This is a genomic window from Paenibacillus silvestris (genome assembly GCF_009882985.1).
Classification (GTDB): Bacteria; Bacillota; Bacilli; order Paenibacillales; family NBRC-103111; genus Paenibacillus_E; species Paenibacillus_E silvestris.
The window spans coordinates 459341-517011 of the sequence record NZ_WTUZ01000020.1 but is presented as its reverse complement, the minus strand read 5'-3'; the positions used below and the strand labels follow the sequence as shown (position 1 = coordinate 517011).

At 50.7% G+C, this 57671-nt stretch carries 49 protein-coding genes and 1 riboswitch (2 of these 50 running past the window's edge); of the genes, 38 read left to right on the top strand and 11 right to left on the bottom strand.

Going from position 1 to position 57671, the window contains the following annotated elements:
* The 6 genes from GQF01_RS17575 to GQF01_RS17550 all read left to right on the top strand — a co-directional run.
* On the top strand, positions 1–66 hold the 3' end of the coding sequence (locus GQF01_RS17575) for a GNAT family N-acetyltransferase (protein WP_161408021.1). 903 nt of this gene lie to the left of the window's left edge; 66 of the gene's 969 nt are visible here — the last part of the coding sequence; the start codon falls outside the window, past its left edge; the stop codon is at positions 64–66.
* Positions 67–774: a PIG-L deacetylase family protein gene (locus tag GQF01_RS17570; protein ID WP_161408020.1), complete on the top strand. Its 708-nt coding sequence runs from the start codon at positions 67–69 to the stop codon at positions 772–774. It abuts the gene before it with no gap.
* A gap of 93 nt (positions 775–867) precedes the next feature.
* On the top strand, positions 868–2010 hold the full coding sequence (locus GQF01_RS17565; RefSeq protein ID WP_161408019.1) for an exo-beta-N-acetylmuramidase NamZ family protein: 1143 nt from the start codon (positions 868–870) through the stop codon (positions 2008–2010).
* Between the two features lie 29 nt (positions 2011–2039).
* Positions 2040–2957, top strand: coding sequence for an N-acetylglucosamine kinase (locus GQF01_RS17560; RefSeq protein ID WP_161408018.1), 918 nt, complete (start codon positions 2040–2042; stop codon positions 2955–2957).
* A gap of 30 nt (positions 2958–2987) precedes the next feature.
* A complete protein-coding gene (gene nagZ, locus GQF01_RS17555) occupies positions 2988–4628 on the top strand; it encodes a beta-N-acetylhexosaminidase (RefSeq protein ID WP_161408017.1) in 1641 nt (546 codons plus the stop codon).
* Positions 4628–5833 (top strand): anhydro-N-acetylmuramic acid kinase, encoded by a 1206-nt coding sequence (locus GQF01_RS17550; protein ID WP_161408241.1) that lies wholly within the window; start codon positions 4628–4630, stop codon positions 5831–5833. Before nagZ ends, GQF01_RS17550 begins: the two co-directional genes overlap by 1 nt.
* Before the next feature lie 1135 nt (positions 5834–6968).
* Here GQF01_RS17550 and GQF01_RS17545 read toward each other — a convergent pair.
* On the bottom strand, positions 6969–8621 hold the full coding sequence (locus tag GQF01_RS17545; protein ID WP_161408016.1) for an MORN repeat-containing protein: 1653 nt from the start codon (positions 8619–8621) through the stop codon (positions 6969–6971).
* Positions 8622–8696: 75 nt separating this feature from the next.
* Positions 8697–9083: a DUF4280 domain-containing protein gene (locus GQF01_RS17540; RefSeq protein ID WP_161408015.1), complete on the bottom strand. Its 387-nt coding sequence runs from the start codon at positions 9081–9083 to the stop codon at positions 8697–8699.
* A gap of 211 nt (positions 9084–9294) precedes the next feature.
* Between GQF01_RS17540 and GQF01_RS36870 the strand changes: the two genes are divergently transcribed.
* From GQF01_RS36870 to GQF01_RS17495, 9 genes are all read left to right on the top strand, one after another.
* On the top strand, positions 9295–12600 hold the full coding sequence (locus tag GQF01_RS36870; RefSeq protein ID WP_161408014.1) for a stalk domain-containing protein: 3306 nt from the start codon (positions 9295–9297) through the stop codon (positions 12598–12600).
* 17 nt (positions 12601–12617) lie between these two features.
* Positions 12618–15386, top strand: a complete 2769-nt coding sequence (locus GQF01_RS17530) for an adenylate/guanylate cyclase domain-containing protein (protein ID WP_161408013.1) — start codon at positions 12618–12620, stop codon at positions 15384–15386.
* Positions 15328–15891: a GNAT family N-acetyltransferase gene (locus GQF01_RS17525; RefSeq protein ID WP_161408012.1), complete on the top strand. Its 564-nt coding sequence runs from the start codon at positions 15328–15330 to the stop codon at positions 15889–15891. Before GQF01_RS17530 ends, GQF01_RS17525 begins: the two co-directional genes overlap by 59 nt.
* 33 nt (positions 15892–15924) lie before the next feature.
* Positions 15925–18984 carry a HEAT repeat domain-containing protein gene (locus GQF01_RS17520; protein WP_161408011.1) on the top strand — a complete coding sequence of 1020 codons (3060 nt, stop codon included), beginning with the start codon at positions 15925–15927 and terminating at the stop codon, positions 18982–18984.
* Between the two features lie 13 nt (positions 18985–18997).
* Positions 18998–19459 (top strand): ATP-binding protein, encoded by a 462-nt coding sequence (locus tag GQF01_RS17515; protein ID WP_202556432.1) that lies wholly within the window; start codon positions 18998–19000, stop codon positions 19457–19459.
* Complete coding sequence (locus GQF01_RS17510; RefSeq protein WP_161408009.1) at positions 19456–19791, top strand: STAS domain-containing protein; 336 nt, start codon at positions 19456–19458, stop codon at positions 19789–19791. Before GQF01_RS17515 ends, GQF01_RS17510 begins: the two co-directional genes overlap by 4 nt.
* Positions 19792–19842: 51 nt before the next feature.
* Entirely contained in the window at positions 19843–21234 is a 1392-nt protein-coding gene (locus GQF01_RS17505) for a PP2C family protein-serine/threonine phosphatase (protein ID WP_161408008.1), read from the top strand.
* A gap of 318 nt (positions 21235–21552) precedes the next feature.
* The gene (locus tag GQF01_RS17500) at positions 21553–22269 is read left to right on the top strand and encodes an eCIS core domain-containing protein (protein ID WP_456238693.1); all 717 of its coding nucleotides are present in this window, start codon (positions 21553–21555) and stop codon (positions 22267–22269) included.
* A gap of 208 nt (positions 22270–22477) precedes the next feature.
* Positions 22478–22999 (top strand): YbjN domain-containing protein, encoded by a 522-nt coding sequence (locus tag GQF01_RS17495; protein WP_161408006.1) that lies wholly within the window; start codon positions 22478–22480, stop codon positions 22997–22999.
* A gap of 351 nt (positions 23000–23350) precedes the next feature.
* On the opposite strand, the gene GQF01_RS35945 is transcribed toward GQF01_RS17495, so the two are convergent.
* Positions 23351–24061, bottom strand: a complete 711-nt coding sequence (locus GQF01_RS35945; protein ID WP_202556430.1) for a hypothetical protein — start codon at positions 24059–24061, stop codon at positions 23351–23353.
* Positions 24062–24250: 189 nt separating this feature from the next.
* Here GQF01_RS35945 and GQF01_RS17490 point away from each other — a divergent pair, with 189 nt between their 5' ends.
* On the top strand, positions 24251–25750 hold the full coding sequence (locus GQF01_RS17490; protein ID WP_161408005.1) for an FAD-dependent oxidoreductase: 1500 nt from the start codon (positions 24251–24253) through the stop codon (positions 25748–25750).
* 248 nt (positions 25751–25998) lie between these two features.
* Here GQF01_RS17490 and GQF01_RS17485 read toward each other — a convergent pair whose 3' ends face one another.
* Positions 25999–26982, bottom strand: coding sequence for a bile acid:sodium symporter family protein (locus GQF01_RS17485; RefSeq protein ID WP_161408004.1), 984 nt, complete (start codon positions 26980–26982; stop codon positions 25999–26001).
* Positions 26983–27142: 160 nt separating this feature from the next.
* Positions 27143–27241: riboswitch (TPP riboswitch) on the top strand.
* Positions 27242–27382: 141 nt separating this feature from the next.
* Here GQF01_RS17485 and GQF01_RS17480 point away from each other — a divergent pair.
* The 9 genes from GQF01_RS17480 (at position 27383) to GQF01_RS17440 (ending at position 35611) form a co-directional block, all read left to right on the top strand.
* Complete coding sequence (locus GQF01_RS17480; RefSeq protein WP_235959859.1) at positions 27383–28027, top strand: thiamine phosphate synthase; 645 nt, start codon at positions 27383–27385, stop codon at positions 28025–28027.
* Positions 28011–29198, top strand: coding sequence for a glycine oxidase ThiO (gene thiO, locus GQF01_RS17475; protein WP_161408003.1), 1188 nt, complete (start codon positions 28011–28013; stop codon positions 29196–29198). The genes GQF01_RS17480 and thiO overlap by 17 nt, the downstream gene beginning before the upstream one ends.
* Positions 29182–29385 (top strand): sulfur carrier protein ThiS, encoded by a 204-nt coding sequence (thiS, locus tag GQF01_RS17470; RefSeq protein ID WP_161408002.1) that lies wholly within the window; start codon positions 29182–29184, stop codon positions 29383–29385. Before thiO ends, thiS begins: the two co-directional genes overlap by 17 nt.
* Positions 29386–29391: 6 nt before the next feature.
* Complete coding sequence (locus GQF01_RS17465; RefSeq protein WP_161408001.1) at positions 29392–30159, top strand: thiazole synthase; 768 nt, start codon at positions 29392–29394, stop codon at positions 30157–30159.
* 76 nt (positions 30160–30235) lie between these two features.
* Complete coding sequence (gene thiD, locus GQF01_RS17460) at positions 30236–31108, top strand: bifunctional hydroxymethylpyrimidine kinase/phosphomethylpyrimidine kinase (protein ID WP_161408000.1); 873 nt, start codon at positions 30236–30238, stop codon at positions 31106–31108.
* Positions 31105–31749, top strand: coding sequence for a thiamine phosphate synthase (gene thiE / locus GQF01_RS17455; RefSeq protein WP_161407999.1), 645 nt, complete (start codon positions 31105–31107; stop codon positions 31747–31749). The genes thiD and thiE overlap by 4 nt, the downstream gene beginning before the upstream one ends.
* A gap of 22 nt (positions 31750–31771) precedes the next feature.
* Positions 31772–33559, top strand: a complete 1788-nt coding sequence (gene thiC / locus GQF01_RS17450) for a phosphomethylpyrimidine synthase ThiC (protein ID WP_161407998.1) — start codon at positions 31772–31774, stop codon at positions 33557–33559.
* Between the two features lie 288 nt (positions 33560–33847).
* Complete coding sequence (locus GQF01_RS17445; RefSeq protein WP_161407997.1) at positions 33848–34450, top strand: ArsR/SmtB family transcription factor; 603 nt, start codon at positions 33848–33850, stop codon at positions 34448–34450.
* A 45-nt stretch (positions 34451–34495) separates the two neighbouring features.
* On the top strand, positions 34496–35611 hold the full coding sequence (locus tag GQF01_RS17440; protein WP_161407996.1) for an aminopeptidase: 1116 nt from the start codon (positions 34496–34498) through the stop codon (positions 35609–35611).
* A 468-nt stretch (positions 35612–36079) separates the two neighbouring features.
* Here GQF01_RS17440 and GQF01_RS17435 read toward each other — a convergent pair whose 3' ends face one another.
* Positions 36080–36931 carry an AraC family transcriptional regulator gene (locus tag GQF01_RS17435; RefSeq protein WP_161407995.1) on the bottom strand — a complete coding sequence of 284 codons (852 nt, stop codon included), beginning with the start codon at positions 36929–36931 and terminating at the stop codon, positions 36080–36082.
* 158 nt (positions 36932–37089) lie between these two features.
* On the opposite strand from GQF01_RS17435, the gene GQF01_RS17430 reads away from it, so the two are divergent.
* The 9 genes from GQF01_RS17430 to GQF01_RS17390 all read left to right on the top strand — a co-directional run bounded on the left by GQF01_RS17430 (position 37090) and on the right by GQF01_RS17390 (position 48407).
* Complete coding sequence (locus GQF01_RS17430) at positions 37090–37941, top strand: sugar phosphate isomerase/epimerase family protein (RefSeq protein WP_161407994.1); 852 nt, start codon at positions 37090–37092, stop codon at positions 37939–37941.
* A gap of 334 nt (positions 37942–38275) precedes the next feature.
* On the top strand, positions 38276–39847 hold the full coding sequence (gene hutH, locus GQF01_RS17425; protein ID WP_161407993.1) for a histidine ammonia-lyase: 1572 nt from the start codon (positions 38276–38278) through the stop codon (positions 39845–39847).
* Between the two features lie 19 nt (positions 39848–39866).
* Positions 39867–41540, top strand: a complete 1674-nt coding sequence (gene hutU / locus GQF01_RS17420) for a urocanate hydratase (protein WP_161407992.1) — start codon at positions 39867–39869, stop codon at positions 41538–41540.
* 15 nt (positions 41541–41555) lie between these two features.
* On the top strand, positions 41556–42860 hold the full coding sequence (gene hutI, locus GQF01_RS17415; RefSeq protein WP_161407991.1) for an imidazolonepropionase: 1305 nt from the start codon (positions 41556–41558) through the stop codon (positions 42858–42860).
* Complete coding sequence (gene hutG / locus GQF01_RS17410) at positions 42857–43825, top strand: formimidoylglutamase (RefSeq protein WP_161407990.1); 969 nt, start codon at positions 42857–42859, stop codon at positions 43823–43825. The genes hutI and hutG overlap by 4 nt, the downstream gene beginning before the upstream one ends.
* Positions 43826–44006: 181 nt before the next feature.
* A complete protein-coding gene (locus tag GQF01_RS17405) occupies positions 44007–45170 on the top strand; it encodes a YecA family protein (protein WP_161407989.1) in 1164 nt (387 codons plus the stop codon).
* A gap of 604 nt (positions 45171–45774) precedes the next feature.
* Positions 45775–46440 (top strand): TVP38/TMEM64 family protein, encoded by a 666-nt coding sequence (locus GQF01_RS17400; RefSeq protein ID WP_161407988.1) that lies wholly within the window; start codon positions 45775–45777, stop codon positions 46438–46440.
* A gap of 42 nt (positions 46441–46482) precedes the next feature.
* Positions 46483–47187, top strand: coding sequence for a phosphatase PAP2 family protein (locus GQF01_RS17395; protein ID WP_161407987.1), 705 nt, complete (start codon positions 46483–46485; stop codon positions 47185–47187).
* 197 nt (positions 47188–47384) lie between these two features.
* Entirely contained in the window at positions 47385–48407 is a 1023-nt protein-coding gene (locus GQF01_RS17390; protein WP_161407986.1) for an LLM class flavin-dependent oxidoreductase, read from the top strand.
* Between the two features lie 14 nt (positions 48408–48421).
* Here the strand turns inward: GQF01_RS17390 and GQF01_RS17385 are convergent, their stop codons facing one another.
* A complete protein-coding gene (locus GQF01_RS17385; protein ID WP_161407985.1) occupies positions 48422–48730 on the bottom strand; it encodes a hypothetical protein in 309 nt (102 codons plus the stop codon).
* 84 nt (positions 48731–48814) lie between these two features.
* Between GQF01_RS17385 and infC the strand changes: the two genes are divergently transcribed.
* Complete coding sequence (gene infC, locus GQF01_RS17380; RefSeq protein WP_161407984.1) at positions 48815–49300, top strand: translation initiation factor IF-3; 486 nt, start codon at positions 48815–48817, stop codon at positions 49298–49300.
* 81 nt (positions 49301–49381) lie between these two features.
* Here the strand turns inward: infC and GQF01_RS17375 are convergent, their stop codons facing one another.
* Complete coding sequence (locus tag GQF01_RS17375; protein WP_161407983.1) at positions 49382–50125, bottom strand: C39 family peptidase; 744 nt, start codon at positions 50123–50125, stop codon at positions 49382–49384.
* Between the two features lie 295 nt (positions 50126–50420).
* On the opposite strand from GQF01_RS17375, the gene GQF01_RS17370 reads away from it, so the two are divergent.
* On the top strand, positions 50421–50927 hold the full coding sequence (locus GQF01_RS17370; RefSeq protein ID WP_161407982.1) for a hypothetical protein: 507 nt from the start codon (positions 50421–50423) through the stop codon (positions 50925–50927).
* Positions 50924–52171 (top strand): M48 family metallopeptidase, encoded by a 1248-nt coding sequence (locus tag GQF01_RS17365; protein ID WP_161407981.1) that lies wholly within the window; start codon positions 50924–50926, stop codon positions 52169–52171. Before GQF01_RS17370 ends, GQF01_RS17365 begins: the two co-directional genes overlap by 4 nt.
* Before the next feature lie 323 nt (positions 52172–52494).
* Here GQF01_RS17365 and GQF01_RS17360 read toward each other — a convergent pair whose 3' ends face one another.
* The 4 genes from GQF01_RS17360 to GQF01_RS17345 all read right to left on the bottom strand — a co-directional run bounded on the left by GQF01_RS17360 (position 52495) and on the right by GQF01_RS17345 (position 57241).
* Complete coding sequence (locus GQF01_RS17360) at positions 52495–53643, bottom strand: conserved virulence factor C family protein (protein WP_161407980.1); 1149 nt, start codon at positions 53641–53643, stop codon at positions 52495–52497.
* Positions 53644–53724: 81 nt separating this feature from the next.
* Positions 53725–54312, bottom strand: coding sequence for a guanylate kinase (locus tag GQF01_RS17355; protein WP_161407979.1), 588 nt, complete (start codon positions 54310–54312; stop codon positions 53725–53727).
* Between the two features lie 160 nt (positions 54313–54472).
* Positions 54473–56386 (bottom strand): DEAD/DEAH box helicase, encoded by a 1914-nt coding sequence (locus tag GQF01_RS17350; protein WP_161407978.1) that lies wholly within the window; start codon positions 56384–56386, stop codon positions 54473–54475.
* 168 nt (positions 56387–56554) lie between these two features.
* Complete coding sequence (locus tag GQF01_RS17345) at positions 56555–57241, bottom strand: hypothetical protein (RefSeq protein WP_161407977.1); 687 nt, start codon at positions 57239–57241, stop codon at positions 56555–56557.
* A 279-nt stretch (positions 57242–57520) separates the two neighbouring features.
* On the opposite strand from GQF01_RS17345, the gene coxB reads away from it, so the two are divergent.
* On the top strand, positions 57521–57671 hold the beginning of the coding sequence (gene coxB / locus GQF01_RS17340; protein WP_161407976.1) for a cytochrome c oxidase subunit II. 866 nt of this gene lie beyond the right edge of the window; 151 of the gene's 1017 nt are visible here — the first part of the coding sequence; it begins with the start codon at positions 57521–57523; its stop codon lies beyond the right edge, outside the window.

Sequence of the window (57671 nt, the reverse complement as noted above, 5' to 3'; positions counted from 1 at the left end):
ATTTATGAGAAGGCAGGTTTTACGACCGTCAAACAATTTTCTGTGATGAGAAGGGAGTTTGTGTGAATGAGCGAGCAAAAGTTAACGATATTAGCGATTGGCGGCCATGTTGGTGATGCCGAATTAACGGCTGGAGGCGTACTCGCGAGTCACTTCTTGAAAGGGGACCGCATTGCAACTCTGGCGCTGACAGCAGGCGAACGCGGTGTTCCGGCAGGACAAGATATGGCTGAATATCGCGTGCAGAAAGTAAATGAGGCGAAAATATTTGCTGAGATGCTGGGCGGGGAAGCTTTCGTTTTCGACGATATTCCAGATGGCGAACTTCAGGATAATCAAGAGATGCGCTTCCGTGTATGCGATGTCATTCGTCAAGTGCGGCCTAACGTGATCATCACCCATTGGAAAAACAGCATGCATAAGGATCACATGACTACGCACCGCATCGTGAATGATGCCCGTTATTTTGCTGCCTTGCCGACATTCGAGCGGGAGCTTCCTGCCCATTTTGCACAGAGATTGTATTATGCCGAGAACTGGGAAGACGCTGTTGACTACCGTCCGTATGTCTATGTCGATTACGATCAGGACGCCTTCGATCTATGGGTCAAAGCGGTTTCCACGCATTGGTTCGTAACGGGCAGCAAGTCGTTCAAGTACTTGGAATACTACAAGCATTTGATGAGAGTTCGCGGGCTTGAAGCCAGAAAAGAATATGCACAAACGTTCATGATCCCAGAAGAAAATATGCGTGTGCTCAAAACTGAATTATAGAAAATCATCCGACCTCTACACGCAGCCGCTTATTACGAATATGGCTTAGGTAGAGGTTTTGTTCAATAAAAAGAAGCGAGCGAGGGGAAAGCTATGATTCTTAATGGCATTGATTGTATCATGCAGTATGCTCATCTATTCAAAGGGAAACGGCTTGGGCTGATTACGGCGCCAACGGGATTGAACAAGGATTTTGTTTCTACGATTCAAATTTTGCATGAGCATTTCAACCTCACCGCCTTATTCTCTCCCGAACATGGGGTGCGGGGTGATCAAGCCGCTGGCGCGCTGGTAGAAACGTACCTGGACCCGATCACACAAGTGCCGGTACACAGCTTGTATCGCAAAGATTCCAAACGTTTGAGCCAAGAGATGCTGGATGAAGTCGATATGGTCGTCTATGATATTCAGGATGTAGGAACCCGCTATTATACGTTTATTTATACGATGTTATATGCTTTGGAAGATTGCGCGAAAGCAGGCAAACCTTTCGTTATTCTCGACCGGATTAACCCTCTGGATGGCGTGACGGTGGAAGGCAATATTTTAAAACCGGAATACCAATCATTTGTAGGCAATTATCCGCTTGCTGTACGCTATGGAATGACAGTCGGAGAACTTGCGATGATGGCCAATGATCAGATGAACTGGCAGTGTGAGCTGCACGTGGTTCGCTGTGAAGGGTGGGATCGAGGCATGCTTTTCCCGGAGACAGGGCAAGAGTGGATTATGCCTTCCCTAGGCCTTCCACGGTTTAGATCAGCTTTGCTGTACCCCGGAACGTGCATTTTTGAAGGCACGAACTTGTCGGAAGGACGCGGGACGACGGTTCCTTTTGAAGCCATAGGGGCTCCGTTCATCGATGGGCAGAAGCTGGCGGATGAAATGAATGCCAAGAAACTGCCAGGCGTTGTTTTCCGCCCCGTCTATTTCAAACCGAGCTTCTCCAAGCATCAGGGAGAGTCCTGCAGCGGTGTTCAAGTGCACGTGTTGGACAATCGGGCTATCAAGCCTATGGAAACAGGGATTACCCTGCTCTACACGATTAAGAGCAATTATGAGCAATTTGCTTTCCTGCCTCCTGTCCGAGAAGGTTCCCGACCTTTCATGGATTTGTTGTGCGGGGACAATGTGTATCGCCAAGACAACGTGAATGTGGCAGATCTGCTTCAGCAATTTCGTGAAGAGAGCCAAACCTTTGCGCAGATGAAACAGCAGTATCATTTGTACAAATAGAATACATGGAAGAAGTGAAAAGTAACTCAATGACAAGATACGTAGCGGGGCTAGATGGCGGAGGTACCAAAACAGCGGTGGTAGTAGCTAATGAGAGCGGTCATGTGGTGCATACTTTTACATCTGGCGCTATTAACTATAATGGGCAAGATGCGGATAGTATCCAGCAGAGCTTTCAGGACATTTTTCAAGGGATCAGCGAGGCATGCGGGGGACTAGAGCACTGTGAACAAATCGTGATTGGTGCAGCTGGGGTTAGCAATCCGACCGTTACTACCCGCTTGGAAGCGAATGTCAGAGAATGCGGCTATCAAGGCAAAGTATACATCACTGGCGATCAGGAGACGGCACTTTGCGGCGCGCATGATCGGGAATACGGCATTATCATGATTGCGGGAACAGGGTCTATTTGTTATGGCAAAAATGAGGACGGAAAGATTCACCGTGCCGGCGGTCTCGGACACCTCATCGATGATGAGGGCAGTGGCTACAGCATAGGTCGTGATCTATTGTCTGCGCTCGTTCAGTCACAGGACGGCAGGATTGGCGAGACCGTCATTACGGGTATGGTTTATGAACAGTTGCAACTGACGACGGTTCAACAAATCGTAGGATTCGTCTATAACAAAGAGACGAACAAAAAGGACATCGCAGCCTTGGCGCCGATCCTGTCTAAGGCTTGTGAGCTAGGAGACGAAACGGCGCTCGCAATTGCGGCGAAAAGCGCTGCAGCGCTTTTCGAGACGGCTGTTCCTGTCGTGGAAAAGCTGTCCATGCAGCAGGGGAGCCTTGCGATGGTCGGAAGCGTATTGCTGAACAATAGCCATGTGAGGAGCGCTTTTGTGCAGAAATTGAGCGAAAGATATCCGGATTTGACTTGTATGACGGCTAAAAAGGATGCGGCTAGCGGTGCTGTTCTGATGGCGCTGAACCGTTTGAACAAATAGGTGGAAGAGATAGAGGGAGAGGGATAGAGAATGAAAAAAGTTCAGGATATGACGCTAAGAGAGAAAATTGGTCAGATGCTTCTTTGTGGATTTGAAGGCACAGTAGCGACGGATCAGCTCAAAGCGCTGATTGCAGAGCACCATATTGGCGGGGTTATTTATTTTGCGCGCAATGTAGAACAAACTGGACAGGTAGCTCAGCTATCCGAGCAGCTGCAGCAAATTGCACAGCAATCGGGCACGTTGCCGCTTTGGGTTTCCATCGATCAAGAAGGCGGGATGGTTGCTCGTATCACGGAGGGTGTTGCGTTAATGCCCGGGCAGATGGCGCTTGCGGCTGGAGCAATTGGGCCGGGCGTTGGTTTAAGAGACGGAAGTGACGCTGCGTATGAAGCCGCGTTGATCTCAGGGAAAGAGCTCCGAGCACTTGGGATTAACTTGAACTTTGCTCCCGTGCTCGATGTGAATAACAATCCAGACAATCCGGTCATTGGCGTGCGGTCATTCGGCGAGTCTGCGGAGCTTGTTGCTGCATTCGGTCAGCGTTCGGTACAAGGTTTCCAAGACGCTAATGTTGTCGCGACGGCGAAACATTTCCCGGGACATGGCGATACGAGCGTTGACTCCCACTTGGATTTGCCAACGATTAAGCATGATCAAGAACGGATTCGTTCTCTGGAGCTGGTACCGTTCATCCGAGCAATTGAGGGCGGCGTCGATGCGATTATGTCATCGCACATTTATTTCCCGGCTTTTGAGTCCGAGAAGCTGCCTGCGACGCTTTCCAAGTCCGTGTTATCCGGACTGCTTCGTGAGGAGCTGGGCTACGATGGCGTCATTATGACGGACTGCATGGAGATGAATGCCATTGCAGAACATTACGGCACGGTAGCCGCAAGCGTAATGGCTATCGAAGCTGGGGCTGATCTCGTGTTGATCAGCCATAGGCTTGATCGCCAGATCGGCGCTATTGATGCGATCGAGCAGGCTGTTAAGGAGGGGCGCCTAAGTGAATCGCGCATCGACGCGTCTGTGGAAAGACTGCTCGCGCTCAAGGAGCGTCGTGGATTGCTGGTGCCGCAGCCTGGCACTGCGGCTGAAGTAGGGACCGCGGAGCATTGCGCGGTCGCCGAACGTCTCAGCGAAGCCAGCATTACGCTCGTCAAAGACGAGCAGGGGATGCTGCCGCTGAAGCGTGTAAGAACGCTAGCGGTCACCGTGGCCGCAGCGGTATCGTCCGGCGTCGACGAAGCGTACGCCGGACCGGCAAGTCTAGGCGCAGCGCTTGCGGAGCGCGGCTTTGACGTGATCGACCGCGTGCTGCCGCTCGCAGAGGTCGGTGGGTTGACGGGATCGGTGCTTGCAGCAGCTGAAGAAGCGGAGCAGATCGTCATCGGGACGTACAACGCCCGATTCCATCCTGCGCAGGTCGAGCTGGTGCGTGCGCTGCAAGCACTTGGCAAGCCGCTGGTCGTCGTCGCGCTGCGCGTGCCGTACGATTTGCTGGAGCTGCCGGAGGTTTCCACCTTCATCGCTGCTTACGAAAGCCGTCCGTTAGCGCTACAAAGCACGGCCAAAGGTTTGGTAGGTGAGCTGGAGATGAAAGGCCGACTGCCTGTTACACTAGGCTCGGGATATCCTGCAGGTTGGAAGTGGGAGGGCGGACTGTGATGCTCCGTTCCCTTCTGAATCAAGAATCCCTGACCGTCGCAGGCATCATGTCAGGCACCTCCTTGGACGGCATCGACGTGGCCATCGTCCGTATTGATGGCTGCGGGATCGATGCCAAAGTCAAACTGCTTCATTTTGAAAGCTTCTCCTACGAGGAAGAGGTACGCGAGAAGTTAAAGCAGCTATGCTCCATTGATCACTCGAATGTGGCCCTTTTGTGCGGCATGAACTTTGCCATTGCTGAACGTTTTGCTGACGCGGTGTTGATTACGGCTGCGTCTGCAGGAATGAAAATGGAGGAGATCGATCTCATCTCCACTCATGGACAAACCGTGTGGCATATTCCAGTGGCCGATGAAGCGGATCCTTATCTGCCGAAATCAACCCTTCAGATCGGCGATTTATCTGTCATCGCCAAACGGACTGGCAGGGTGGTTGTAGGTGATTTCCGCACCGCTGACATGGCGGTTGGGGGGCAAGGTGCTCCCCTTGCACCTTATGGAGATTTCATTATGTTTCGCGATGCGGTCAAAGGGCGCATCCTCCAAAATATCGGCGGCATCGGCAACTGTACAGCAATTCCAGCTCAAGGAACGGATGCAACGATGTCCGATGCCAGCGAGCTGATTGCTTTCGATACAGGTCCAGGTAACATGATCATGGATCAAGTAGTCTATGAGTTGTCCGAAGGCCGGCTTACCTATGACGCTGATGGCGCATGGGCGGCTCGCGGTCAAGTCCACGCTGAGTTGTTAGAGGAGATGCTGGCGCATCCTTATTTCTCGCAGCTTCCTCCGAAGACCACGGGCCGTGAGCTGTTCGGGAAGGCGTATACAGCTTCCTGGCTCAAAAGCGCCCTGGAGCGAGGTCTTGCGCATGAAGATATCGTCGCTACAGTGACGGCGTTCACGGCGCATTCTATCGCTCGTGCTTATACAGATTTTGTTTTCCCGCATTGTGCCATAGCGGAAGTTATCGTGAGCGGCGGCGGTGCGCGCAATCATACACTGCTTCGGATGATGCAAGAGCTGCTTCCTGAGCAAGCGATTCTTACCTCCGATGAGCTGGGTATCTCCGGCGATGCCAAAGAAGCAATTCTTTTCGCCCTGCTCGGCAACGATTGTATTCACGGCGTGCCGAACAATTTGCCTTCGGCGACAGGTGCGGAACGCCTGACTGTGATGGGCAAGTTAGCTTTGCCTTAGGGCGTGGCGGCATAGAAGATGTAATAAGTACAGTAAATCTGAATGGATTTCCTGTTAACGAATAAAAACCTGCAAAACGTACATCAAATATCGTGACTTCAAGCCGTTTTCGGCGGATAGTCGGGGTTTTGATGTAGGAAATGCAGGTTTTTTGCGTTTTTGGCTATTTGTGCGCGAAATTGCTGTACTTTTTGCAGTTCGTATCTAATCCCCAGGGGGACTACTTTCACCTAGCGAACAGTCTGAGCCTAACGGACTGAGATGCTTCTAATTGAGTGAAATAAGCTCAATATAGAATCTAACGGACATGAAAGACGTTATTAACCGGAGATTGCTCAAAATAGCCAATAACCAAGCGAATAAAGGCTCTCCGGTCCGATAGGTTCTTTATGTTGGGCTTAATAGTCAATATAAGGACTATGGTGTCCGTTAGTGCATTGGTTGGCGGACAGGGGATGGAGTAAGAGGCGTAGTGTGGGGAGGAGAGGATTAGTTGGAGTAGCTAGGGTGGTGAGGCTTGGACTAGTTTGTTGTAGATATCGCAGGATTTGCGTTACTGGGAGATATTTGTTGGGAAGAGCAAGCAAGCGGAATGGGAGTACTGATGCGGACAGGGGGATGGAGTAAGAGGCGTAGTGTGGGGGAAGAGGGGATTAGTTGGAGTAGCTAGGGTAGTGAGTTGGACTAGTTTGTTGTAGATAGCGCAGAAATTGCGCTACTGGGGATGTTGGTCGGAGTGGGCAGGCGGTGGAATGGTGGTACTGATACGGATAGGGGGATGGAGTAAGTGGCTAGTGTGGGAGAGGAGGGAATTAGTTGGAGTAGCTAGGGTAGTGAGGTTTGGAGTAGTTTGTTGTAGATAGCGCAGAATTTGCGCTACTGGGGGGATATTTGTTGGGAAGAGCAAGCGGAATGGGAGTACTGATGCGGACAGGGGGATTGGAGTAAGAGGCGTAGTGTGGGGGAGGGAATTAGCTGGAGTAGCTAGGGTAGTGAGTTGGACTAGTTTGTTTTAGATATCGCAGAATTTGCGCTACTGGGAAAGTAGGGCGGGCTGAACAAGGGTGCGGTGGAAGGTCGGAGATGAGCTAACAAAAAACGGGAGACGCTCATTATAAGCGTCTCCCAGTTATTTTTATTTCGTAGAGCTCACCTGCAAAAGGTGGGCTTCTTTGGTTTTATCAAAATGCGTCAAAGTGAAGAGGTAATCCCCCTTGTAGTAGCTGTTCGTGTAGGTGCCACTCCCGGCACCTACCTCGGTTTCCATCACGACGTAGCCGGCATCGTTAGGCTCGCCGCGCTTTTTGACGGTCTCGATGGCTGGCTGCAGCAGCGCCAATGGCTTCGAGCCCCAAATGCTAAGCGAAGTGACAACGGCCTCCTTCGGGTTGCCCTTCGCAGGCTCAACCAGCAGCGACAGCTGGTAGGCGGGGTAGCTTAGCAGCAGCTTTACGCCTACTGCCGCTGCTGCTGCCGCATCACCCGCGCCCGCCGCCGGAGGCGCGGTCGTCTCTGCGCCAACGGCGGCATCGCCAGCAGCCGCCGCCGGAGTCCCAGCGGAGGCGTCCACCGCCGCCTCCTGGCCCGCAAGCATGACGCTGACATCCTGCAGCGTCACTTCCGCTGGTTTGCCCAGCAAGTCTTCGACTTTCTTGCTGGACAAACCGAGGAAACCCTGCAGGCTGGCTTGGCCGCCTGCAAAAAAGCTCCGCAGCAGCGGCGCGCCGTCTGCGTCAAACACCGTGCCAAGGCCGTCATAGACGCCAGCCTTGAAATCGCCCTTGTAGACGAGCTTGCCAAGCTCGTCATAGGCTTCTCCAGCGCCGTTCAAGGCGCCGCTTACATACGTGCCCTTGAAGCGGGGCACGCCTTTTTCATCGAAGGCGGTTCCCTCTCCGCCGTATGTGCCTGCAAGGAACTGGCCTTTAAACTTCATCAGGCCGCTTGCAGAGTACTCGGTCCCATCGCCGGAGTAGCTGCCGTTCTTAAAGCCGCCTTCATAAACGAGAAGGCCTTTGGTATCGTAAAGCTTGCCAGCTCCGCTATATTGACCGGCTGCGAATTCTCCTTCATATTGGGCGATGCCGCCCGAAGAGAACAGCTTGCCCGCCCCGTTGTAAAGGCCGCCATTAAACGCGCCTTCGTAGAGTAAATCGCCGCTTGGGGCAAACAATTTTCCGGCCCCGCCATACTTACTATTTTGAAATTCGCCGATATACAGCACTTTCTGATCGGGAGTATACAAGGTGCCAGCCCCATTGTAGGCATCTCCGGCAAAAGCCCCTTTATACAGCAATGCACCATGTTCATCATAGAGCGAGCCGGCGCCTGATTTCTGTCCCTTTTCAAAATCACCTTCGTAAGCAAGAATACCGTTCTTGTGATACAACTTGCCTTTCCCAGCGTACAACCCATCAACTAGACCGCCTTCATAGCGTGCTGCTTTCTCGGTACCCACTACTTTACCATTGCCCGAGAAACTGGTCAGCTTCGTGGTATTTTCCTGCAGAACAGGAACCCGGTTCAACCATTTATTCACGATCGCAGGCGGACGGATGAAGATAAAAAAGATTAATACGAGAATCAGCAAGGTGATGAAGAGCAGCAGTCTTTTGGAGACGTAGTAAGAGCCGATCAAAATGTAGTTTTTTAACGAGGTCTCACGTGTTTGCAGCATGACTCTTAGAATCTGTTGAAACTTAATGATCGCTAGTTTGGGTAGTCTTCCAATGGTCTGGAAGGCTTTCATGACATGTCCGATGAAAGGTGCAACGACGGGTCTTAGCACTTTTTCAATGGTTTTGACCGGCTGAATCTCCAATTGATTTCACTCCTAGAAGGATGCTCGATTTTTGAAAATGGGTTATGGTACCTGAATCGTCATTTGTCCAGGCTGCTGAACTTGGATGATGCCGCCCCAATTGCACATACACTTGGAGGTATTGTTCAGAGCAGGCATGTTAGCGACGAGCACCGTTGGCGCTCCAGGAGCCCAAGGGGCTGCTGTCACTGGTATGCAGGGCATAGGGGTCAGTACGCCGAGAGCCGCCGCCGTTGCTGCGGCAACCATAGGATTGGCCATTGAATTGCACATGCCGAACGGCAAAATGTTCACCATTGGCTTATTATCCATAATGTTGGCGATGGGCATCGCGGTCATCACCATATTCGCGGGCAGCACCATTAACGAACTGGGCGCAGCGCCAAAAGAGCATTGCAGCATGGCACCGCCGCATACTAGGTTCGCCATGGGTATACCTCCTTCTATGTATCGCGTTATTAAAATAGTAGGATCCGATGCTAGCGTGTTCTATTACTTTTATACTACTAGAAAAGCAGGTAACCATCAATCTATTACTCTATTCGATTCTTTTCGCTAAGTTTCTCCAAAAGATGGGTGCGAGAGTGAGGGAGATATTGTACTATAAAGGAAGAGTTACATGCGAGCGGAGGGATTCATAGTGGTAGGGTTAAAAGCAGTAAGGCTGGGACTTGTAGTGCTGTTGTCGACAGCGCCGGTTCTGGCGGCAGGGCCAAGCGTGGAAGCTGCGTCAGTCAAAGCTTTAACCATGAAAGAAGCGATGGATCAAGGACTGAAAATAAGTTCCGTACTGCGGGACGCCAAAACAGATATTTCGAAGAAAAAGCTGGAGCTGGAGCAGGCGCAGCATGCGGTTAAAAGCGAGGAAGCGAAGGCTTCCGGACTTTTTGCCAAACCTCGTAATTTGAGTCAGGAATTGACGACACGTTTGAAGGTGCCTGAGGCCAGCAAGCAGCTATATATCGCTCAAGAAACATTGCGACAATCGATGAATACCGTACAGTTTGAAGTGCAGAAAGCCTATTTAACAGCTTATCAGGATGGGGCAGCAGAAGAGAACGCACGCAAGAAGCTGGAAGAAGCCAAAACTGGGCTCGATACGGTTAAAAAGAAGCGGAAATTCGGGCTCGCAGACAGCGCCGAGCAGGAACAGACGGAGAAGGCGCTAGAGAAGGCGGCATCCGTATATAAACAAGCACAATTGACGGCCAAATCGAGCCGTTTGGCGCTAGGCAAGCTGCTTCAATTGGATATGGAAAATAAAGTTCAGCTTACTTTTGAACCGGATTACGCGAATCTGGATCAGAAGCAGCTGCCAGGCTACATAACTAGTGCGCTCAAGTCGACAGTTAGTTTGCTTAAAGATACGGAGGATCGGCGTTTAGCTGATCATAAATTAAGCACGACACGTGATTTGTACGGTTCCAAATTTGGCAGCAGCCGCATGAAGGTTATGGACGGATTATATAAAGCTAAGGATATCGACATGGAGTTGTTTCTAGCGAGCTACGAAACGACGTTATCACAGGTGAAGGCGGATTGGGAAGGGTTTTTCCTTCTACTTGGATTCATTCCGATTCCGAAATCCTTGCTCCAAGGGGAATTTGACGGACTGCGTTACCTTGACGATCTGCGGGATGCGCTGCCTATTGCTACCATGGAACAAAACAAGGCGGTGCTGCAGGAGAAAGAGAGCAGATCTGCGGTTATTGCTGCCGTGAGAGCTTCTTATATGGAAGCCAAAGGTGCAGAGGAAGGTTACGCGCAGGCTTTGCGGGATAAGGATAGCGCCGTGAATGCGCTGGATAAAGCGTCCCAGAAGGTGAAACTTAGTCTGATGAAAACCGAAGAGCTAACCGCTTATAAAGAAGCGGTCAGCAAGGCGGACGAGCAAATCCTGATGGCGCAAATGAGTTATGAAGCAGCGCTCGGCAAGCTCGATATCGACACAGGTGGAGCTGTCGAAAAGACGTTGAAGATGGGCATTCTGCCTTATCGAAATCTGGATGACGGGCTTGCCGCCGTCAAACCGCAGAATCCAAAGGCCCCAGCAGGCTCTTGGAAGTTGAAGCCGGCTGTCGGACCGCTGCTTAGTGATTTTAGCGTGACGGTGAATAAAAAGCTCGGCGCAACAGAATATGCGCTGTTTACCAAAGAGGGTCGAGCGATCAGCAAGCGCACTAAGATTAACAAGGCTGTGAGACAATTAACACTCAAACTTAGCCAAACTGACAACTTGAAGGTCGTGCTCTACGCGAAGGAGAAACCGCTTGGGGAGCTGCTTTTGGAGGGCAAAGGAAATGCCGGACAGTTGGCGGCGGCAGACGCTGAAGCCACGGATGGTGCAGCTAATGGGGGAAGCTCGACGGGAGGAGCCGGAACTGTTAACGGCGATAGCGGTTCTGGTGCTGACGAGGAAAAGTGGCTCGGTACCGTGATCATCGGTTCCTACAAAGTGCAGCTGGACGCGCTGACCCCAGAGGCCTACAATGCCGCTTCGGCAACGATGTCTTCATCGGGACAGGGGATTTTTTATAAAGCGGATGAGCCTGGAGCGGTTTGGTTCGGCATGGATAATGCCGTAGACCCGAGCGCGATAGCCGACTCCACGAGTTCCGCAGCACTTTCGAAGAAGGATGCGGAGGCTCTGAAAGTCACCGTGGAAATTGCAAAGCCTGGTGCCATTGCTTCCTTGCAAACGCCGGAGCAGCTGACGCAGCAGATCGATACGCTGAAGAAAGATATTGTGAAGCTGGAGGCGGCCAAGGAAGCGGCCGTTACGGATATGAAGCTGAGCGAGATCGCCGATTTGGCAGTCGAGATCAAGGATGCGCAGGCCCAGCTCGGGATGCTGGAAGCGCTGATGAAAGGCGACAGCCAAGCAGCTCTCAAGCAGATGGAGCTGGTGAATAACCCGGACGCGCTGATCGCAGCGCTGTCCGAGGAGACCGAAACACCGCCGGGCGAGCCAGGCGGTGAAGAACCCCCAGGCGGCACGGCGCCTGGGAAGGAAGCGGCCAGCGAAGATGCGCTGGCCGAGCAGGCTGAGCTCCAGCAAGCGAAGCTGGAGCAAGCCCTCGCCGCCGGCGAGCCGGACGCTGCTGCAGCGGTGCTGCAGCAGCTCCTGGCAACGCAGGCGCAGCTCGCGGATGCGCAAACGGGCGCATCCGAGGGACAGGCTTCGCTCGCAGAGGCGAAGCAGAAGCTGGAGGCTGCGCTGAAGCTGGCGCAGGCGCAGGGGGACACGGCGCGGGTCGCGACGCTGACCCGCTCGCTGGAGGCCGTCGCCGAGGCGGCGCAGACGGCGAAGAAGGACGCGCTGTTCGCGCAGCTGGACGCCGTGCAGGTGCTTGCGGCAGCGCTGCCGCAAGAGGCTGGCGTGCAGCAGCAGCTTGAACAGCAGGTCGCGAAGCTGCTGCAGGAGCTGCAGCAGCAGGAGAAGGCCAAATACGGGCCTGAGGAGCAACAGGCCCTGGCCGATGTTTCCGCGTCTTTGGCAGCAATCACAGCCATAGACATGACATCTGCCCCTGAGCCAGATGATGCTGGCTCAGCTGGTTCTGGTTCATCCGAACTCAAAGTTGCCATTCAACCGATTCCGGCAGAAAACGTGCTTTCATCCAATATTTTCATCAAATTCGATGCTCCGCCTGTTATAATAAATGGGCAGGCATATTTACCTATAAGATCCGTATCGGAATCATTCGGTGCTGCTGTAGATTGGGACCAAGATTCTCTTACGGTTACGGTCAGCACGGAATATAGGACGATCACAAGCCGCATCCGTGATGACAAGGCTTATGTGGATGGCGATCCTGTGCAAATCGACGGGCCAGCCTATCTGCTTGAAGGAAGGACTTATGTCCCATTAAGGTTCATAGCGGAATCCTTGGGCTTGCAGGTTGATTGGAACGCACCTACACAAATCATTCAGATTTCATATTAAGAGGAGATTAAAGAGCGATGAAGAAATCGATTGCGGCATTGCTGCTCGTACTGCTGCTTCTGGGTGCTGCTGGAACCTACCTTGGATTAAACAGGGAAAGCTTCACACTATGGCCTTTTCACAAGAGCATGCCTTTCGATGGTTTATCGAAGGCGATCTCGGATGGGCATAACAATTTGTTTGTGATCGACAACGCGAAGAAAACGATTCACAAACTGAATGGAGAAGGTGTTCTTCAATACTCCATCACGAGTGAGACTGGGAAGAACGGGGAAGTGTACCGTTTTAACGATATGGCCGTCGATGATTTGGGGTATCTCTACACGATTCGTACCTTGCTTGATCCGTATGGCATTGCGGTTAAGGCAGAGCAAATTGTTCGCTATACGCCGGATGGGCAGTTCGACCGCAGCTTGTTCTCACAGGAATATAATGACGCGCAAACCCAGCGGTATAGATTGGGATCCTTGCGCAATGTTCAAGTTCGCGATGGGATGGTCTACTTTTTCAATGATGAAGTACAGCAGTTGACTCTCTATCAAACTCCAATTGGCAAAGAGCAAATATCCGAGCCTAAATCGGTGTACACGATCAAGCTCCCGCCAAATAAATTTGTTGCCGAGGCAGATGGCTTTAAGCCTGGAGAAATCTACTATTCAACGCGCAGTGGAGAGATTTATCGCGCCTTCGGCGACGGGCATTCCGAGCTTGTTTATCCCGTTCCTGGGCTGGATCGCACAAGACGCAATTTCCCCGAAAGCATGCATCTTGATAATCAAGGGCGTCTGATCTTCATCGATTTTAACAACAAAATGATTTCCCGGCTTGATCCCGCACAGCCTTTCCTGATCGAAGGTCTTGTAACCGAAGAGAAGGCGAAAGCGAACGGTATAGAGCTTGCCTTTGATGCTACAGCGAGTTCTATTGCGCAGGATGGCAGCCTTATTATTGTAGAATCGGCGCAGATTAATCGCCGCTTGCCAGATGGGACGATTACGCCATCTATGGTAGAGGCTTTGTACAGCCAACCGGCAAGAACACATTCATTTATACATTGGTCGGTCGCCTTAGCGGCTCTGATCCTTGTGCTGTATGCGATCAAACTTTTCTTCATCAATTTGCTGCAGCGCCGTCTTCCTCTGATGATGAAGCAAGTTCTCATTCTAGTGCCGGTCATTGCGGTTTCCATGATTCTGTTGTCGACCGTCATTTATGAGAGCTTCTCCAAGAAAATGGAAGAGGAAACGTTCAGTGAGCTTGTTTTGCTAGCCAAAAACGGTCAAAATCTGGTCGATGGCGATAAGCTGGAAAGTCTGGCTTCACCGCTGGATTATAACGGTGCAACGTATCAATCTTTCCGCAAAAAGATTCAATCCGTTTTTGAGAATAACGCCAGCGATGATAATCAAGGCTTCTACAAAGCTGTATATAAATACGAGAATGGCATCATTTATCGAGTTCTAGAAGACGATGATGGCATGCATATGTTCAATCCGTTCCAACAAACCCCTGAGAATCAGCAGGTTGTGCTTGAAGGCAAGCCAGCTACAGGGCAGTGGCAGGATTTCTCCGGCGAGTGGCGTTATGCGATTGCCCCTATTTTTAACTCAGCGGGTAAAATTGTCGGTGTTTTCGAAACGAGTAAGAACTTGGATGGCATCCTCAAACATCGCCAAACGGTGCTTCAATCGATTATCCGCAATATTGCGCTCATTTCAGTTGGTTTGCTGATTGTGCTCGTTGTCATGACTTATGTCCTGCTATCTTCGATTCGCAAGCTGCGCAACAGCGTCGGCGAGATTGCCAAAGGCAATTGGGATACGGTCGTTACGATCAACACGCGCGACGAGGTGTCAGATTTGGGCGACAGCGTCAATACGATGGCAGCGCGCATTCGGGACTATATTACTAAGGTAGAGAATTTCAGTCAGTCCTACTATCGCTTCGTTCCTCAGCAGTTTTTGCGATTCCTGAATAAGGAAAGCATTCTAGAGGTTGAACTGGGCGATCAAGTGGAGAAAAATATGTCGATTTTGATTTTTAATATCCGAGGCTTCTATCTGCTTTCCAAAAAGCTGACGCCGGAAGAGAACTTCAACTTCGTCAATTCCTTCCTTAGCCGATTCGGGCCGTATGTCCGCAAGCATCAAGGTCTTATGAATAAGTACCTGGGCGCAGGCTTCATGGCGCTGTTCCCGAATCAAGCGGATGAAGCACTGCTAGCGTGCATTGAGATGCGCAAGGAACTGGATATCTACAATTCGCATCGGGCCAAAGTTGGCTACTCGCCGCTAGATTTCGGTATCGGCCTGCATAAAGGACCGCTTCGTCTTGGCATCATTGGTGAGCAGCAACGCCTAGAGGGCAATGTGATCTCTGATGGTGTGAATGTGGCAACGATGCTGGAGAAGATGACGGAGCCTCTGGGCGCCTCCATTCTCATTACCGACAATGTGGTGCAATCGCTGCAACAGCCGGCAGCCTTCCAATACCGGAACCTGGGATTAATTCAGGTAGAAGGGGTGAAGGAGCCGCTTCAATTGTTCGACGTTTATCAGGGGGATCCCGATACGATTCGGGTGCTGAAGGAGAAAACCCGACCGCTGTTCGAGCAAGCTGTCACGTATTACCAGGTAGGGCGTTTCTATGATGCAAGGGAAGCCTTCTTGATGGTCATTAAACAGAATCGTCAGGATAAGGCGGCACAGTTGTACTTCTATATTTGCGATGAGTATTTCCAACACGGCACGACAGCAGAGTGGAATGGCACATTATCGGTTTCATGATGAAAGAGGCGAACTTGACATGCAAGTGCAGGAGCTGACTACCGAGAAAGACGCACACCGTATTACTGAATTTTATCTATCTTCCTCATCATTTGATGATCAAAATCATACCCCGGGGGAGTTAGAGCATTTTCGCAATGCTCCCCTGCTTAGCTTGACACACCGCAATCACTGGCATTGGTTCATTGAAAATGAAGCCGGAGAGATCATTGCTGTGACGAGCTGCAAGGAGAACGAGCATCAGTCCGGTGGTTATTTATGGGACTACTTAGCTGTTCATCGTGAATACCGAAGACATGGTTTTGCGAAAATTTTGTTCCAAGTGCTAGAGACCTTCTCAAGAGAAGCTGGAGGGCGCTACATTCTTACGTATACATGCGATTTGCCCGAATATCAGCCTATTCAAAAAATGTTCCGAGCGAATGGATTTGAACTCATCGGCACTTATCCGAATTACTACTATGAAGGCGAAGCGCGATTAGCTTTCTATAAACCACTTTATTAAAGATAAATGAACTAATAGATTGGACCTGATGATATGCAAGGAAGCTTAACCAGATGGATGGGACTTCGGACGGAAGATATCCGAAAGCTGTGGATAATGCTGCCGATCTTTTATTTTAGCGGGATTGCGGAGTCACTGAACTACACGGCATTCATGGCCCTTTTCAACCAAAGATTCGGCGTGCAGTATTTGCCCTACATCTATATTGCCGAAGCGGCTATCATGCCTCTGGAGGGCTGGCTTCTAGCGAAGCTGGCTAATCGTTTGCCGAAGGCCAAAATGATGACCACGCTCTATCTGTTGATGATCGGATTACTCGTGCTGAATGGTGCGGTGCTGCTTGGCTTTAAGCTGGGTGGTATTGATTTCCGCTTTTACTATCCCATTCTGTTCATTTCCTCTAACTTTGTCGTAAGGCAGCTGACACTGCTGTTATGGAGTACAGCCTTTGACTTATGTCCCACTCAGCAGGCCAAAAGATTGATGCCGGTGTTCATTGCCTCTACGACGACAGGCGGGATTACCGCCGGCTTGATCGCTCATCAAATCGGCAAGCTGCTGGGGACGGAAGCCGTCTATGCGCTTGCTCCGGTGCTGATGGTGTTCGGCTTCGTCTTTTTTCGTAAGGCGTTGGCGCGTTACTTAGTGCCTCTAACGTTGAAAGAAGACCTGCGACTGAAGAGTCAGAGTGGAAAGGACATTGTTGAAGAAGAGCAGCAACCGCCAGCGGGCTACTATGCGAAGCAGATGCTGAGCAGTCCGTTCTTGCTGTGTGCTGTTGCGTTAATGACGCTGATGCCGGCCGTGTATTTCATGATCGAGTATCAGTACTTTACCGCGGCGGAGGCCAAGTTTCCACTGGAAGCCGATTTAACTTCCTTTTACGGCTTAATTACAGCTATTCAGTTTACGTTCTGTCTTTTGCTGCAAACGGTGTCTACACGCTTAATGAACTGGCTGGGCGCAAGCAATATGCTGCTCGCTATTACCGTGTTGTTCTTCGGCGGATTCGGGCTTACGGCTTTATTTATCAATCAGTCTGTTGGATTGGCACTGGTTTCGGGCTCCTACGCGGTCTTCTATATTTTGCTGTATTACATAGCCGAGCCATGTTATCAGCTTTTTTTCAAAATGATCCCCATCTCCAAACGAGACGGCTACCGTTATTTCGCTCAAGGGGTTGCCGCCTCAGGCGGAATATTAATCGGATCCTTGCTATCACTGCTGCACTCCTTCGGCCTGATTCAGCTGTCGCTGCTTGCTTGGTTAGGCGTAGGTCTGGCTGTTGTTCTCGTATTTGTCGCTTGGTACGGCAGACACCTGTACATCCGTGAGCTGGTCAAAAGTGTGCAGTCGCTGCACGCCGATTTGTCTGATATTGCGGAGTCTTTTATCGGGGGCATCCGCAGCTCCAAAGCGCTGTCCGCCATGCTGGGCTACTTGAAGCATCCGAACGATTACGTGCGGGAGCTGGCGCTCGAAGTGATAGGCAAGGCGAAGGATTCCGCTTTCCTGCCACATTTGATCGGGATGATTGGGGAAGAAAGCTCGCGAATCCGCATTGCCGTGCTGCGTGCGATGAATCTTCAGGGCGCTACGATTCAAGACCTCGTACAGGTTGCATCCTTTCTTGAGGACGAAGACCCGGAGGTGCGAGCAGAAAGCGTTAAGTTAATTTCGAAAGCAACGCATCTTAGAAGCCAGTCGCACTTCTTCATTCGCGTCAAGCTGCTGGATAACCATCCAAAGGTTGTACATGAAGGCGTTAAGGCGCTTTACGCGCTCGAAAGCGAAGAAAGCTATCAAGCCTGTGACGAGGCTATTATCAAAATGCTGGATAACGGCGGCGAATGGGCTGTCTACGGCTGCCATACCGTAGCGGATCTGAAGCTGGAGGCTTATTCCGCTTGGGTGCTGTCGCTGCTTGAGGATCATCGGCCTGCGGTTAAAGTAGCTGCAGCAGCGTGTCTGGGTAAGCTTCGCCATGTAGAGGCAATTCCACTTCTTCTGAGCATGGTGCCGCTTGCTGACCAGGAGCTTCGCAAAGCCATTCATCAGGCTTTGGTAGATATGGGCGATACAGCGTTGCCAGCTCTGACTGACAGTCTTAACCATGCGAATCCTTTTATTTGGAACGCAGCGGTTACAGCCCTTGCTGAGCTGCTCGATGAAAATAAACTGAGAACGCAGCTCGTTGACCCATGCGTAAATCGCATGCTTGCTTCTACGCAGGAACGCGCATTGCCAGAAGCACTGCTGCAGCTCGACATGAAGGGGTTAGCGGAGCTTGCGAACCAGCGGTGCGCTGAGCTGCACAATGCGCTTGTCGGCGGGGCATGGGCCGTCATGGCCAAGTTCGTTGACGAACGTATTGTGGCAACGCTGCGCGAAGCAACCAAGGACGAGAGCGAAGAAGTCCGCGAGAATGCGCTTGAGGTGCTGGCCGAGGGACTAGGGGACCGCAAATTGGCTTTGGCTCTGCTGGAGCTCTTGAAGCAAGGAACAACCAGCAGTGAGACGGCCATGACCAAGCCGCTAGTGTTATTACAGGAAGCTGCAAGGTGGTCGGATGATTGGCTGAAGGATATTGCGGTTTACGCATTAAGTTCACTGGAGCGTGATGAGATGAGAGAAGAGCGCAAGTTTTTGACCATGCTGGATAAGGTTATTTTCCTCAAGCAGGTATCTTTATTCGCTGATTTGTCAGTGGATGAACTGGGACTAATCGCTGGTATTGCGACGGAAGAAGTCCATGAAGATCTGACCTATCTACTGCGCCGTGGGCAGAGTAATTCAGCGATGTATTTAATCATCGAAGGCAACGTTGAGCTTAGCAATGAGACGGGTGTAGGCGAGACAGGAACGATTGGAGTACTGGGACCTAAGCAAGCATTTGGGGAAACGACGGCTCTGGACGGATCGCCTTCATCAATTACAGCCCAGGTCATCTTCGATGAAGTGCGTGTGCTTGCGCTGCAAGGCGAAAGTCTCTCCCGACTGGTGAGATTGTATCCGGAGATTGGCATCGGGCTGCTGCATGCATCAAGTGCTCGCGTTCGTTTGCTGGAAAATATGCTTTTGAAAATGGCTTAAACTAGCTAGGTGAATGAGCAGAGAGGGTGGGACGAACGTGTCGGTAGAGACCATCGTGTTAAGCAATGATCTGAAGGAGCTTGAGCGGCTAGGCGTATTCTTGCAAGGTCTGGCACCAGCGATGGGTTTGGATGATCAGACGTTATTCCAACTGAATTTGGTCTGCGACGAGCTTGTAACTAACATCATTCTCTACGGGCACCCCCCGGAAGAACGCTATATGCATACCATCCGTATCGACATTGGTGCTGCTGTAGACGGCTGGGAGCTTTGCTTGACAGATCGCGGAGTGCCTTTTAACCCGCTGCTCCAGGCAAGCCCCCGTGTTGATCTTAGTGTGGACGAGCGCGGGATCGGCGGTCTGGGTATTCACTTCGTGAGACAAGTGATGGATGAAATCCGGTATGAACGTATCCATGATGAAAATGTACTGATGATGACAAAACGGCGAATTCAGGAGGAGGGAATATCATGAATATTAACGAGAGCATACAAGGGGACATCGTACTGCTTAGCTTGAATGGCAGACTGGATGCGAATACGTCAGCGAGCTTGGAAGCCGCTTTCGCGAAGCTCGTCGAGCAGGGGAAGGGCAAGTTTGTTTTTGATTTGCAAGGACTTGAGTATGTTAGCTCTGCAGGACTCAGAAGCTTGCTGTCCGCAGCCAAAATGATCAAGGTTATTCAAGGCAAATTGGCGCTTGTGCGTATGAATGAGAATGTCAAAGAGGTATTCGATATGTCAGGGTTTAGTTCCATTTTTTCGATTTATGAGAAGGAAGCAGATGCGATCCATGCCATCTCTTAACCGAATGAACAAGTGTCAAGGGCGAGTCTATGAGCTGGGGGGGCGTACCAGATGAATATCATCGTAGGTGCACTTCTTCTTGTATGTTTGGTGTTTGGTATCGCGTGGCAGCTCAGTGAGCGAAGGCGCAAGATGGCTGAGCTGGAGCTTCAGCGGACGATGCAGCTGTTCGATGTCAGCTTGGAAGTGAACTCGACGATTCAGAAGCAAGATCTGCTGATCAAAATTATGGAGACCTCTTCCCGCATCCTGAATGCAGAAGCGTCCTCCGTCATCTTGGTCGATGAGGAAAAGGGAGAACTATTCTTCGACCTTGCACTGGGTGAAAAAGGCGATGAAGTCCGCGAAATCCGCCTCAAAATCGGCGAAGGCATCGCAGGCTGGGTGGCCCAGACCGGCCAGCCGGTGAAAATTGACGATGCGGCGCAGGACGAGCGCTGGTCCTCCAAGGTTGCGAAGCGTGTCGATTACCCGACACGCAGCATGCTTTGCGTGCCGCTGGCGAGCAAGGGTAAAATTATCGGCGTCCTGCAGGTGCTGAACAAGCGCGATGACGTGCATTTTACCGATCGTGACTTGCAGCTGTTAGAGTCTATTGCGTCTCCAATTGCGGCATCCTTGGAAAATGCCATGCTCTATGATGTGCTGGAGAAGACGACAGCCGCCAAAGAGCGCATGGAAAGCGAGCTGCGCATCGCGACGGACATTCAAATGGGTTTCTTGCCACGCAAAGGCTTGCACATGACTTCAGGATCAGATCTAAACGCTACGAGTAACATTACGGCCGAGGCGCAGGCTTACATCCGTCCGGCACGTGAGGTTGGCGGGGATTTCTATGATTATTTTCGACTCGGCGACGACAAGCTGTTTTTCGTTTTAGGTGACGTATCCGACAAAGGAATTCCTGCAGCGCTGTTCATGGCGGTTACGATGACCTTGCTCAAGGGTAAAATGTCGCCAGACATGTCGCCCGGAGAGCTGCTTACGGCCGTTAATCAGGAGTTATATAAAGACGATTCGACGATGTTTGCGACGATTTTCTGCGGTGTGCTTGATGTAGGCACGGGACGTCTGCAGTATAGTGACGGCGGTCATTGTCCGCCTTACCTAGTCCGTGAGAGCGGAGATGTGGAACAGCTGAAGGGGAAAAAGGGTCTTCCGCTTGGCGTCATGGACGAGATGCTTTATGCCGATAATGAAGTGATCCTTGAGCGAGGTGACCGCTTGATTGTGTATACGGACGGCATTACGGAAGCAGAGGATCGGGGGCAGGAGCAATATGGCTTCTTGCGTCTTCATAAGCTTTTAGAAAAGGAACTGTCCAGCCAGCCGATACAGCTATTGGAACACATCACCCAGGACGTCGACCGTTTCGCCAATGGGGCTATCCAATCAGATGATATTGCCGTGCTCATCGTAGATCGAAAGCCAAACAAAATGTAACCTCAAAGCTCCACAGGTATGATATAGTGAAATTAGATGACATCATGCGCTCAGATACGGATAATGATGGGGCGCAAGCCGTCAATTGATGGCATTTTTCTCAGTACTACCATTCTAGGAGGGTTCATATGCCAATGCATCTATCGCGTATCAACAGGCAGCCAGATACTTCCCTGCACAATCAATCTCGTAATAAGAGCCATGCACAAGGACAGTCTGCGGGTGCAGATCTCATGAATATACAACGGACTATTGGCAACAAAGCAGTAGGCGACATGCTATCCGTACAGACGAAGCTGACGGTTGGGCCGGCTGGAGATGCCTATGAACAAGAGGCTGATCAAGTTGGGAAAGAAGTGGCGGATAAGATCGCAGCCTCAGAAAATAGTGGAGCATCAGCACCGGACGTTCAGCGAAGCGAAGGCNNAGATGGAAGAGGAAGAGCTGCAGATGAAGCCGTCCTCGGAGACGATTCAGCGGAGCGAAGGTGGAGAGATGGAAGAGGAAGAGCTGCAGATGAAGCCGTCCTCGGAGACGATTCAGCGGAGCGAAGGCGGAGAGATGGAAGAGGAAGAGCTGCAGATGAAGCCATCCTCGGAGACGATTCAGCGAAGCGAAGGCGGAGAGATGGAAGAGGAAGAGCTGCAGATGAAGCCGTCCTCGGAGACGATTCAGCGAAGCGAAGGCGGAGAGTCGGAGGAGGAAGAGCTGCAGATGAAGCCGTCTGACGGTGGAGAATTTGAGGCAGGGGCTTCCGTTGAGTCGCAGATTAAATCCAAGCAAGGCAGCGGCAGTAAGATGGACGCGCAGATTCAGGCCAAGATGGAATCAGCCTTTAATGCGGATTTCAGCAATGTGAACATCCATCAAGATGCCGAGTCGTCGAAGCTGAATGCTTCGTTAGGTGCGGAGGCATTTGCGACAGGGAATGATATCTTCTTCCGTGAAGGTCGATATAACCCAGATTCGCATCAAGGTCAGGAGCTGCTTGGACATGAGTTAACGCATGTCATCCAACAGCGTGGCGGCAAATAAGTGAATTCCGTAGGAGCAACAGGATTAATGATGTCGCCTGTTGCTTTTTTGCATGCAGGAGTGAGCCCGTCGTATTCACAGCTTCTTAGAAGCGCTGTACGTTGGGACTAAGTATATTTGCGCTTGAGAAAGTTAAGAATGATCAGATTAAATGAATAAGCAGCCTAGTTGAAGTTTTGGGCATAAGAAAGTAGGAGGGCGGACACATATGCTGCCAGATCATGTACACACGCGTCATTTCACGCAGTTAGGGCTTCTCAAAGAGATTTTGGATGAGACAGGCCTTGCCACCAATTTGTTGGAGAAATCAGAAGCGATTCCGCTTCATGTGCTGATGGCAGGGTTTCAGGAGGATAAAAAAGAGCGGGAACGCTTTCTGCACTTTAGCTTTTTACCTTTGAACGACGAAGAGATCGCAGCAATCCAATTGCTGCAAATTTACAGTACGCTTCCTTTTCATCTCGAAGAAAGCATGCGCGATGAGGTTGCTGCTGTTCTGCTTGAGATCAATACGCGACTGCCGATTGGCCATTTTGGCATTAATGAGCATAACGAGCTGCATTACCGCTACGTGTATAGCATCTCGGCTGCCCGCTCTTTTGACAGCGAAGAAGTGTTGGAAATTTTGAGCTTATTCGTGTATATGTGTGATATGTTTGCCGACCACGTCGAGCTGGTAGCAAGCGGTGAAGCTAATGCCGAGCAGGTTGTTCAGGCACTCAGAGGTTAACTATGAACGCGAGAAAGGGCTGTCCCCAATGTAGATGAATCTACTGACGGGTAGCCCTTTTTTTAGTTGGGATCGAGCTTTAGGGAACTGGAGTTCCGCATACTTAACGCCGATTACTCCAGCTAATTCCTCTGGTTATTCCATTTTTGTCCAATTAAATGGATTTTCTACCGCTAATTTCGCCATACTAGCGCATTTTCATCCAGCTAGGGGGCCATTAGCTGGAGTTTCTACCGCTATTTCGCTCCCAGCGAATAAACTAAGCAGATTAACGGTAGTTTTTCCATCTATCCAAAACAGTCATCCATGCATCGACAGGCTCTGAAGTTCGTCTAAAGCAGACTTGCTGCTTTATTTCACTCTCTCCTGCAAGAGCTCAACAAGCTGTTTGGCCGGATCTTTCATTTGCCCGCCATTGCCATTGCCAAAGCCATTGCCACCGACAGGACGGTTGCCGCCTGCTTTACCGCCGTTCTCGCGAGGCTGCTTCCCAGTGTCCGTGCCGTCTGAACTCGCTGCTGCATTCGGTGAAGCCGAGGGAGAAGTTGATGCTGATGCGTCTGGTTTTCCACCTTTTTGCCCGCCACCATTCCCGCGCGTGCCATCACCTTGATTTCCTCCGTTAGCTCCTCCTGGTCCATTCCCACCGCCATTCCCCCGATTAGCCATCCGGTTCGCGAAGTCGTCGATGAACTTCTTCTGAGCGTCCGTCAGCTTTTCGAACAACTTGGTTTTGTTGTCGTCGCTGAGCTCAGCTTTGGTTTCGATATCCTGCGCAACAGGCAGCATGACTTGGGCCTGCTCCTTGGTGATCGCAAGTCCTTCAGCCTTGTCCATCATGAGAAGCGTTTGGAAGGTGCTGAACAATTGTCTCTGCGCCTGACTCATGGCAGGCCGATTCTGGCCCTGCTTTCCATCGGCTGTAGACTGCGCGTTCTGCTGCGAAGACTGCCCAGGCTGAGCTGTACTCGCCGCTACTTGCTGAGGGGCAGATTGATTGCCGCAGCCGCTGAGCAAAGCGGGAATAAGGATGCATAGGCCAGCTATTTGTTTCATTTTCATATGTTTATGTACCACTCCTATCCTTGATCTTCTCCCTCATTGTACGGCCCAATTATGAAAAAAAAGAGAAGGGAAGCTGAATTGTAGATAAAAGTTAGCTTAAAGATGGCTGAGTATAATGCGATTGAACTTTAAAGCGGGGGTATCGTCCAATTGTTGAATATCCATTATTTGTAACTGGAGGAAGCGATGAGAAAGTATCAAGGCTTAGAAATCGGTTTGCTTTTTACCTGTTTATTATTTATAGCTGCTTGTGATCAGGAGAAAGTTCAAGTGGAAAAAGAAAAACACCAAGCAACCCATGTTGTTGTAATTGGATCGGAAATAGAAGGCGTTTATCTGGCTAGAGCGGCTATCGACGAAGGGGTGTCGGTGACCATTCTAGATCCCAGAGAGCAACCTGGAGGACAGCTCATTCAAGGGCAGATGCAGTTTCTGGATGAGCCGGTTGATGACCAAAATCATTCCTTGCTTCAGGGAAGAGTGAAGGAGCTTTTTAGTCGCTATAAAAGTGGAGAGATCAGAAAAGCAAATGAATTTGAGCAGTATTTCAATTCACTCATTAAGGGGATACCATTTGAATCTGGCATCTCTATAACCAACGTTGATAGGGTCAAAGATACGGTTACAGGCACTCAGAAAATAAAGTCGATAACCTATCGTACAAAAGAAGGAGCAGACAAGACCATCAGTGCTGACTACTGGGTAGAAAATACGGATTTCAACGCTTTAGTAGGTGGTCTTGAACTGGAACGTATGCCGGGCATTGAGACTGTATTCGGCGGAGCACAAGTGTATATGGCAGCTTCCATCATGATGAAATTTCGCAACGTAGACTGGGGGAAGTTCCAGGGTGAAATGAGTCAGCTGACCAAAAAAGATATAGAAAATAAGTATGGTGCAACGACTACGGTTACAGATAAATTTACGTGGGGCTTTGGAAATGTCGGGGCCGCATTCACCCCAAGCAGCAGGGAAGTATTTCTTCGCGGGTTAAATGCGATCAACCAGCGAGATGGTGAGGTGCTCATTAATGCCCTTTTGCTATTTCATGTGGATCCTTCGGACAAGGATAGTGTACAAGCTGCACTAGAAAGAGGAAAGGCAGAGACGCTCCGTATCTTACCTCATCTGCGTGAACAATTGAATGGTTGGGATAAGGCTGAAATCAATGGCTTTCCAGATTATTTGTACATTCGTGACTATAACCGTTATCAAACGGAGTATGTATTGCAGGCATCGGACCTGATGGGCGGCAGCATGTTCTGGGACAATGTGAGCATCGGAGGATATCCAATTGATCTTCAAGGAACAGCAAGTCACACTTGGGGACAACATAGTGGGGACCCCGACAAATATGGTATGCCTCTACGTTCTTTTATTCCCAAAGGGTTTGCCAACGTCATTCTAGCAGGTAAAAACGTGGGAGCCTCATCTGTCGCCTATGGCAGTGCGCGCATTCAAGCTAATACCTCTTTGGCGGCTGAAGTCATAGGGATCCTGCTTGGGCATTTAAAAGGAGAGAGGGATTTAAGTAAATTAACACAAAAAGATATGCAAGATATGCATGAATATTTAAAAAATACGTATGGAATTACCCTGAATGGTGTTACGGCCAAAAATAAGCTGAGTGGTTTAACAGAGGATCAAATTCATCAACTGAATATAGGCAAACTCTTGCTTCCGTAATGGCATGTGGTTACTCTCCAAGTACTAATAGCCAAAGTACTAGGTAACCTAGAAGAGGCACAATGAATATTCCAGTTACGATGCAGAACCAGATCAGAGGACTTTTGAGATAACTACTGAGAATTGTTCGAAAAGGAGACTGTTTTTTAAACAATGACATGCGATCACCTCCAGAATATTAGACTGAAGCGTGAGTGAAAGTTCCTTTTATTTCCAATAAAAAAGAAGCTGCACACGCAGCCCCTCGATTAAACTTGCTTGGCACGATTCATAGTCAGATTAGGCCTATCACTTTTCAGGGCGTATCTTCTGTTCAAAAGAAAACCAAATAACGACGCCAGCGACTGCTGGAACAGCATCCCGAGCACAACGGGAATCGCCACCGGAGGCGGAAAGTACGCTACAGCCAGCACGGCGCCGGCGCTAATATTCCGCATACCGCTGTTAAACGTAAGAGCCACGACGACGTCCTGATCCCACTTCATCAGCTTCGCGACAATCCATCCCAGGATGTAGCCGAGGGAAGCGAGAGCTAGTACAAAACCAGCCAAACCAAGCAGCTTGGCATTAAAATCACGTAAATATGGAGCGATAACAGAGCTGTTAATAGCGACAACGATGCCCATGCATATTTTCGAAAAAGGACCTAGACGGCCGCTCCATTGCTCCTTAACTCTGCCTTTTGTCCATTGGTTAAGCAGCATGCCTAGTATGGAAGGGACGACGATCATGAAGAATAGACCCCTCATCATGGCCAGAGTGTCCATTTGGACTTTCGTACCGACCAGCGCAGAGAGTGTATAAGGGACAACAAACGGTGAAAGAACGGTATCCATAAGAATAATGGAGAGCGTCAGCACGATATTTCCACGATAAATAGCTACCCATACGAAGCTTGTAATACCTGTAGGAATGGCTGCTGCGAGAATGAGGCCTGTGATGGTTAACGGTTCATGGCTGTATACAGCGTGCCCGAGCCCAAGCGCAAGCAAGGGCATGCCAACATGTAGAATCAGCAGTGTAGTAATGAGTGGGAGAGGCTGCACGATAACTTTAACAAATTCCTTGAAGCTGGAGCTTATGCTGCCCGAAAACGTCATAAAGGCAAACAGCCAAGGCGATAAGAAGGTATAGCCGGATAAATGACTGCCGAGCAAAACACCGATGAGCACGCTGACTGGGGTGATGAGCGGTAAGATCTTTTCTAGTTGGCGATTCAAATGAGATAGCATCTAGTGTGTTCATCCTTCCTGACAATGGGTAATAAAGGCCGAGGTTTGCGATCTCCCTATTATAAGAGCAATAAGTTCAGGTGACTAGGATAAGATGGGATGGAAATTTCTATTTCCAACGACTGGATACCGTGTTATGATAATGAACAAATGAATACGAATGTATCCCTAGGGGCGCCGCAAGGCTGAGACAGAGCAATCTGAACCCTTTGAACCTGAACTGGGTCATACCAGCGGAGGAAAGTGGAAACCGGACTTTGGCGCCTCATTTATGCATGGTTATTATGCGGGCATCCTACAACCACTTTTCTTAGGAGAAGTGGTTTTTTTGCGTCTTGATTGGCGCTGTAGGGTGCCTTGTCTATCGATACAACGATTCAAAGTGAGGAGGAGGACTTAATTGTCCGATTGCGAACTGCATGTAATATCCAGTGGCAAGCTGGCATGGAAGGATATGGCGGCGATTGCTGCCCAGATTCATCCTTATGTCACGGCCATTCATATTCGTGAGAAAACGAAGCCGATGGATGAAGTTTTTATGGGCGTACAGTACTTGTTGGAAAAAGGCGTACCTGCGCAAACCCTCTGTATCAACGGGTACTCTTGGATGGCTGAGGCTGCTGGGCTTGGCGGTTTGCACCTTCCCGAAAGCTCCCTGGAGCTGCCGACAATAAGGGAGAGCTACCAAAGCGTGCATCGGACGGGAGTTTCCGTACATAGCGTAGAGGAAGCCGTGAAGCGTGAGCGGGAGGGTGCGGATTACGTCTTGTATGGCCATATTTTTGCGACGAATTCTAAGTTCGGTGTTCAGCCAAGAGGGCTTGAACAACTGCGGAAGGTTGCCGAGCAGGTCACGATCCCGGTCATCGCGATCGGTGGCATAACACCAGCAAGAGTAAGGTCTGTATTGGCAGCGGGAGCTTCTGGCATTGCGGTGATGAGTGGCATTTGGGAGGCAGCTGACCCCTTGGAAACAGTAAAAGCTTATAACCGAGAATTGCAGCTAGAAGAAACCAGAGGTGAGAGATATGAAGCATACGAGTGATGTTATCATCGTTGGCGGTGGTGTGATAGGCGCTTCAATCGCCTATCACTTGGCGAAGCGAGGCCAGTCCGTCACGCTGCTGGAGCGCAGCAGATTAGGGACGGAGGCCTCGGCTGCCGCAGCCGGCATGCTCGGAGCGCAGTCCGAGATGGAGGACACCGGGCCTCTGTTCCAGTGGGCCCGGCATAGCAGAGCGATGTTCCCCGAACTGAGCGGGGAACTGAGAAGCCTCACGGGCATCGACATCGGTCTCATCCGTGAAGGGCTCTTGAACGTCGCGCTCAGCGACGCTCAGGAGCAGGAGCTGCGCGCGCGGGAGAAGCTCCAGCGCGCAGCGGGCGAAAAAGCGGAGTGGCTGAGCGCAGCCGCAGCCGCAGAGCTCGAACCCGCGCTGAGCAAGGCGACGCGCGGGGCTTTGTACCTGCCCGAAGATGGGCAGGTGGAGGCGCCGCAGCTGGCGGCGGCCTTCGCGCAGGCAGCGCGGGTGCTCGGGGCGAAGCTGCAAGAATTCGCCCAGGTGCAAGGGCTGCTGACGGAGCGCGACCGCGTCATCGGCGTCACGACGAGCGAGGGACCGCTGTATAGCGACCGCGTTGTCGTTGCGGCCGGGACGTGGAGCGGTCAGTTCCTCGCTGGCAGCGGGATCGACCTGCCGGTGTATCCCGTGAAAGGGGAGTGCTTCTCGGTTCTCACAGAGAAGCGTGAGCTGCAGAAGACCCTGTTCACGCCAGGGTGTTATATCGTCCCCAAAGCGGGAGGCCGGCTGCTCGTTGGGGCAACGGTTGTGCCGCACAGCTATGACCGCAAGGTGTCGCTGGCAGGACTAGCAGAGCTGATGGCGAGAGCGAAGCAAGTAATGCCCGCAATCGGCGAAGCCGAGTGGGAGAAGGCTTGGTCAGGTCTGCGTCCTCAGACACCAGACGGTATGCCGTACATCGGGGAAATCCCGATGTACAAAGGGTTATTTGCGGCCTGCGGGCATTACCGCAATGGGATTTTGCTTAGTCCGATCACGGGGAAGGTGATAGCTCAGCTCGTTTCAGGTGAGGACTTAGGTGCCTTGCAAGCTAACCTGCCTGCTTTCAGCCCCAATTTGACGGGAACATCGCAAAGGGCGGAAGGATTGCAACGAAGAGGAGAGGAGCTGCAAAGCATTGAAGCTGCACATTAACGGACAAAACGTCGAGGTTCCGGATACGATTCGGACCATTGAAGAGTTGCTGGCGCATTTTGAGCTGCAGGAGAAAATGCTCGTTGTCGAGCATAATCAAAACATTTTACAAAAAGAAGAACACGAGAATACAGAATTATCTGAAGGACATAAAATCGAAATTGTTCATTTTGTTGGAGGGGGATAATTAACCATGTTAAAAATCGGTCCATATGAATTTCGTTCAAGATTACTATTAGGCACAGGCAAATTCCCGAATTTTGATATACAAAAGCAGGCTGTTGATGTGAGTGAATCGCAGATTTTGACGTTTGCGGTGCGGCGGATGAACATTTTTGAGGCGAGCCAGCCGAATTTCTTATCCATGCTGGATGTGTCGAACTTCACACTGCTGCCGAACACGGCGGGGGCGAAAACGGCGGAAGAAGCCGTGCGTATCGCCAAGTTGGCGAAGGCATCGGGGCTTTGTGACATGATTAAGGTAGAAGTGATTGGCGATGAGATGACGCTGCTGCCTGACCCAGTGGAAACATTGAAAGCGTCTGAAATGCTGCTCGAAGAGGGCTTCATCGTACTGCCCTATACGTCGGATGACGTGTTATTGGCAAAACGCCTGCAAGCGCTTGGGGTGCATGCCATCATGCCAGGAGCTTCTCCTATTGGGACAGGGCAAGGCATTATCAATCCGCTCAATTTGAGCTTCATCATTGAACAGGCAACGGTGCCAGTCATCGTCGATGCTGGTATAGGTGCTCCTTCGGACGCTTCGCTGGCGATGGAGATGGGGGCGGATGGCGTGCTGCTGAATACAGCCGTTTCAGGTGCTAAGGATCCGGTCAAAATGGCCTACGCCATGAAACTCGCTATTGAAGCGGGACGCGCTGGTTTCGAGGCTGGCCGAATTCCGAAGAAGCGATATGCTTCGGCAAGCAGCCCGATGGATGGTTTTAGCACGGTTTAGGATGGGGGCGAAGGCCGTCTCAGCCGCAAGGCGCTAATCGACCTAAGAGTAGTAACTATTTGAAAGGAGGAGCCAAATGTCCATATATAAAGCGTTGACGATCGCGGGCTCAGATAGCGGAGGAGGAGCAGGCATCCAGGCTGATCTTAAGACGTTCCAGGAGCTGGGAGTCTATGGGATGTCGGTGATTACTGCCGTGACAGCGCAAAATACGCTTGGCGTTCAAGGTGTGTACCCAATGAGCAGTGAAGCGGTGGAGCAGCAGCTAGCTTCTATTAGCGCTGATTTGCGACCGGATGCGCTCAAAACTGGAATGCTCTTCTCCTCTGACATTATCCAAATCGTAGCATCAGCGATAAAAAGCTACAAATGGGAGCGGGTCGTTGTCGATCCCGTTATGATTGCCAAAGGCGGCGCCTCTTTGCTTCAGCAAGAGGCGATAGACGCCATGATTGAGCACCTGCTGCCGCTGGCTGACGTGGTCACACCGAACATTCCGGAAGCGGAGGCACTTAGCGGAATTTCCATTACGGATAGCGAGTCGCGTCAGCAAGCAGCAAGAAGGATCCATGCATACGGCTGTCAGCATGTAATGATTAAAGGTGGTCATGAAGCGGATACGGTGTACGCTACGGATCTGCTTTATGACGGGAAGTCATTCACCGAGTTTTCTTCCCGGCGTCTGCATACACCGCATACACATGGTACGGGCTGCACGTTTGCTGCGGCTGTCACTTCTGGGCTTGCGCAGGGTTTACCAGCTTCTGAATCATTACGTTTGGCCAAAAATTTCATCCAAGCCGCTATTGCTGAACCGCTGAACATTGGAAGCGGTCATGGGCCTACGAATCATTGGGCGTACCAACGCGGGCAAAGGCAAGAAAACAGCACTATTGCCTCCAATACCATCATCGTGAGCCATGATGTTTATGCCGGAGGGACGCGATGAATAGCGAAGAACTGCGCAAAGCGCTGCGTTTGTATTTGGTGATGGGCAGCCCGAACTGCGGAGGGGCTGACCCTTATGCGGTGCTGGAGGCAGCGATTGCCGGCGGCATCACGATGTTTCAGCTCCGCGAGAAAGGCGCCGGCGCCCTGCAAGGGTCGGCGCTGCTCGAGCTGGGCGCCAGGCTGCGCAGCTTGTGCGCGCAGCATCAGATCCCTTTCATCGTCAACGATGATGAAAGGCTTGCTCTAGAGCTGGAGGCCGATGGGATTCACATCGGCCAAGAGGATGCCCCAGCCGCCGCCGTGCGGCAGCGGCTGAAGCATATGATCGTGGGCGTGTCAGCCCACGATCTGGGGGAGGCGCAGTCGGCGCTGGCCGAAGGCGCCGACTACCTGGGCGTAGGCCCCCAATACGCCACGCGCACGAAGCTCGATGCGCGTGAGGTCCAGGGGCCTGCCATGATCGCCCGGATGCGCGAAGGCGGCATCGGGTTGCCTTTGGTTGGCATCGGGGGCATCGATGCCACGAATGCTTTGCCCGTCATCCGCGCTGGAGCGGATGGCGTAGCCGTTGTGAGCGCGATCGCTGGCGCGCGCTCCCCGCAGGAGGCAGCATCGGAGCTGATCCGCATTTTACAATAACCATTTAAAAGGAGGTCATGATGTGTCAACAAGCAATAACAGCAGCCCCGTGAAAGACGTTCAAGTTTCTACTTTTCCTGGCAGTAAGAAAGTGTATGTACAAGGGTCCAGACCGGATATCCAAGTACCTGTGAGGGAAATTTCGCTCGGGACTTCCACGAATATTCACGGCGACGAAGTAGCGAATGAGCCTGTACACGTGTATGATACAAGCGGTATTTATACGGACACGGATAGAAATACCAATATTCGCCAAGGGCTGCCGGCTAATCGCTTGTCATGGATTGAGGAACGCGGGGACGTAGAAGCCTACGATGGACGTGAAATAAAGCCGGAAGACAATGGACTTTCCTCGTCAGATGCAAGAGGAGCAGCGGAAGTATTTCCAGGCCTGCACAGGAGACCGCTCCGCGCGATAAAAGGTGCCAACGTTACACAAATGCACTACGCCCGCAAAGGGATTGTAACGCCTGAGATGGAGTACATTGCGATTCGCGAGAATCTGGATAGCGAGTTCGTGCGCAAAGAGGTCGCGCTGGGCCGCGCCATTATTCCTTCTAATATTAATCACCCGGAGAGCGAGCCTATGATCATCGGACGCAACTTTCTGGTAAAAATCAATGCGAACATTGGTAATTCCGCGGTCGCTTCTTCCATTGAGGAAGAGGTGGAGAAAATGACGTGGGCCACCCGTTGGGGCGCAGATACGATCATGGATTTATCGACAGGCAAAAACATACATACAACACGTGAGTGGATCATCCGCAACTCCCCAGTTCCAGTAGGTACGGTGCCTTTATACCAAGCACTTGAAAAAGTAAACGGCAAAGCCGAGGACCTCTCATGGGAAGTATATCGGGATACATTGATAGAGCAGGCGGAGCAAGGGGTCAGCTATTTCACGATTCATGCAGGTGTGCTGCTGCGGTACATCCCGATGACGGCTCAGCGTGTGACAGGTATCGTGTCTCGTGGAGGTTCGATTATGGCGGCATGGTGCTTGGCGCATCACCAAGAGAACTTCCTGTATACGCATTTTGAAGAGATATGCGAAATTATGAAAGCCTACGACGTCGCCTTCTCCCTCGGCGACGGGCTGCGCCCCGGTTCGCTCGCGGATGCGAACGATGAGGCGCAATTCGCCGAGTTGGATACGCTCGGTGAACTGACCAAAATCGCTTGGCGCCACGACGTCCAAGTGATGGTTGAAGGGCCTGGTCATGTGCCGATGCACATGATTAAGGAAAACATGGACCGTCAGCTGGAAGTTTGCGATGAGGCGCCATTCTACACGCTAGGGCCGCTGACGACAGATATTGCGCCGGGCTATGACCACATCACCTCCGCTATTGGAGCGGCGATGATCGGTTGGTTCGGCACGGCGATGCTGTGTTATGTGACGCCGAAGGAGCATCTCGGCCTCCCAAACAAAGAGGACGTCCGTGTTGGGGTCGTCACGTACAAGATCGCTGCGCATGCCGCCGATCTTGCCAAAGGTCACCCGGGCGCGCAAATTCGCGACAACGCGCTGTCGAAGGCGCGCTTCGAGTTCCGCTGGCGCGATCAGTTCAATCTCTCGCTCGATCCGGAGCGAGCGATCGAGTATCACGATGAGACGCTTCCGGCTGAAGGCGCGAAAACGGCACACTTTTGTTCCATGTGCGGACCGAAGTTTTGTTCCATGAGAATTACGCAGGATATCAGGCAATACGCGCATGTACAGGGGTTGGATGAAGCCGTCGCGCTAAGCAGCGGGATGCAGGAGAAGTCCAAAGAGTTCCGTGAAGCAGGAAGCCAGATCTACAGCTAAATAATTATGGGACGTTTCCACCTTTCTTGGTGACAGAAACGTCCCTTTTTGCTACCATAGAGAATAAAGCTTAACTTCGGTAATTCGTTAACGCGTTGAAACATTTAAGTGAGGGGGTTGTCCATGAGCCATGCAGAAACGGCAATTGACATGATTTCCTTTTCGCATTATGATACGGTTAAAAAGATTTGACCGTCGTTTAATTAATCTCGCAAGAGATTAAGAGTTGACCAAGAGACGCTTGTTTACACGGCAAAATTGGTACATTAGAGGGAGGTCGAATCCAGGATGAAGCTGCAACCGGTTTATATTATTGAAGAGTTAGAACAACTGAAAACGATCAGTGACCCACTACGCGCCAAGGTTCTGCTTTATCTTATTGAGAAAGCGTATACGGGCCAACAATTGGCTAAACTACTAGGAATGGCGCGTGCCAAGGTACACTATCATTTGAACGAGTTGGAAAAGCATGGCTTGATTTCGGTCGTCCGTACGGAGCTCAAAAATGGTATCGTCCAAAAATTTTACAGAGCCGTCGCGCGTGGCTTTGTGCCTAGTGAAGCGCTGCTCCCCTATGTTTCCGAGGTAGAGAACTACTACCGTGAGAGAACGCTCAGCGTACTCGCACGTGCCAGACGCAGAGCGATTCATGCCCCGGAAGAGGCATTCCAGATTCCATCTGCTGACCGCGCGCATTGGCCAATCATTATGACGCAGGTCGAAGTCAAAATGAGCAAGGAAAAATATGCGGAATGGCTTCGAAAGTTTCGCGACCTTATTTTTGAACTCGATTCTCAGCAGGAAGAGAACGGGGAATGGTTTTATTTAACGACAGTCGGCTTCCAGACGAATGAGCCGTCCTTTGACCCAGTGGAAGAAGTGAAGAAGTAGAGAAGTAGAGAAGTAGAGAAGTAGAGAAGTAGAGGAGAGATTACTATGTTAGATCCAAGAATAACGAAACTAGCTGATGTGCTTGTGAATTACTCGGTTAAAGCGCAGCCTGGAGAAAATATTTTGATCGAAGCTTACGGCATTGATAACGCGCTTGTCAAAGAGCTTGTGAAAAAAATTCACGCAGCCGGCGCTCATCCTTACGTGAACGTGCGAGATCATGCGATCATTCGCCAGCTTGTTATGGAAGGAACAGAAGCTCAGATGCAAACTTGGGCGGATGTGGATGCTTTCCAAATGAAGAAAATGCAAGGCTACATAGGCGTGCGCGGCGGAGCTAACATTTATGAACTTTCGGATATCCCTGCGGATCGGATGAAGCTTTATAATTCCGTCTACTATCAACAAGTTCATTTCGATGTTCGTATAAAGGATACAAGATGGGTCGTTCTTCGTTACCCGACTTCCTCTATGGCGCAGCTGGCTAGCATGAGCACAGATGCTTTCGAAGAGTTCTACTTCAATGTGTGTACGATGGATTACGGCAAAATGTCCAAAGCGATGGACGCGTTGAAAGAGCTTATGGATCGCACGGATAAAGTGCGTCTAGTTGGTCCTGGCACGGATTTGACGTTCTCAATCAAAGGAATTGGCGGCGTGAAATGCGACGGCGAATTGAACATTCCAGATGGCGAAGTTTACTCTGCACCGGTTCGCGATTCGGTAAACGGCATTATTTCCTACAATACGCCTACTCCGCATGATGGCTTTATTTTCGAAAACATCGTGCTTGAATTTGAAAATGGTAAAATCATTAAAGCGACGGCGAACGATACAGATCGCATTAATGAAATTTTCGATATGGACGAAGGCGCGCGTTATATTGGTGAGTTCGCAATTGGCGTGAATCCTTACATCCAACATCCAATGAAGGACACGTTGTTCGATGAGAAAATCGATGGCAGCTTCCACTTCACACCAGGCAACTGCTACGACGATGCTTACAACGGCAACAAGTCCTCGCTGCACTGGGATATTGTGAACATCCAACGTCCGGAATACGGCGGCGGCGAGATTTGGTTTGATGATGTGCTGATTCGCAAGGACGGCATCTTCGTTCTGCCTGAGCTTTTGCAGCTGAACCCGGAAAATTTGAAGTAAGTTGAGTGAGTAATCAGGTCCTCTGATCCTGCACGCTGTGCGGGGGATGGGGGCTTTTTTTTGTTTGGTGTTCGGTGTTTGTGTAGCTTGGACGGTTAGGTAGTGGTGCGTCTTGTTCCCTTGGAACACGAAGAGGAAATTGGGGAGAGTAGCTACTCTAAGTATGTTTTTCAGCGTTAAAGTGGCAGTGGTGCGTGAAGCAGATGTGTATTGAGAAGTTAACGATGTTAGACATCGTTAACGCAGTCTTGATAAGTAAACTCGCTACTCTAAAAATGTTTTTCAGCGTTAAAGTAACAGTGGTGCATGAAGCAGATGTATATTGAGAAGTTAACGATGTTAAACATCGTTAACAGAGGCTTGATGAGCAAACTAGCTACTCTAAGAATGCTAACACAAGCATGCTTCTCTTTCCAAGGAGAGAGAGAAACAAACAGCCCCAGTCCACGACTGGGGCTACTAGTACGATCAAACCCGCCGCTGCTGTGACTGATACTGGCGAGGGGGAAGGCCGACCGCTTTTTTGAAGGTGCGGATGAAGTTGGAGTAGTCATTGAAGCCGGCCAACTGGCACGTATCGGTGACAGTAGAGCCTTCGCGGAGCAGCTGCTTCGCTTTGTTAATGCGCTTAAATAGAATGTGCTCATGAATGGTGCTGCCCGTATGTTTTTTGAATAGACGGCATAGATAGGAGCGGTTCATAAACACCACATGCTCGAGCACTTCGAGCGACAGATCCTGATCCAGATTTTCGTCAATATACGTAAAAAGGGAAGACAGCTTGTCAGGAATCATGACCTGATCATCCTGTTTGCCTTGATTGAGAAAGATTCGGTTAATAAACACGAGCAGCTCGGTGAAAGCAGCCACAAACAAAATGTCTGATCCAGGCAACGCCTGAGGGCGCGTGTACAGCTCCATACGCTCGATTATTTTCAAGTAGTCATCGATTTGCTGGGGATTCAGACGCATCCGGTTTTGTTCGCCGAACTTGCGGTTATTGAAACAGTGCAGCAAATCAAACTGCGAAGAATTTATGTTGGCGAGCAGCGCAGGATTAAAGTGGATGACGCAGTTCTCATAACGCTGTTTTTTGGATTGGAAATTTGGCCTGTGAAGCTCGTTGCTGTGCATAATCAGTAGATCGCCATACTGCAAATGATAGACTTGTTTTTCGATAAAATAGTGTACATCCCCGGTTAGGAAAAAATAGATTTCATATTGATCTTGATGCTGATGAAAATCCATCGGACGCGGTTCATTCGTCACGGTATGCCGGAAATTGATCATCTGATGAAGATTTTGGTATAGATCCTGCATGCGAGGCTCTCCTCTATTAAACTGGAGTCAATATTAGCAAACTTTTGCCCAATTAATGCAATGAATACGTTTTTATTATACTGCAAAATAAAGAAGAGTTAAACAAACAAGCTATTTTACTTCTACATCGATGATCGATACTCTAAGGAGGATTCAATATGAAATTGTCTATTTTTACTGTTGCAACACCTGACTTAACACCTGAGGAGCTGGCGAAAGCGGCCATCGCAGCCGGTATTGAAGGGATTGAATGGCGCTTTAAAGATACGCCTGCGGAAGTGGCGAACGAGAAGCCGTCTTTCTGGCGCAATAACCTTTGCACGATTGACCCAAGTGCTTCTGATGAAGAGCTGGAGCGTTTCAGACTGATTGCTCTTAACAATAACCTAGTAAATTTAAGTGTTACTCCTTATTTGAATGAATGTAATGTTGATGAGACTGAGAATGTGTTTAAAGCAGCGAAAAAAGTAGGAGCTTCCTTCATCCGTTGTGGCGTTCCTAATTATGATAAAAGCGTAAACTATAATGATTTGTTTGCAAAAGCTACGGACTATTTGCATCATGTGCAAGAGTTTTCGCAGCAATACGGCATCAAAGCTTTGGCTGAAATCCACCATAATACGATTACTCCGAGCGCAGGGTTGTCTCATCGCCTCGTTTCGCAGTTTAATCCAGACCACATCGGCGTACTTCATGATGCAGGCAACATGGTACATGAAGGTTTCGAGAACTACCGCATGGGTCTTGAGTTGTTAGGGCCATACCTTGCACACGTGCATGTGAAAAATGCGCAATGGGTACCGACAGGTGAAACGCAAGACGGCATTAAGCTTTGGAAAAGCGAGTGGGCACCGATTGACGCAGGTATCGTGAACTGGAAGCAGCTGCTTGCTGATCTGAAAGCAGTTGGCTACGACGGCTACCTCGGAATCGAAGATTTCAGCGGCCAATACGGCTCGCAAGAGATGCTAAGCAATTTCTCTTCCAAAGTGAAAGAATGGTTGGCTTAAGTTATTAAAATAAAGTCTCACTCGCTAAGGCTTAGGCTAAGGTGAGTGGGGCTTTTTTTGCATCGATGCCAGCATTTGGGCAATGCGCCATATTGACAGTCTGCGAACCCCCGTGTGACAATAAGGGAAGGTATAATACTAAAGGTATAAACAAAAGGCATAACAACAAAATAATTCAAAAAGTGAGTGATCGCGATGATGGATCGGCTGGAGCAGGATACCGGACAATCGCATAGAACCCTCTTTTTTAAAAAAGGGACCGTATGGAAGAGAACATCTTCCGTACGGTCCCTTTCTTTTGTTAAAGCGAGAAAGGATCTGATTAGACATGGCGATGGTATATAAGGAAAAGCAGCAACAAGATGACGGAGGAGGTAAAACTCCAGTGAAATTAGATGGTGAACAGTTAACGCCAGCCTTAGTGGCTACGGTTGCTTACGACGGAGTGCCTGTGGCACTGGAAGATGAAGCTATGAAACGCGTGGTGAAATGCCGCGCTATGGTGGAGGAGCTTGTCGCGACAGGCCAAGTGGTTTATGGCGTCACGACAGGCTTCGGGAAATTCAGCGATGTCCGCATTTCTCCGCAAGACGCCGTGCAACTGCAGCTCAATCTGATCCGCAGCCATGCATGCGCTGTGGGCAGACCGCTGCCGGAACCAACCGTGCGGGCGTTGATGCTGCTGCGTGCCAACGCGCTGGCCAAAGGGCACTCCGGCATCCGACTGGAAACGCTGCAGCTGCTGGTCGATTGCATCAATGGCGGCGTGCATCCCATTGTGCCGGAGCAGGGCTCGCTAGGTGCTAGTGGAGATTTGGCGCCGCTGTCTCATCTAGCGCTCGTGCTGATGGGCGAGGGCGAGGCCATCTACCAAGGGCAGCGCCTGCCGGGCGCATTAGCGCTTGCCCAAGCAGGCCTGAAGCCGATTACGCTTCAGGCGAAAGAAGGGCTTGCCTTAATCAACGGCACGCAGATTATGGCTTCGATCGGCACGCTTACGTTCGTCAAAGCGGAGCGTCTCGCACGGACCGCCGATGTCATCGCAGCGATGACTGTGGAGTGCTTGCGCGGCATCCCGGATGCTTTTGCCGATGAGGTGCAGCGCGTACGTCCTTACCCCGAGCAGATCGGGGTAGCAGGCAACCTGCGTACGCTGCTGCAAGGCAGCAAGCTGACGACGCGTCAGGGTGAGATCCGCGTGCAGGATGCGTATTCCTTGCGCTGCTTGCCGCAGGTTCATGGTGCGACGCGCCAAGTTCTTGGTTATGCGGGAGATAAGATCGCCATAGAGATTAATTCAGCGACAGATAATCCTTTGTTATTCGTGGATCAGGGGCTGGTTATCTCGGGAGGCAATTTCCATGGGCAGCCGATTGCTTTTGCGATGGATTTTCTGAAAATCGGCATGAGCGAACTTGCGAACATATCGGAGCGTCGCACAGAGCGGCTGGTGAATCCAGCGTTATCCGGCGGACTGCCTGCTTTTCTCAGTCATAACCCCGGTGTTGGTTCCGGGATGATGATTACCCAATATGTCAGTGCATCGCTCGTTTCGGAGAATAAAGTGCTTGCTCACCCTTCCAGCGTGGACTCCATCCCGTCTTCGGCGAATCAGGAGGACCATGTGTCCATGGGTACAACGGCAGCCCGTCATGCGGCTCAGGTGATTGACAATGTGTCGAAGGTGCTGGCGATTGAGCTCATCTGTGCTGCTGAAGCCGCTGAGTTCCTTGGTAGCGAAGGTCTTGCCCCAGCAACTCGTGTGCTGTATGACAAATTGCGAGCGGTCGTTCCGCCCGTTATAGAGGATCGCTCCACCTCCCGTGAGATTGAAGAAGTCGCTTCTGCGCTTCTGGAAGGCGAATGGCTGCAAGCAGTTGAGGCTGTTACCGGTTCGTTATTTTAAAATCAAAGGAGATGCTGATATGACGAATACTAACCACGTGAAAAGAGTAATCCGCGCCCCTCGGGGTACAGATTTAACCTGCAAAGGCTGGGTGCAGGAAGCGGCGATGCGCATGCTGATGAACAATCTGGACCCTGAGGTCGCAGAGCGTCCGGAGGATCTTGTGGTTTATGGCGGTATCGGCAAAGCAGCACGAAATTGGCCAGCGTTCGACGCTATTGTGCGTGAGCTTCAGCGTTTGGACAACGATGAAACCTTGCTCATCCAATCGGGCAAGCCAGTAGGTGTTTTCAAAACCCATGAACGAGCACCCCGCGTGCTGCTGTCTAATTCGGTGCTCGTGCCCAAATGGGCGAATTGGGAGCATTTCCGCGAGCTGGAAGCGAAGGGATTGATGATGTACGGGCAAATGACGGCGGGCAGCTGGATTTACATCGGCACGCAGGGCATTCTGCAAGGCACCTTCGAAACATTCGCTGAAGCGGCCAGACAGCATACTGGGGGGACTTTGCAAGGCACATTGACCCTGACAGCGGGTCTTGGCGGCATGGGCGGGGCACAGCCATTAGCCGTCACGATGAATGAGGGAGTCGTCATCGCCGTTGAGGTCGATCGTACCCGGATTGAGCGCCGCATTCAAACCCGCTATTGCGATGTGCTCGCAGAAACGTTGGAGGAAGCGCTTCTCCTTGCCGAGAAGGCGATGGAAGCTGGGAAGCCGCTCGCTATAGGACTTCTTGGCAACGCTTCAGAGGTGTATCCGGAGTTTGTGCGTCGCGGGATTAAGCCTGATTTTGTCACAGATCAGACTTCGGCTCATGATCCGCTAATCGGTTACATCCCGGCTGGCATGACACTGGAGGAAGCGGCGGAGCTCCGTCAGCGCGAACCTGAAACGTACGTGCAGCTTTCCAAAAATAGCATGGCTGTTCATGTGCAAGCGATGCTCGATCTGCAGAAGATGGGTTCCATTGTATTCGACTATGGCAACAACATTCGCCAGGTTGCGTTCGATCAAGGTGTCACGCAGGCATTTGATTTCCCAGGCTTCGTTCCGGCGTATATCCGCCCGCTGTTCTGTGAAGGCAAAGGGCCGTTCCGCTGGGTTGCGCTTTCTGGCGATCCAGAGGACATTCGCAAAACCGACGAGCTCGTGCTGAGGCTCTTTCCGGACAACACCCATCTGCATCGATGGATTAAAATGGCGGGCGAACGCGTCGCCTTCCAAGGGCTGCCGGCGAGGATTTGCTGGCTGGGCTATGGCGAGCGCGAGAAGTTCGGTCTCGCGCTTAACGAGATGGTCCGCAGCGGAGAGCTGAAGGCGCCAATTGTCATTGGCCGCGATCATCTGGACTGCGGTTCCGTTGCGTCACCGAATCGTGAGACAGAAGCGATGAAGGACGGCTCTGATGCTGTTGGCGACTGGGCGATATTGAATGCATTAATCAACACGTCAGCAGGTGCCTCATGGGTTTCTATTCACCATGGCGGCGGAGTAGGCATGGGTTATTCGCTTCACGCGGGCATGGTCGTGGTGGCGGATGGAACGGAAGCAGCGTCAGAGAGACTGCGCAGTGTGCTGACCTCGGACCCTGGCATGGGCGTAATCCGCCATGTGGATGCCGGGTATGACGAAGCGGTCGAAACGGCGGAGAAACACGGCATCCGCATCCCGATGCGCGAGCAGGTTTAGGAAGGAGGAGCGAGGATGGAACGAATTGATTTGCTCCTCACCGGCATTGGCAGTTTGGTGACCCCGCAGGGAAATAGGCCGCGTGGAGGGCAGTCCATGAAAGAGGTATGCGAGACCAAAGATGCGGTAATCGCCATTAAGCATGGGAGAATTGCTTGGTTCGGGCCGGTAAATGAGTTTCAGGAGCAGCTTGCAGGTAGTGAAATTGCGGTGACGATGGACGTTGGCGGACGGCTAGTCACGCCGGGGCTCGTTGATCCGCATACCCATCTGGTGCATGGGGGCTCCCGTGAGCATGAGCTGGTGTTAAAACGGTCTGGAGTTCCGTATTTGGACATTCTAGCTCAGGGTGGGGGCATCCTTCATACCGTAAAGTGCACACGCGCCTCCAGCGAGCAGGAGCTGTATGAGAAGGCGCGTCGCAGTCTTGATGAAATGCTTCTGAACGGTGTTACAACCGTTGAAGCGAAGAGCGGCTACGGTCTATCGTTAGAAGCGGAATTAAAGCAGCTGAGTGTTGCCAAGCGCTTGGACGCGGTCCATGTTGTTGATGTTGTATCGACATTCATGGGAGCGCATGCGGTGCCGGAGGAATTCAAGGGGCGCAGCGAGGCGTTCGTTGATTATCTAGTGAACGTTATGCTGCCCAAAGTGGCCGAGGAGGGCCTAGCGGAGTTTTGCGACGTGTTTTGTGAGAGAGGCGTTTTCTCTATTGAGGAGTCGCGTCGTATTTTGGTTGAAGCGCAGCGTCTAGGACTGCGTTCGAAGATCCATGCGGACGAAATCGTGCCGCTTGGTGGAGCTGAGTTGGCAGGAGAGATAGGCGCGATATCCGCCGAGCATTTGCTTACGGCAACGGATACAGGGTTGGCAGCGCTTGCCGCGAGCGGCGTCATTCCGGTGCTGCTGCCGGGCACATCGTTCAATCTCGGCCTAGCCACGCATGCGCGCGCCCGTGACATGATCGACAAGTACGACCTGCCAGTGGCTCTGTCCACGGATTATAACCCGGGCTCCTGCCCGACAGAGTCGATTCAGCTCATCATGATGCTGGCGTCGCTTAACTTGAAAATGTCGCCAGAGGAAATTCTGACCGCCTGCACGATCAACGCGGCGAATGCGCTGGGGCGCGGGCATGATATCGGATCGATTGAGGTGGGCAAACGTGCGGATTTAACGATTTTCGATGCACCTAATATCGCTTATCTGCCGTATCATTTTGGGATCAACCACACGTACGGCGTGATGAAGAACGGGGAAATGGTCGTGTGGAACCGCATGCTTATGACGGGAACTGAACAGGAGGGGGGAGTCGTATGAGCCACGAGATTCCTTTTTTGACATCACCCGATCAAGCCGCATTTCGTGATCATATGGAAACCAAAGTAGCTGGGTGGATTCGTCCATGGGACGGTCACGAGGAGCTTCTTGCAGGGATCGTTGGCGTCCCTTTATCCAAGTCGTCGATCTCGCATTCGGGCGCTTCGACGACCCCTGCCGCGGTTCGCGCGGCATTCAAGTCATTTACCACCTATTCGATGGAATATGGGGTCGATTTGCAGGATTTGGCCGTCCGTGACCTCGGCGACATCCAGATGCATGTGACCAACATCGCGGAATGCCATCGCCGTATTGAGGAGAGCCTTCGAGCTCTGTATAAGGAGCAGCCTAACCTCATCCCGATTATGATTGGCGGCGATCATTCGGCGAGCTGTCCGTCGGTTAAAGCTTTTGCTGGCCGATATCCTGGCCAGAAGGTGGGTATCATCCACTTTGATGCGCACCATGATGTACGTAACTTCGAGGATGGCGGGGTGACCAACGGTACGCCGTTTCGCGGCATCCTGGAGTCGGGTGTGGTTTACGGACCTAACATCGTGCAAATCGGAATCCGGGGGTTTATGAACTCAAAGCCGTATCACGACTATGTGATAAGCCAAGGCGTACATGTGTACACGTCACGGGATGTAAGACGAATGGGGATTGACGCCGTACTTGATGAGGCGATTCAGCTTGCTGGAAAGGATACGGATGTGCTGTACGTGAGTTTTGATGTTGATGTGATTGACCAAGCTTACGCACCCGGCTGTCCAGCGATCGGCACTGGCGGCATGAACCCATGGGATGCCTTGGAAGCCCTTCATCGGTTAGGAGCGCTTCCGAAGGTGCAGGGGCTGGATTTTGTCTGCATCGACCCGACTGTCGACGTGCGAAATGTGACTTCGCGCCTTGCGGTGCAGTTCATGCTCAGCTTCCTGGCGGGAGTGGCCAGGCGGCCGATTTAACTACTTTGTAAGGCTTTGTAAGGCACTTGCCCATAGGTTGGCAGGTGTCTTTTTTATGGCTAATTCGGTAACCTTTATGGAAACTAGTGGGAAACTCTATCCCAAACGCCTGATAAATTGTACAATGATAGGATGTCATTAAAAGTTGAAGTTGTTTTTCTTTTCGGAAAGGATGAAGAAAATGGACAAGCGCAAGAGCGCCAAAAATCAGAATGAGGCTTATGTAGGGGAGGAGTTTGGACCCGAGCTTACAATTCCGCTTTCACTCGCTGACTGTCTTGTTCGATTAACGAAAGGCGATCTTACGGAGATTCGGACTAACTTGGAGATTAAAGGTGTAAGCACATTAAAGAAACAGGATTTAGCTATAGCATTGGTGGAGCATATTCCAAACGCGCTGCCAAATTTATTTTTTAAATTCGATGATACGCGTTATCAAATTATGAAACAAATTGCAGGGCGCGGCGGCGTATCCCCTGGTACGATGATTGATGTAGAGCAGATTTCTTATTTTGTGGATCGAGGGCTGCTTTTCACTGGCATGCACAATGGGAAACCTGCCATAGCCATGCCGAAGGAAGTGCGTGAAAGCTTTCAAAAGCTGGATTACAAATACTTCCGCGAGAAGTTTCAAAGAAATGCGGAATGGATTAAGCTCACGAACGGCCTCTTGTATTATTATGGTCATCTCAGTAACGAAGAGCTGCATAACCTCGTTGAGAGCTATATGGGAACGAAAGTGTACTGGCATGAATACTCAGCTGTTATAGAGGATTCAATTGTGTTCTATATGCAAATTATGCCGGACTCCAGGGGATATCATAATATCCTTTTGAACAATCCGAAACAAGTGCAGCAGGAGCAGGAGTCCCGATTGAGCGTTTCCCTGTATCCATTCACCAAAGAGCAGCTTCTAGCTGCTGGGGAACCCGAATACGTGGATCGTACTCCGGCGCACAAAGCGTTTGTGGACTTTATTCGCAAAAACTATACGATTTCGTATGAACAGGCAGACTTTATCGTAGAAGATTGTGTAGATCATATCCGTAATGGAGCAACTCCGGGCTTTCTGCTTCAATCGATCCAACAGAGTCTTGAAATCAATGACCTTGAGCTGACCAAGAGCTTTATGAATCACATTTCAGCTCTGAATAATACGACAAGGCAATGGTTTCTCAAGGGTTATTCACCAACTGAGCTATCGCCTGCCAAACCGCTGGCTGTGCTCCAGAAACCTTCTGCCCAGGCGGATGTCATTGACATGAAGACGCGCGCGAAGGTAGGCAGGAACGATCCTTGCCCTTGCGGAAGCGGGAAGAAGTTTAAGAAGTGCTGTGCGGGTTAAGGTGTTGGATGCGTAACCTGACTCCAATAGCAGATGAACCGTTAAGACGATATGTCTTGGCGGTTTTTTTGGCTAGGGAGTCCTTAGTCTGCTGATTTAGGCAGGCCTGTTCCAAGGAGCGTTCCATTACGGCATCCCAGCTGAAATAGAGGGAAAACTACCGCTAATCTCAGCTGCACGGTGGCAGGGCATGAATTAGCGGTAAATCCTCCATTTAAATCGTCGGCAGCTACCCCGAAATGGGGTGGATTTAGCGAAATTAAAGGTAGAAATTCCAGTTATAAGGGTAAATTTGCATATATTATGGAAAATAGCTGGAGTAATCGGCGTTAACCAAGTTCCGTACCTTCGCACACATCCGTTTCGCACACAACCACTTCACGCACCCATGTTACTTTAACGCTGAGAAACATTCTTAGAGTAGCTAATTTACTCATCGCATTCCAAGGGAGCGAGTTATACACCGCCTTTTGGAATTAATCACCTCTTAGTGCTGTGGCAACAACCATTCCTCCAACAAGTCAAAAGACCCAATTGTTGATATTGCCTCCTCGGTTTTGTAAGATGGAAATCAGATAAAAGAGTACCCGAAAGGAGGCAGCCCATGGCGCGTTCAAAGTCGCTTTGGTTATTGGTGGGATGGTTTCTGGTTGCGGCGGCGGGCTTGCTCGTTCTGCAATGGACCGGTGTGTGGGCTCGCATGGACTTAAGCCGAGTGACGGAATGGCTGCGGAATTCAGGTCCGCTTGGCGGGCTTTTGTACATCATTGTTTACACGCTGCGTCCTTTGGTGCTGTTTCCGGCGACGCCGTTGACGCTGTATGGGGGTTATGTGTTTGGCGCTTTTTGGGGGACGGTTTACGATATCATTGGAGCGGGTGCCGGTGCGATGCTTTCTTTTTATATAACGCGAAAATGGGGCAGAAACGGCTTTCAACGGATATTGCGCAATAAGAAATTGCAATCTTTTGATCAGAAGGCTGAAGAAAAAGGGTTTATGGTTGTATTGTACATGCGCTTGATGCCTTTTTTTCCGTTTGATGGTGTCAGTTATGGGGCAGGGCTTTCCAAAATCCGTTTCCGGGACTACACTTGGGGAACGCTCATTGGTATAATTCCAGGAGCGGTGGTCTACAACGTGTTTGGCGCATCGCTGCAAGATATTGGATCTGGCAAGTTTTATGCAGCGGTTGGGATGTATGTCCTATTTGCATTAATTCCGTTGCTTTTGAAAAGAAGACAGATCGTACGTGCTCGAAACCGGGCCTAACGAACATGGGAATCTAGTTAATCATCAGAGGAGAAATCAGACATGCAGGGGAAAGCAGTACACAAAGATTTATTCTGGGGCTTAGGCGTGGCGTGTGTGCTCCTAATTGGGTTTATCATTTTATGGCAGAGCATTTCGTCCGGTTGGTTAGAAGCTTTTGATGAAGGGATCGGCAGCGCTGTTCAGTCACTTCGAAGTGACGGGCTAACACCTGCGGTGAAATTTATTACGACGCTCGGAAAAGCAAAAGCAGAAAGCATAATCTTTCTGGTGGTCGCTGCAATCTTGTTGTATAAGTTCAAGCAGAGAGGGGAGACGCTTGTGTTGTTCATAGGTGTTCTAGCTACCTGGGGGCTTAACAACGTGATCAAAGGTTTAATAGAACGAGAACGCCCTGCGGGACCATGGTTAATTGAAGAGACAGGGTTCAGCTTCCCCAGCGGGCATGCGATGGTGTCTATTCTGTTTTACGGATTAATAGGCTACTTGGTGTGGCTCAATGTGCGCAGAGGATGGAAGGCAGCGTGGCTGGTGCCGGTTCTGACCATTGCTTTCGTTCTTTGCATTGGATTAAGCCGGATTTATTTGGGCGTGCATTATCCTAGCGATGTGCTGGCTGGATTCGCAGCAGGCGGCATCAGTTTGACCGCATGCATTATAGCGATAAACCATATTACAGATCGCAGAGCCCGCGCGAAGCAAAGGATGCAGCGGCCAAGTAGGCCAGACTACAACATGCCTGTATAGGTGAATGTGGGGTCTATTTACAAAAAAGAAAGGCATAAAGTGCTGCCAAAGTCATACACTTTTAGTAAGTAAGAGGAGCACTAAAGACATAGTTCACATCGGGGACAACGCCTTCCAGGGGTTCGTCCTTTTTCTTTTGCTTCCAGGACGTTGTATAATTAATCCATCGGCAGATGACTCAGAAAGAAGGGATGACTATGCTGAAACTAAGTATTCTTGATCAATCACCGGTTTCTTCCGGTTTTACGCATAGCGACGCGCTGCAGCAAACCATTCAGCTGGCGCAGTTGGCTGATCGTCTAGGCTACACGAGATTCTGGGTATCGGAGCATCACAACTCGCAGGGTCTCGCCGGCTCGTCCCCGGAGGTGCTGCTGTCCACACTAGCGGCACGCACAAACCGCATAAGGCTCGGCTCAGGTGGTGTGCTGCTGCCGCATTACAGCTCCTATAAGGTCGCTGAGAACTTCCGGATGCTCGAAGCGCTCTATCCGGGGCGCATCGACCTCGGCATCGGGCGTGCGCCTGGCGGCACGCCGCACACAGCCAAGGCGCTCAGAGGCGTCAGCGCCGATCTGTTCGAAGGACTTGAGCGGTTCCCGGCGCAAGTCACAGATCTGCTCGGGTTCCTCACCGATTCGGTGGAACCCGGTCACGTGTTCGAGGGCATCCGTGCCACCCCGATGGTGGCTGGAGTGCCCCAGGTGTGGCTGCTCGGCTCCACCGGGCAGAGCGGGGTTTACGCCTCGCAAGCAGGCGCAGCATTCTGCTTCGCGCACTTCATCAACGGAGCGGGCGGACAACAAGCGGTCCGCAGCTACCGCAGCTCGTTCAAGCCGTCCGCGCTGAATGTCGTGCCGCAGGCGACGGTCTGCATCTATGTGCTCTGCGCCGAAACGCAGGCAGAAGCGGAAGAGCTTGCCGCTTCCATCGACTTGCGCATTCTGCAAATGGAAAAAGGCGAGTTCACCGGAGTGAAATCGCCTGAAGAAGCGGCTGAGTATGTCTACTCGGATTGGGATCAAACAAGGTTGAGGGATAATCGGTCCCGGATGATTATCGGCGATCCCGGGCAAGTCCGGGAACAGATGCTGAACTTGGCCAGCAGCTACCAAGTGGATGAAGTCATGGTCGTTGCAGGTGGTTACCTGCCTGAGACGAGGCAGCGGACGATTGAACTGCTGGCCGAAGCGTTCGATCTCGCTGCGCTCAAAGTCTGATTTCCTTCATGGGGTTAACGGCTTCTTTTATTTCTCTTATCGATTTCTTCCGTCACGATGAAAGCAAGGTCTTCGTTGCCAAAAAGGGACAGCACACCTAACACAGTGCTATCTGCAACTTCGCCGGCTTCCTCTTTGGAAACCGTTAGATCAAGGGCTTGCTGCAGCGAAGCATTATCCTCCTGATCTGGATAAGCAGCACGATAGAGTGCAGCCGGGTCCAAATCATGATTAATACACCACTGGGCAAAAACGAGAATCATCATATGCTCCTCGCGTTTATAATTTTCGATCATCTGTTCTTCTAATTGTTTATTATTCATATTAGGGTAAACATCTCCTTCAACTACCTATTCAGCTTTATTAGCGGATGGGTTCATTATAGCGAAAGATCAGGTGCAATCACAATGATTAAGAATGAGAAGATCAAAGCATCCGAAGTGCATGTCACGGGTATACAGGGTGAAGACCTAGGCGTGATGTCTACGAAGGAAGCGCTGCTCCTGGCGAAGCAGCTGAAAGTTGACTTAGTTTGTACTTCGCTCATGAGCAGTCCGCCCCCGTGCAAATTGATCGGAGCGGGCCAGGCTAAGCAGGAAGCGATGCAGGAGAAACAGCAGGCCCGTAAGCTGGAGCAAGCGCCAAAGATCAAAGAGCTGCGATTAACACCGCATATCGAGGATCACGATCTGGATACGAAGCGCCAGCAGGCAGCGCGGATTCTGCAAGGTGGAGATGCCGTGCAGCTGGTTGTGAAGATTTCGGACAAAGAAGGCACTCAGGCCAAAGCGTTGCTTGAAGGTTTGATCAAAGATTTAAGCGCGTATGGACGCAAACAAACAGGCATTCAGCTAAGCGGGAAGCAAGCATCCGTGCAGCTGAATCCTTTATAACAAAAGCATGAACGTACCTTCGCTCGATCCGGGAAGGACGTTCATGCTTTTTTTTACAATCACAGGAGAAGGCGGAGGAACTTAATTCAAGGTAATGGCTTGCGAGCCCATAAGCTCCCATACCTGTTTGAAATCACTCAAAACATAAGCTTCCTGTTGTCCAGTCATAGGGTCGTTCATATAGGCGTAATCGTCGTCCCAACCTGTTAATAGCAAGGCATGCTCGGGTTGATACCACTCTACGAGTCGATCCTGTTCATCTTGCCATTCCAGATCCAGATAGGGAGTATCCATGTGTTCAGTAGCCCAAATCATTGTAGGCTTGCCTGCTTCTATAGTGCGGAGCAAAGCATCAAAGGAAGCACCTGTGATATCCTTGAAACGCCCTGGCATAAGCTGATTCATTGTGGAATATATCGGCTTATGGTAAATGCCGTATCCTGCCTCATAAGGGTTGCCGACGAACACATCCTCTGGATTGCCGCCAACAAAGGCTCCATCTTCATTCTCAGCAGGCATCTCGCCTCTAGGGAGCGCGTCAGCTACTTCCTCTTTGGTGATAGGAAGCCCAGCCCAGTTCAGCAGCATGGTGGCCGCCACAGCTTCGCACCCATTGGGCAGCTCTGGCAGTTGGGATAAGGCAGGAGTATTAGGCACCTGATAATGGTGCTCCACTGGAGCAGGAGCAGGAACATCTGCAGATGGCAGCGGCACAGGTTCATTCAGCAGCGGCTCACTGAGCACGATAACAGGCGGATTTGGAGCGGTCGTTTGGAGAGCTTGTTCAAAAGCAGGCGCAATAGGCTTGGGCAATGCCAAGCACATCACAGACCATATAACGACCAGGCAGCATATGAATTTTGTAATGTGAAATCACTTCCGTTCCGATCTAGCACAATCTAACACAATCTTCTCATTACATCATGAAAAATCTGGAAATGCAACACGAAGTCAGGATGACATATTAAGATGGCCAATCGGCATAGTCTAGGAAAGCGGACAGGTTCCTGCGAATATTTTATGGCATGAAATATGGACTAGGGATGACCTTGTGAGGCAAAAGCTCATACAATAGAGTAAAATGGTGAAAAATACCCGTTTATGGATAAGAGGGAAGTTTATGAATAAACATGAAGAGGAGAAAAAGGCGCTGGAGCAAGCTGCTATCGATATTTTCCTTGAACTATATAATATAAATAATCCGATTGCGCTGCAAATGGTTCGGCAACAGGAGAAGCCCGATGCGCTTCTAGAGGATATGAATAACGAATCGATAGGACTCGAAGTGACCCATTTGTTCTACGATATGGAGGAAGCCAGACTCATGATGTCACGGTCTGAGCTTACGAAGCCTGGGGCGGAAGTGCTGGATAATTTTATTAAGGTCATTAATGATCGAATCGTTAGTAAAGAACTAAAGTTTCAGGATTATTCCCATGATTACCCTTGTATGCTGCTCATACGCAATGTTTCGCTGCTGTTTGGGATGTCTGATGTGCTTAGCTTCAAGCATAAGCTTGTCCAACCAAGTGGAATGTTCACGCAAGTATGGCTGTTGTCCAGAGATTTTACATCGGATTGGCTGTTAATTAATTTATATGAGGTTGGCGGCGGAGGGGTGAAATGAAGCGTCTCTATGTGGGGCTTGGTACAGCATTTGGCGTCTATGCGATCATCATGATTGTGTATTTATTAAAAGGAGATCTATTCTCGATCCCTCATGCCCTAGTGGGCACAAGCGCAGATCCGCACACGTTCATGACCGTGCAGGAAATAGACAAAGCTGAGTCGCTGTCACGTATCCGATCATTAGCTTATTTCCTCAGTTCTCCACTGCAAATCGGCTTGATTCTGCTGTTCCTTGGAGTGGCCGTTCATATTCGAAGCTTTGCTGAAAAGCTGTTTAAGGCTTCGTTCCTGCAAATGATCGTTTTTGTGCTTCTATTTATTCTGCTGATGGACGTGCTGTTCTTGCCAGTGGATTATTTTCTGTTCAAAATCGACCAAGCCTATGGGGTATCCACAGAGACGCTGGCGATTTTTTGGGGCGATCATGGGAAAGATTTTCTGCTTAATGCGGTAGGAACGATTGTCATGGTTTGGATATTCAGACGGGTGCTGCAATGGAGCCCCAACCGGTGGTGGATCTGGTTCTGGCTGTTGTCTGTTCCATTGATTCTGTTCGTCACCTTCATTCAGCCCGTTGTGCTTGATCCTCTGTATAATGATTTCAAGCCGCTGCAGGATCAAGAGCTTAAGGCGCAAATTCTTCAATTGGCCGCGCAATCGCACATTCCCGCCAAGCAGGTGTATGAGGTCAATATGTCCGAGAGGACCAACGCGATTAACGCATATGTTAATGGAATTGGCGGTAACGCACGAATCGTACTTTGGGATACGACGCTGAAAAAGCTGCAGCCTGATGAGATTTTGACCGTGATGGCGCATGAAATGGGGCATTACGTCGAAAAGCACATTTATATCGGCATTGCCTATGGGATCGCGCTTAGCTTTATTGGTTTATGGCTTGCGTTCCACGGGTATCGCTTTTTTCTTAAACGTTGGGGCTCCAGATGGGGCATTCGGGGAGAAAATGATTTAGCGGCGCTGCCTATTCTGCTGCTGCTCATTACGTTCATGAGTTTTGTCTCCGCGCCTGCTCAAAATGCTTTCTCCCGTGTGATCGAACATCGGGCAGATGTGTATGCGATGAAAATGACAGGAGACGGCAATGCCGCCATTCGCGCTTTTCAGCACATTGCCAAGGAGAACTTAAGCCCTGTCACACAGCCAGGGCTGGTTCAGTGGTTTCGTGGCTCGCATCCGGACATCATGGATCGGATTATGTATTTTAAGCAATTTGATAAATAAAAGGCTAGTGAGGAAGCGGGCAATCGCTTCTTCACTAGCCTTTATAGGTTATGTTTTGCTGAGAATACCGCAATATCGCTAAGACGATTACTCAGAGGGAACTATAGGCCTCTATTTTGAGGAAATGGAGCCTTTTCCACTTCGAGTGGAACTATAGGGATTTAATTGGCTTCCATAGCACAGTTTTTGCATAAATCTGGCGGAATAACGAACTCTAGTTCCCACTGTAAATGGAAACTGTGCATTCTCAGGGGAATAGCGAACTCCAGTTCCCTTTAAGGCATAACAACCAGACAAGGAGATAGACATCTGGAGCCAATGAACTACTGCTCATTCCTGCGCGTCATTTGCTGCCAAACAGAGCCTTCAGCTGCATGCCCGCCTTCAATGCGCTCCAGCGCGATTTTCACCTGCATGCGAACTTCGAACTCGGGATCGTCCGCTGCTTCCTGCAGGTCCTTCAGTACGGAGTTGTCGCCAACCTCGTACAAGAAGCGCGCTGCGCGCCAACGGACCAGCTTGTTGCGGTCCTTCAGCGCCTTCGCCATCGCTGGCATGGCGGCGGGGTCGCCCAGATCGGACAGCGTATCGCCAGCCGTCCGACGAACAGAGGGAGTATCGTCCTCGAGGGCACGATACAGGAAGGGCAGTACCTCGGGTTCTTTGATATCCCCGAGGTACACCGTTGCCAGTCGCCGAATCGACGTGTTCTCGTCCTGCAGGGCATGGACGAGAAGCGGCAGCGTCTCTAGCGACGGCTGGATCTTCTGAAGCGCGGCGTAGCGCAGCTTCCAGTCACTGTGGCGCAGCTGTTCCAGCGTTGCGCCAGTCTGTTCTTCTTCGGCAGCCTCCGAAGAAGCGGGAACCGGGGTCTCCAGCATCGCGCTGGAGACCAGGCCTTCGACGCGGGCGTCGTCGTAAGAAGCGTCCAGCTCCTGGACGACTTCACCCGCGATGTCTTTGAGCTCGCCGTAGCGAACGCCGAGCTCTTCGAGCTTGCGCTCCTTGATCAGGTTCGGCGATGCCGTACCTGCGCGGACCGCGGCCTGGGTGAAGCGCTCGGGCATCGCCACGCGCGCTTCTTCGTTGCCGGCGCGCACCCGCACCTGGAGCGGGATGCCGCGGAACATCTGCACGAGGACTTGTGCCTCTCCGAAGGCTGCTTCAGCCTGCGGTTGTTCCAGCGGCAGGTCATTGCTGCTGCCTTGGCCTTGGACTTCACCGAAAATCTCGCGGGCTTTGGCCAGGATGAGCTGCCAGTCCCCTTTGGAGGTACGGTCCAGCGCAATGAAATCTGCTGCGTGGAATACGCTGATCACGCCCTGTACAGCGAGTAATTGCTGAACGTTATCTGGGGCATCCGTGCTATTTTTCTTTGTATAGGTTTTGCGCACGCCAGCTGGCAGTGATTCATCCATATTGAGCTTCATAGAATTTGGGCTAGGTGTAGGTTCTATCGATATAATTTTCATTAATGACACTCCTTCCAGTCGGATGTTACATGAAAAGACCCGGACGTATGAACGTCCAGGCCTGTTTATAGGCATTTCATATTAATCTAAATCAACGAGATTGCGATTTAAGTATTTATCGAGCGTCTTGGTGAGATCAAACACCGTATGTGCCAAATCCACATTCTCGAAAACATGATCGCATTGATCGCGGTAAGCGAGCTCGTCTTCGTAATAAGAGAGATACTTCTGAATGATCTCATTAGAGTCTCCGCTTTCTCTCATCCGCTCTTCGAGAATACTGCGCTGAGCGTAGATGAAAACCTGTACGACTTGATCTCCGTAAAGCTTTTTGAGCGTTTCCGCACCAAAGCGGTTCAAGATTAAATAAATGCTTCCACTGTGTTCGAACATGCGTTCAATATCGGCACTTTTAATCCCATATAAATGATCATTGACGGTGCTAATCTCAATGAATTCACTGTTTGCTTGCGCCTGTACGAACTCAGCAGGGGAGATAAAGTGATAATCTTGACCGTCTTCCTCAGTTGCCCTAGGAGGTCTGGTGGTGTAAGAGATAACCTGCTTCATGCCTAGTGTAGAGCCAGACATTTCAGCAACCGTCTTACGACCGGCTCCGTGTGGACCGGTGAATACAAAAATCATTTCCTTGTCCTTTAATGCGTACATGGAACATACCTCCTTATTTGTGAAAAGTGAGGGGTAAATCCTACGTGCGTGCAACGGTATGAAACGATTTTTGTCTAAGTAGGATCACTTTCAGCCGTACTTATATTCTACATGGTTCGGGTTATTCGGTAAAGGTCTAGCGTTGGAAACGCTTTTTTGACTAGCGTTTCCCGCCGCGTCCGCCGCCTCTTGGCGCACTGCTGCGAGGTGAACCGCTTCTGTCGCCGCCGCGAGGCGCTCCAGTACGAGATCCAGAACCGTCGCTGCGTCCGCGCGTTTGAGCGCCACGTTCGCCGCTGCCTTGGTAGCCGCGTGCTGCGCCAGGGCGGTCACTGCGTGAAGCAGCTCCGCCGCGTGCTGCTCCGTAGCTGTCGCTGCGTCCAGCACCGCGCTCGGCGCTGTCACTGCGGCCTTTGCCGCCGCTGCGAATCGCGCGTGATGCGCTTGCTGCATCGTCGCGGCCAGTGCCGGCGTACTTGTTGTACGGCGAGTAGGATTTATCGCCGTGAGGAGCAGAGCGCTTGCGGTCTGTGCCATCACCGCGACCTGCGGTGCGTGGAGCGCGTTCGGCAGACTCGCCGCGTCCCCATGAACTGGTGACTCGCGCTTTCGCAGCGCTCATATTGTCTCCGCGGCCTGGTCCATCGACCGGTTCTTTTCTTTCTGCGCGACCCCAAGTGTTCGGGTTACGCTCCGAATTTACCTTCGCAGGGCGTTGTCCTCTTGGCGCATCGCTGCTGCGCGCACCAAATTTATCGCCGCCTCTGGAAGCAGGACGTCCAGTACCGTATTGCATGCCGGATTTGTCTTCACGAGCGCCAGATCTTCCGCGGCTCTGTTGACCGCGCGGTTCTGATGTCCTGCCGCTGCGACCGCTGCGAGCAGCTCCGCCGCCACGACGGCCAGATCCTCGGCCTTCTTGCTCGAAGTGATCTTCAGAGCTGGAACGAACGCGGCGTACCTTAGGCTCGGAAGCCCCTCTCAAGGACATCTTGATCCCTTTTTCGATCAGTTCGATTGTCAGCATATCCCGCTCGGTAGCGAAAGTCACGGCAACGCCCGTATCTCCAGCACGGCCCGTACGTCCGATTCGGTGAATGTAGCTTTCGGCGTCTTGCGGCACATCATAATTGAAGACATGCGTGACACCTTCGACATCTAGCCCTCGCGCAGCAATATCCGTAGCGACCAACAACTCAATACGACCATCTCGGAATCGTTTCATAACTTGCTCGCGTTTGGCTTGTGATAAATCTCCGTGTAGTTCGTCAGACATAAGCCCAAGTTCCTGTAAAGCTTCATTTAATGCAATAGCTCTTGCCTTGGTTCGGCAGAAAATCATCGCGAGGTAAGGTTTATATTGTTTAATAGCTGCAATCAAAGCATCCTGCTTCTGACGATCAGTGGTCGGAATGAGAACTTGCTCAATTTCGGTCAACGTCACTTGTTTGCTTTGAATTTTAATCTCTTTTGCTTCCTTCATATAAGCTTTGGACAGGTTCATGACTTGTTCAGGCATGGTAGCGGAGAAAAGAAGGGTTTGACGATAAGGAGACGTTTGCGCAATGATATCCTTCACCTCATGAAGGAAACCCATATGCAGCATTTGATCGGCCTCATCCAATACGAGTATTTTCAATTTATAGAAATTGATAGAACCGCGGCGAAGGTGATCGAGCAATCTTCCCGGTGTTCCTACTACTATATGTATGTTCCCTTGAAGTTTTCTAAGCTGCTTTTCTACATCCTGCCCGCCGTAGGCTGCAAGTACCTTTGCTCCCGTCACAGGGACAAGGTCTTTCAGCTCATTCGTAATTTGAATCGCCAGCTCGCGTGTTGGTGTAAGAATCAGTGCTTGAACATCTGCGCTCTCTACATCAATCGTTTCTAATATTGGAAGAACAAAGGCAAGAGTTTTACCTGTGCCTGTTTGTGCTTGTGCAATAACATCCGCGCCTTTTAATAAAACAGGTATTGCTTCCCTTTGAATGGGGGTCGGTTCGATAACACCTGATGCTTGTAAGACTCCAACGAGTCTTTCTCTAATTCCTAATGAGGCAAATCCACTTGACATGGTAATTGGCCAGCTCCCTTTTTCCTACTATTTATAGGGATCTTTGGTGGTAGTCCAAAGTCTCTCCTTGTTAAGACGATTCCCCCATTGTACAGGAATGCCAGACAAATGGAAACAGGGGCCGGCCTACAAGCAATAAATATCTACTTTATATAGAAGAAATTGAATTTATTTATCTGGCAATACTTGAGCTGTCCCAAAAACGCGCTCCACAGTCTGGTTGAAGTCGGTCAGCAGCGGCATAAGCGAATGGCCTTTCCAGCTTTCCTGCGCATAATTGTTCATTTTATTGAGGAAATCCCGATTAGCTGAAATATAGACATCCATCACACTTGGTTGGAGCAGACGGATTTTCTCCGCCATAGCTTGTTTAAAACGATGAGAGAGCAGGTCATGATGGACGGCAGTCTCGTAACTGTTGTACCCGTTGTTTAAATCATTAGAAGGCAGATAGTCATCATGAGGAGCGTTATCATTGTAAAAGCCTTTGTTCGTTCCCTGGTTGTTGGTCTCTTTTGTCGTACCTTTGGTACCCGTAGCGCTGCTGTCAATCATGAGGGCCACGTAGGCGTTTTTGTCCGTCGTCATGACGATGGCCGTATTTACACCATTCATCGCATTGAGTTGATTAGAAAGAAACTGATTGTATGCGAGACTAGTATTATTGTGCGATACAGGACCATAGAGCTGTTGGGTTTGGTAGGCTCTCTCGGAATCTGTCGATTTATCGACTGGGGAACCGAAGTTGGTATGGTCGGGACTTTTGCCATATTCCCGTCCACCCTCCGTGCAGCCTGATAAAGTTAGCATGAGGAATAGCAATCCAGAAATCGGAAAACCTAACTTACTGAGCATCAATAATGACCTCCCAATCTAGAGTGTAATGTCTATAGGATGGGATGTTTCTCTCCTTTTATTCGTGTTCAGAAATATACGCTTTTGTGCATAAAGAGGTGGGTGTATGGAAATAACCATGAAGGGAAAATATATCGCTACAGAGCGGTTTAAGAACAATTTGTGAACTCTCCTCCAGCGATTGACAAAAACTTTTCACGAATTTATAGTTAATAAAGTGAATTGACATGGGCATGGCCATCGTGGTAAAAATAATGTTTTAAAAGTGGGGTTGATACAATGAGTCGATTGAAAAAGTTATGGCGTCTGCTACCCCTTTTAGCGGTAATGACGTTCTTGCTAGCCGGGTGTGGAGACCCAACTCTGTCTGCTTTGCAGCCAAAAGGTCCTGTTGCATCAGAGCAATTGTTTTTGATGAAATTAAGTCTCT

Bases quoted from the DNA above. Each gene is read 5' to 3' on its own strand.
- GQF01_RS17540 (WP_161408015.1), bottom strand. From the start codon at position 9,083: ATGGCGAACCTAGTATGCGGCGGTGCCATGCTGCAATGCTCTTTTGGC.
- GQF01_RS17465 (WP_161408001.1), top strand. From the start codon at position 29,392: ATGTTAAAAATCGGTCCATATGAATTTCGTTCAAGATTACTATTAGGC.
- GQF01_RS17370 (WP_161407982.1), top strand. From the start codon at position 50,421: ATGAATAAACATGAAGAGGAGAAAAAGGCGCTGGAGCAAGCTGCTATC.
- hutG (WP_161407990.1), top strand. From the start codon at position 42,857: ATGAGCCACGAGATTCCTTTTTTGACATCACCCGATCAAGCCGCATTT.
- nagZ (WP_161408017.1), top strand. From the start codon at position 2,988: ATGAAAAAAGTTCAGGATATGACGCTAAGAGAGAAAATTGGTCAGATG.
- GQF01_RS17530 (WP_161408013.1), top strand. From the start codon at position 12,618: ATGAAGAAATCGATTGCGGCATTGCTGCTCGTACTGCTGCTTCTGGGT.
- GQF01_RS17345 (WP_161407977.1), bottom strand. From the start codon at position 57,241: ATGCTCAGTAAGTTAGGTTTTCCGATTTCTGGATTGCTATTCCTCATG.
- thiO (WP_161408003.1), top strand. From the start codon at position 28,011: ATGAAGCATACGAGTGATGTTATCATCGTTGGCGGTGGTGTGATAGGC.
- GQF01_RS17400 (WP_161407988.1), top strand. From the start codon at position 45,775: ATGGCGCGTTCAAAGTCGCTTTGGTTATTGGTGGGATGGTTTCTGGTT.
- GQF01_RS17520 (WP_161408011.1), top strand. From the start codon at position 15,925: ATGCAAGGAAGCTTAACCAGATGGATGGGACTTCGGACGGAAGATATC.
- GQF01_RS17550 (WP_161408241.1), top strand. From the start codon at position 4,628: ATGCTCCGTTCCCTTCTGAATCAAGAATCCCTGACCGTCGCAGGCATC.
- hutI (WP_161407991.1), top strand. From the start codon at position 41,556: ATGGAACGAATTGATTTGCTCCTCACCGGCATTGGCAGTTTGGTGACC.
- GQF01_RS35945 (WP_202556430.1), bottom strand. From the start codon at position 24,061: ATGAAAATGAAACAAATAGCTGGCCTATGCATCCTTATTCCCGCTTTG.
- hutU (WP_161407992.1), top strand. From the start codon at position 39,867: ATGACGAATACTAACCACGTGAAAAGAGTAATCCGCGCCCCTCGGGGT.
- GQF01_RS17440 (WP_161407996.1), top strand. From the start codon at position 34,496: ATGTTAGATCCAAGAATAACGAAACTAGCTGATGTGCTTGTGAATTAC.
- hutH (WP_161407993.1), top strand. From the start codon at position 38,276: ATGGTATATAAGGAAAAGCAGCAACAAGATGACGGAGGAGGTAAAACT.
- GQF01_RS17495 (WP_161408006.1), top strand. From the start codon at position 22,478: ATGCTGCCAGATCATGTACACACGCGTCATTTCACGCAGTTAGGGCTT.
- GQF01_RS17360 (WP_161407980.1), bottom strand. From the start codon at position 53,643: ATGAAAATTATATCGATAGAACCTACACCTAGCCCAAATTCTATGAAG.
- GQF01_RS17435 (WP_161407995.1), bottom strand. From the start codon at position 36,931: ATGCAGGATCTATACCAAAATCTTCATCAGATGATCAATTTCCGGCAT.
- GQF01_RS17560 (WP_161408018.1), top strand. From the start codon at position 2,040: ATGACAAGATACGTAGCGGGGCTAGATGGCGGAGGTACCAAAACAGCG.
- GQF01_RS17430 (WP_161407994.1), top strand. From the start codon at position 37,090: ATGAAATTGTCTATTTTTACTGTTGCAACACCTGACTTAACACCTGAG.
- GQF01_RS17490 (WP_161408005.1), top strand. From the start codon at position 24,251: ATGAGAAAGTATCAAGGCTTAGAAATCGGTTTGCTTTTTACCTGTTTA.
- thiD (WP_161408000.1), top strand. From the start codon at position 30,236: ATGTCCATATATAAAGCGTTGACGATCGCGGGCTCAGATAGCGGAGGA.
- infC (WP_161407984.1), top strand. From the start codon at position 48,815: ATGATTAAGAATGAGAAGATCAAAGCATCCGAAGTGCATGTCACGGGT.
- GQF01_RS17485 (WP_161408004.1), bottom strand. From the start codon at position 26,982: ATGCTATCTCATTTGAATCGCCAACTAGAAAAGATCTTACCGCTCATC.
- GQF01_RS17385 (WP_161407985.1), bottom strand. From the start codon at position 48,730: ATGAATAATAAACAATTAGAAGAACAGATGATCGAAAATTATAAACGC.
- GQF01_RS17505 (WP_161408008.1), top strand. From the start codon at position 19,843: ATGAATATCATCGTAGGTGCACTTCTTCTTGTATGTTTGGTGTTTGGT.
- GQF01_RS17395 (WP_161407987.1), top strand. From the start codon at position 46,483: ATGCAGGGGAAAGCAGTACACAAAGATTTATTCTGGGGCTTAGGCGTG.
- GQF01_RS17390 (WP_161407986.1), top strand. From the start codon at position 47,385: ATGCTGAAACTAAGTATTCTTGATCAATCACCGGTTTCTTCCGGTTTT.
- GQF01_RS17445 (WP_161407997.1), top strand. From the start codon at position 33,848: ATGAAGCTGCAACCGGTTTATATTATTGAAGAGTTAGAACAACTGAAA.
- GQF01_RS17405 (WP_161407989.1), top strand. From the start codon at position 44,007: ATGGACAAGCGCAAGAGCGCCAAAAATCAGAATGAGGCTTATGTAGGG.
- GQF01_RS17365 (WP_161407981.1), top strand. From the start codon at position 50,924: ATGAAGCGTCTCTATGTGGGGCTTGGTACAGCATTTGGCGTCTATGCG.
- GQF01_RS17565 (WP_161408019.1), top strand. From the start codon at position 868: ATGATTCTTAATGGCATTGATTGTATCATGCAGTATGCTCATCTATTC.
- GQF01_RS17570 (WP_161408020.1), top strand. From the start codon at position 67: ATGAGCGAGCAAAAGTTAACGATATTAGCGATTGGCGGCCATGTTGGT.
- GQF01_RS17375 (WP_161407983.1), bottom strand. From the start codon at position 50,125: ATGTGCTTGGCATTGCCCAAGCCTATTGCGCCTGCTTTTGAACAAGCT.
- thiE (WP_161407999.1), top strand. From the start codon at position 31,105: ATGAATAGCGAAGAACTGCGCAAAGCGCTGCGTTTGTATTTGGTGATG.
- GQF01_RS17510 (WP_161408009.1), top strand. From the start codon at position 19,456: ATGAATATTAACGAGAGCATACAAGGGGACATCGTACTGCTTAGCTTG.
- GQF01_RS17350 (WP_161407978.1), bottom strand. From the start codon at position 56,386: ATGTCAAGTGGATTTGCCTCATTAGGAATTAGAGAAAGACTCGTTGGA.
- GQF01_RS17515 (WP_202556432.1), top strand. From the start codon at position 18,998: ATGAGCAGAGAGGGTGGGACGAACGTGTCGGTAGAGACCATCGTGTTA.
- GQF01_RS17525 (WP_161408012.1), top strand. From the start codon at position 15,328: ATGAGTATTTCCAACACGGCACGACAGCAGAGTGGAATGGCACATTAT.
- GQF01_RS17355 (WP_161407979.1), bottom strand. From the start codon at position 54,312: ATGTACGCATTAAAGGACAAGGAAATGATTTTTGTATTCACCGGTCCA.